The sequence below is a fragment of the Planktothrix pseudagardhii genome (assembly GCF_904830925.1).
GTDB lineage: Bacteria > Cyanobacteriota > Cyanobacteriia > Cyanobacteriales > Microcoleaceae > Planktothrix > Planktothrix tepida.
The window spans coordinates 5,189,503-5,247,173 of the sequence record NZ_LR882967.1 but is presented as its reverse complement, the minus strand read 5'-3'; the positions used below and the strand labels follow the sequence as shown (position 1 = coordinate 5,247,173).

The following is a 57,671-nucleotide window of genomic DNA, read 5'->3' as shown; positions in this document are numbered from 1 at the left end:
ATCTCTTTCAGTCCCAACGATCAGTTCTCAGTTGGACTTGACAATGTTTGCAATCCTATCGTTCGGTTAACCGAGACGATATTTGCTTAAAGTTGCCAATACTTGCTGAATTTTATCGTGAGTACGGCTATTTCCCGTTTTCGATTCGTTAAAACCGAATTATCCCGGCGGCCGAATTCATTATCTTAGAATCAAAAGGCTGCAATCAAGCCTATATAAATAGTGTATCAAATAAAAGCGTTAATGGAGGTAACGATTATGCCGTTAGTCCGTTGGCAACCGTTCCAAGAAATTGATTCTCTACAACGAGAAATGAATCGTTTGTTTGATAGTTTAGCTTTGCCCACCGAAAAAATGGGGATGTCCATCTTTCCTCCGGCGGAACTCCATGAAACACCCGATGCGGTTATCCTGAAACTGGAAGTTCCGGGGATAGATTCCAAAGATTTAGACATCCAAGTCAGTGCTGATGCAGTGGCGATTACCGGAGAACGAAAATCACAAATCCAAACGGAAGAAAAAGGGGTAACTCGAAGTGAATTCCATTATGGAAAATTCCACCGTGTGATTCCACTTCCGACTCGGATTCAAAACACCCAAGTTAAAGCCGACTATCAAGATGGAATTCTCAGCTTAACCTTACCGAAAGCAGAAGAAGAGAAGAACAAAGTCGTTAAGGTAACCTTAAATTAAGGGGGAATTCAAGGATTAGTAATTGTTTAAGGTTTGGCTGGAATCAAGGACAAACAAAAAAGTCGGTAATCTCAGTCGAAATTTAAACGAGATTCGACTATAATAAAAAAACAGGAAAGCGGATTTATGGAAATATTTCCGCTTTTCTTGATCTAAAGTACAATCCTAAATTTGAGGATAATAACATTGAATCCAAATGAATCAGAGTCCCAGTCTAAACCTTCAATTGAGATCGTGGAGGATGAATTTATGGGAAAATCCCAACTCCAAAATAAAACCTTTTATCAGATGAGCCGTTATGTTTTGGTTGCTGTTTTCAGCGTCGTGTTAACCTTAACCAGCTTACAATTTTTTCCCAATTTTTTAGGAACTTCTGCCCAAGCTGACCCCATACCAACCCCGACTCAACCCCAACCTGTAGCTGTCGTTCCTAACCCGAATTCTGCCAGAAATTTTGTTGCGGCTGCGGTGAATCGAGTCGGGCCAGCCGTGGTTAGAATTGATACAGAACGGACTGTTTCTGCTAATATTCCAGATCCTTTTTTTGATGATCCTTTTTTCCGGCGTTTCTTTGGGGAAGGAATGCCTCAAACGCCCCAAGAATATCAACAACGGGGACAAGGTTCGGGGTTTATTGTCGATAGTAGTGGGATTATTTTAACCAATTCCCATGTGATCAAAGGAGCCGATAAAGTCACCGTTACCCTCAAAGATGGTCGTCAATTTCAAGGGGAAGTTCGAGGCAGTGATGACCCGTCTGATTTAGCCGTTATTAAAATTAATGGGAATAATTTACCCGTTGCTCCCTTGGGGAATTCCAGTGAAGTTCAAGTGGGAGATTGGGCGATCGCATTAGGAAATCCGTTAGGATTAGATAATACTGTTACCTTGGGAATTGTCAGTACCTTAAATCGTCCCAGTTCTCAAGTGGGAATTCCTGATAAACGATTAGATTTTATTCAAACTGATGCGGCAATTAATCCAGGGAATTCTGGAGGGCCGTTATTAAATGATAGAGGGGAAGTGATTGGAATTAATACCGCTATTCGCGCCGATGGTCAAGGTATTGGATTTGCCATTCCCATTGATGCTGCAAAAAGCATTCAAGCTGCGTTAGTGCGAGGGGAAAAAATCGCCCATCCCTATATTGGCATTCGCATGGCAACCTTAACGGCGGATATGGCAAAACAACTCAATCAAGACCCTAATTCTTTAATGTTAATTCCTGAAGTGAATGGGGTATTAGTCGTACAAATTATGCCCAATAGTCCAGCAGCCAATGTGGGTTTACGTCGGGGGGATGTGATTACAGAAATTGATGGACAAGCCATTACCAGTGCTGACCAATTACAACGTTTAGTCGAAAAAAGCAAAATTGGTCAGCCCCTAAAAATCACCCTCCATCGCGGACAAAAAACCGAACAAATTTCAGTGCGTCCCGGTCAATTGAATGAAGAAGCACTGCGGTAAACTGTAGGTTTTGAAGATAGGTATCGCCCCTCCGACAGAAAAAAATGCACTCTTCCTGAATCCAGTTGCAGGAAGGGTGCATTTGTCAGGAGAAAACCTAAAAAATTAATAAAAATTTAAACAATCAGGAAAGTTCAAACTTATAGCTTAGACCCGAATTAACGTGATGATTGATGAAATCTGAATCTGAGACTTTTCTAGGCTTCGGAGCCGTGTTATTCTTGGGTTTGTCTATTAGCAAAGCCGGTCTTCCTAATTATAACCAATTTATTCGGTTTTGAACCAGAAGATCGGTCACAGGACAGATGTAATGGTCAAGATAGGGGTTAAGAAAAAAAACCGATCAAAAAACGTATAAGAATTATGTAAAACTAGCATAAGCTAATTTGATATTAACCCGTTTTGGCGCTAAAATCAAAGAGAGTAGTGAAATCGTTCATCTTTTGGTAGTCTTCTAATCCTCGAATATCAAAAAGACTACTAGAAGACGGAAGTAGGGAGTTCTCCCGAAGGAACGCGCCTGTTTTCACTGCGAGTTGAAACAGGAGGCGAAAAACCATGACTTTGAGTAAAGAACGTGTGCGCGAAACTTCCGCATCGGATATTCCGACCAGTGAAAGTTTCGATTTTGATTTGTGGGCAATAAAAGTGAAACGTCAGCTAATTGCGGCTCTCAATCACCAACTGGCTCCCGAACTTTCTCAGAACGACGCTCAAACAACCTCTTCCCCATTATCAGGAATTAAAGGTTGAGGAAAATAGCTAATCCCAATTAATCGGGTTTTATCCTATTTTCTAATTCAATAATATTATTTGTAGGGGCGACAAATGAGTCGCCCTTACCTGTATTAAGACTGGTTATTTATCCACCCTAGGACTAAGGATGGTAAACTCTTTCTATTACCTATCTATTACCTGTTCCCTGTTCCCTACTCCCTACTATATCAAGTCAGAAATTGTTCGACGGTTTGCCAATATTGTTCCCCTCCCACCTGTCTAACATTATTATGGCCTGCACCGGAAACAATTAACAGTTGTTTGGGTTCTATTGCTGCGGTAAATAAAGCTTCAGTCATAGACTGAGGAATTAACTCATCTTCTGTTCCATGAGTAAATAATATCGGCATTTTTAAAATTGGAACTTTAGCCAGAGAATCAAATCGTTGAGTTAAAATTAAATTAATTGGAAACATCCAATATTTCTTTTTATAATTAACCATTTGCCGAATATTAGTAAAAGAGCTTTCAATAATTAATCCAGCTATTTCTGGATGGTTGGAGGCTAAATTAATCGCGATCGCTCCTCCTAAAGAATGACCAAAAACATAAATATTGTGAGGATTAAATTGACGTTCATTTACTAAATAATTCCAAGCCACTTCTACATCCTCATAAACCGTTTTTTCCGAGGGAAAGCGATCTGTACTGCGTCCATAGCCTCGATATTCTACTAATAAAACTGATAATCCCATTTGGTTAAATTGTTTAGCATAACCCACATTTGCTCCAATATTATTACGGTTTCCATGTAAATCAATAATCACTTTTTCTGAATTAAATTTACTAGGAACCCACCAGCAATGCACTATTTCTACTTTTCCAGAAGGGATAGGAATTTTTAACTCAATATTTTCATACGTTAAACCCACATCATCCGGGGTGATGGAAATAAGACGAGAGGGGAAAAAAATAAATCGAGTTTGTCGAAAAAACAGGAATAAACAAGCACAAAAATATGCGATCGCACCAATAACTAAAACAATTAATCCCAATTTAAACAGAGCCGTTAAAATAATATTTAACATGGTTTTATCCCCTCACTTTTTGATGAGATTTTCTTTTTTAAATCTCTATTCCCTGTCTTAAAAAAAGGTTAAAAAGATAAAAGAAAACTTCCTTTCCACACAACTTTATTCTTTACGGTTTAAATCAAGCCATTTCCGTTTAATTTCAGGAAATTTCCTACAATGATCCACCAAGGGTTATTTGTTTCTATAATGACAAGACAGAGTATCAACGATATTGTGTAGTAAATTGGGGTCAAATTTAAGGACAATATATCTTTTGTTGCTATAGCGGTGACTCCCCGATAAGTAGAATAAGAAAAGAAACAGATTGAATAGCTAAAAAGCATGCAGAGTAAGCTGTTCAGCATTTTAGGTTTAATCAAGTCGAGCGACTTATCCCCATAGCTGTCACTCTCCGAAAATCTTTGCCATTTCTAAACTCCAGAGCTTTTGTATAGGAAGCAAGTACCCCTAGTTTGGAATAATAACTTTTATAACTTTTGTGGGTTTTGTAGTCGTATGAGGTAGTATTGATCCTACAGAAGACAATCTTCTTTTTAAACCTACATTACTTGATTATAGCTCAACTTGTATTGAAGATTTAAGATTTATGTTACTGAGTGTCCGTCACAAGTTTAAGTACCTTGTTCATCGTTGGAAAAAATTGAATTTCGTGAGATTATTATTAATTGGTTTTATATCCTTCCTCTTGACGTCTGTATTGCTCTATCAAATCGCACCTGCACCTGAAATCCCAATCATCAGCGAAAAATTTAGGAAATTTGAAGAACATAAAAACGACTACAATACGCTTTTTTTTGGCTCAAGCCGAATTTATCGTCATATTATTCCTCGTGTTTTTGATCGGCAAATGGCATCTAAAGGGTATAATATTAAATCCTATAATTTAGGAGTTTCCGGCATGAATTTTGCAGAAACCTATTTTTTTATTCAACAAATTTTAGAAACTAAACCCATGAATATTAAATGGGTTTTTATAGAGATTCCTGATTTTAATCTCAATATTGCCGATGAAAATTTGAAAACAAATCGAGTCATCTATTGGCATACACTCAAACATACTTTATGGATATATCGATTCATTTTCAAAGCTGATTTTTCCGTGAGAACAAAGCTTCTGCTCATCCAAGAACACACGATTCCTTTAATTCATAATCTATTTAATATCAGTAAAGCTGATCCCATGATCCGAAGTTTTATCCTCAGCCAAACTGATCAAAACCCTTATTTAATCCGAGAAACAGATCAACGAGATTATAGTTCCCCACAGGAAGATGGATATTTAGCTTTAGATGATGAGGATAAAAAATATACTCATTTTGTGAAGCGAAATCAAGATTATTTATCTCATCTAAAATCGTATCAAAACAATGTTTTAAAATTCATTGAAAATGAGAAAAAAAGTAATAATGGATCTTCCCTTAACACTCTTGAGATTAGAACGATAGAAGATATAACTCAACTGATTGTAAAAATTGATGCACAGCCTATTTTAATTATTAGTCCAATTTTATCTAACCAAGATAAATTTATTATCGCTTCCAAACAAGGACAAATTCCTCCATTAATTTCTTTTAATAATCCAATAAAATATCCTGAACTCTATGAGCCTAAGAATCGATTTGATAGCGATCACCTCAATCAAGCAGGAGCGCACAAATTTACTACAATTCTAGCTGAGCAATTTGCTACCTATCTCAATTCTCAATTAAAAAAAGATTAAACCATAAAATATACAAACTATGTTATTTACAGAATTTCGGTTTATTATCTTCTTCATTATTATTTTTACAACTTATTGGACTTTAAAGAAAAATCAACATCGAAAAATATTTTTACTGCTTTGCAGTTACATTTTCTATGGAGCGTGGAATTGGCGATTTTTATCATTAATTTTGATTTCTACCTTTATTGATTATTGGGTAGGTATTTATCTATCAAAAACACAAGATAATTCCTTTAAAAAAAAATGGTTAATTTTTAGCTTAATCACAAATTTAGGAATTTTAGGGTTATTTAAGTATTTTAATTTTTTTACGGTTTCAGCTTCTCAATTTTTTAACTTTTTAGGACTACCTCTTGATTTTCCAACGCTTCACTTGATTCTTCCTGTTGGAATCAGCTTTTATACCTTTCAAAGCCTGAGTTATTCTATTGATGTCTATCAGGGAAAACTAAAAGCGGTCAACAATATTTTAGATTTTGCTTTGTTTGTAAGTTTCTTTCCGCAATTAGTGGCTGGGCCAATTGTCAGAGCGAGTAGCTTTTTACCTCAGTTAGAGACATCTCGAAAATTTGAACAGATCCCTTTTAAAAATTGTTTTATTCTATTTTTAATTGGATTTATTAAAAAAGCTTGTATTTCTGATCGCATTTCACCCATTGTAGATCAATTTTTTGATGCTCCAGAAACCTATACAGCCTTTAGTGCCTGGCTAGGTGTGTTGTTATATACAGTGCAAATTTATTGTGATTTTTCAGGTTATACAGACATGGCAATTGCTACAGCTAAATTACTGGGTTATGAACTTTGTATCAACTTTAATTTTCCTTACTTCGCTTCAAATATGAGTGATTTTTGGCGACGTTGGCATATTAGTTTATCAACTTGGTTACGAGACTATCTTTATATTCCATTAGGTGGAAATCGAGGTGGAAAATTAACAACTTACCGAAATTTAATGGCAACTATGGTATTAGGAGGATTATGGCATGGTGCTGGTTGGAATTTTGTGATTTGGGGTACTTTACATGGAATTGCATTAGTTATACACCGCGAATGGTCAGCTTATAAGCTTCAATTTTATGCCCTAAATCAGATTCTTAAAATAATTAGTCCTTTATTAACATTTTATTGGGTTTGTGTCGCCTGGATTTTCTTCCGTTCTGTTAATTTGAAAACAGCTTTAGTAACTTTTAATTCATTTGTTTTATTTCAATCATCGGGAAACAAAACCCTCAGCTTTAATTTAGTTTGGCTTCTGCTCGGTTTAACTATTATTCACTATGCAACGTATAAACACTGGTTCAACTACAAATTAGAAAAACTTCCTAACAGTATATTTGCTATGTTGTATGGGGTAGCTGTAGCTGTTGTGTTGATGTTTGTTGCTTCACAATATTCTGCTTTTATTTACTTTCAATTTTAAGACTTACACAAAAATCGAATTTCTTATCCTTTTTGCGTAAGCCTTGAATTTTCCAAGTCAACCTAACCTATAATCTAAGATGAAATCTTTATAGGAAAGAAGCCTCCGAAAAGTCAGGAGTATACTCATCATTAGATTGTCTTAATCAATCCTTGTTAAAATTAACCAGTAAACCCCAATCCTCAAACTACTCATCCTTCACAGGTTCAACCGTAATAATATCATCCCCCTCTGGACTTTTAGAGGTGTTTAAAATCACAGGTTGAACATCCATTTCTAACGGATCAGATTGTGTTTTTTTCCGCATGGGTTGAACATTCATTACTAACGGTTCTTCTTTCTTTTTAGGAGTTAAAGGTTGATGATTAAAAACTAATTTTTCATGGTCGCAATCCACATAAATTGTATCTCCTGTGATGAATTCTTGCTCTAGTAATAAATTAGCAATATGATTCTCTAATTCCCGTTGAATGGCTCGTTTTAACGGTCTAGCTCCATACACTGGGTCATAACCAATATCTGCTAAATAATTTAAGGTCGCAGGCGATAATTCAATGGATATTTTTTGATCTGATAATAACCGTTGAATCCGCTTAACTTGAATCGCAACAATATGACGTAATTCCCCTTTACTTAACGAATGGAATAGAATTGTATCATCCACCCGATTTAAAAATTCGGGGCGAAAATGCGATCGCAATGCTCCCATTACCCGCTTTACCATTTCCTCATAACGAGATTCATCTCCCGCCACATCTAAAATATGTTCACCCCCAATATTACTGGTCATCACAATTACGGTATTTCTAAAATCAATAGTTCTTCCTTGGGAGTCGGTAATTCTGCCATCATCTAATACCTGTAATAAAATATTAAACACATCAGGATGGGCTTTTTCCACTTCATCAAATAAAATCACCGAATAGGGATGACGTCGCACCGCTTCCGACAGTTGACCGCCTTCGTCATATCCCACATACCCCGGAGGTGCCCCGACTAACCGGGAAACGGCGTGTTTTTCCATGTATTCGGACATATCAATCCGAACAATAGACTCTTCACTATCAAATAAAAACTCCGCTAACGCTTTAGCTAACTCGGTTTTTCCCACCCCCGTTGGCCCCATAAACAGGAAAGACCCAATGGGACGCCCCGGATCTTTCATTCCCGCCCGTGCCCGTCGAATGGCGGCTGCAACGGCTGAAACCGCTTCCTGTTGTCCGATCACCCGTTGATGTAAATGACTCTCTAAGCGCAGTAATTTTTGCCGTTCTGACTCCAATAAACGGTTAACTGGTATCCCCGTCCATTTCGCAATAATCGCGGCGATATCGGCTTCTGTGACCTCCTCCCGCAACATGGAAGATCCCTGAGATTGTAACTTGACTAATTCCGCTTCTTTCGCTTCCCGTTCTTGATGTGAAATTTCTAATTGACCATATTTTAATTGGGCGGCTTTGTTGAGATCATAAGCTCGTTCGGCTTGTTCGATTTGAACTCGTAATTGTTCTTCTTCTTCCTTCAGTTTATTAATACTATCTAACAGTTGTTTTTCCCCTTGCCATTGGGAAGCCAGTTTTTCTTGTTTAGTTTTTAAGGTTTCAATTTCTTCTTTAATTCGGTCTAAACGAATAGCAACTCCTCCATCATTTCTCCGCTTGCTTTCTCCATTACTTAAATTTTCTCCTTCAATGGATAATTTTTCCATTTCTAACTGCATCACCCGCCGATCAATTTGTTCTAATTCAACAGGTTTTGAGGTAATTTCCATCTTTAATTGGGCTGCGGCTTCATCAACAACATCAATGGCTTTATCCGGTAAAAAGCGATCGCTAATATATCGACTCGATAACATTGCCGCCGCCACTAACGCACTATCGGTAATTTTGACTCCATGATGGCGTTCATAACGGTCTTTTAATCCCCTTAAAATCGATATCGTATCTTCAGGAGAAGGTTGATCAACATAAACTTGTTGAAACCGTCGTTCTAAAGCTGGATCTTTTTCAATATGTTTGCGATATTCATCAACGGTTGAAGCGCCAATACAACGCAATTCTCCCCGTGCTAACATCGGTTTGAGTAAATTACTGGCATCCATTCCCGATGAACCACTTCCCGAACCTGCACCCACAACGGTATGTAATTCATCAATAAATAATACAATTTGTCCTTCGGAATGGGTAACTTCTCGTAATACCGATCGCAATCTTTCTTCAAATTCTCCTCGATATTTTGCTCCCGCAATTAAACTTCCCATATCCAAGGAAATTAACTGACGATTTTTTAACGATTCTGGCACATCTCCATTCACAATTCGTTGAGCTAAACCTTCTGCAATTGCGGTTTTTCCCACTCCTGGTTCACCAATTAAAACCGGATTATTTTTCGTTCTGCGAGATAAACAACTGACCACCCGACGCACTTCTTCATCTCGCCCAATAACCGGATCAAGTTTTCCGGCTTTGGCGAGTTCCGTTAAATCTTTACCATATTTTTTTAACGCTTCATAACTGGTTTCTGGGCTTTGGGTTTCAACTTTAGAACTTCCCCGAATGGCTTTAATGGCTTCTTCCAGTTTCGGACGGATAGAAGGGGGACGACTGGGGCGGTCATACCCTGGACGTCCGGGGCGTTGGGTAGTCGGTTGTTCTCCGGCTAAGAGTTTACGGCCAATGCGATCATCTTCGGAGAAGGCGAGGATTAAATGTTCTACGGAGATAAAACTATCTTGTAGCACCTGACGAGCTTCTTCCGCCTTATCTAAGAGGATATCGAGGCTTTGTCCTAAATATAAATGTTCAATACGTCCGACTTTGGGTTGACGTTTGGTAAAGGCATCTAACTGTTGGCCTAAAATATCCGTATCCACTCCCGCCCGACTCAGGAGACTGGTGGCGAGTCCATTTTGTTCAAGCAGGGCGGTGATCAGGTGTTCGACTTCTAAATTCTGATTTTGAAAACGACGCGCTACATCCTGGGACTTGACAACGGCTTCCCAGGCTTTATCTGTAAATTTACTTGGATCGGTTGGTTGCATCGTTGCTGCTTATCAATAAAGGGTAAGAAATAATGATCACTATACTGCCCCCATTTTAACTATATTTGGGTGCAATCTGTTAATCAATGTAGGATGATGGAGAAAGGGCGATCACGTCTATAGCATAAAAACTTTCGTAAATCCGGTGGAGTAATTTTAAAATGATCCAAAGGCTATATATCCATAACTTTAGATGCTTAGAAAATTTTGAACTGAGCTTAAAGGATCTGCCATCGGCTTTATTAATTGGTAAAAATGGAGTAGGTAAATCAACCATTTCTGATGTATTACAAATCTTTCAATCTATTGGTCGAGGAAAGAATAGAGTTCGTGATTTAGTTAAACCCAAGGGTTTTGCTCGTGGTCGCTCTGATGTGCCAATCCGCTTAGAAATAGAAGTATTACTTCAGGAAAAATTATATCAATATATTTTAGCTTTTGAGTTACCGAAAAATTTTAAAGGACTTCGAGTTTCTGAAGAAAAACTATTAGTGACAGGAGAGCCAATTTATTCTCGAACTCAGGCACAATAATAAAATATTAGTAGCGATTAAAATCCTTTTTTGCTTATATTTTTTAAATAGTTCATCTATCAAAACTCTCGAATTTTCATGGATTCTACTTCTCCGGTTTCAGCATTAATTTTAAATATTTTATATTCTCTGTCATATTGAGGAACTTCTTGCAGTGGATTATTAGAATTTACACAATCAAACCCTAATGTAATTAACCAAAATTGTTTATCCTCAGATAATTCAACTTCTTCTAATCTTAAACTTTGGATAGAAGAATCTATCATATCCTGTAAATTATTAAAGTATTTTTGTGCTAAACCAACCGCAGCACGAACATCAATTTTAGGTAAATTTTTAACTGATGATTCCATATTTTTTCCTTCAATGGGTTGAAATGATATCCTAATTAAAAATTATATCCCCTCAGTAAAGATATGATATACCACGTTTCTATCCAGGGGAATAGGGATTCCTTGTTTCTAGGTTCTACCTAGAAATGCTTCTCCTGTGGCTCTGCCACCCATATAATAATAGAGGCAGAGCCTCAATAGGGTATTCCCAGGCGGGAGCCTGGGAACAAGAAAAGCGAGTTAACGATCTTTTAGAAGAGTTAATAGAGGCAGAGCCTCAGTATAGTATTCCCAGGCGGGAGCCTGAGAACCAGAAAATAGCAAAACTTAAGCCAGAAATCCGGTTCATTGGAGGGGTTGGTGGGGTTTTAAAGCCTCAAAAATAACCGATAACAGACGTTTCTGAATGGCGGGAGTTCTCAACACTTTTTTGTCCGCAGAAAACGGCTGCAACCCTAGCAAAACGACATCATATTTAGTTCCAATCTCCAACCCACTCGCCTCAAAAATCGGTTCGTATTCAGCAGGAACTGGGATATTTTCAATCCAATATTCACCGTGAATGGTTTGACTGTCAAAAAACGCGATGCCGAGATTACTTTCTTTGTAGCGAAAAAACTTAATTTTTCGGACTTGGCGTTCCTTGGCTCCGACCAAATCTGATACCAGATCGGCGGCTCCGAATATTTTATTCAGATCGAACATAAGTTAAACCCTCTATAGTCGTCGGTTAATACTAAGTAGCGATCGCATACTGCTATTATTATAGCAGTATTCGTTAATCCAAATTTTGTAAACTCTAGCAAAAGTATCTATTTATATTTTATCACATCCACAAATTAGCAGGATTATCTTGATCTTCATTCCATTTGGCAGGATTATTAACAATATATTCCTGAATCTTAGCTAATGATTGTTCATCTCGAATGATATGATCATAAAATCGAGGTTGCCATGCAAAATTATCGTAACCATTTTTACGACACCAACGGGTTACAGAAGATTTATAAGCATTAATAATAGCTTGTAAGGAACCTGGTTTTAAGGGTGCAAATTTGTTAGATTCATTCGTCCCTTGTAGAGACGTGCCATGGCGCGTCTCTCCGTGTTCTTCGTTCTGCGATCGCTCAATCACAAGAATCCCATGTACATGATTAGGCATAATAATATAAGCATCTAGGTAAATATCCTGAAAATGATTCGGAATGTCTGACCAAAATTTATTGGCAATTTCACCAATAGCAGAAAATTGAATATTACCGGAAACGATATCACCAAAAAACCACAGTTTATCCTTTGTGCAAATGGTAACAAAATACCAGCCATTGGCAGCATAATTATGATGAGGTAATCGTGTAGATTCAATCCGATATTTATTTTTATATAATGTCATCGTTGTCCATCCTACATTTATTCTTACCCTACATCACGGCTATATTTCCTAAACCTAGTAGAGACGAGCCACGGCGCGTCTCTCTCTTAAATTAATATTTATATCAGATCACGGTGGTGTTCCCTAGATCTCGTAGAGACGAGCCACGGCGCGTCTCTCTCTTAAATTAATATTTATATCAGATCACGGTGGTGTTCCCTAGATCTCGTAGAGACGCGGCATGGCACGTCTCTCTCTTAAATTAATATTTATATCAGATCACGGTAGTGTTCCCTAGATCTCGTAGAGACGCGCCATGGCGCGTCTCTACAGGGGGTTATGGATTGTTTAAAGGATTTTATTCAATCCCTTCAATACGGTCTTCAACTTCTTGGTATAACTCGCGCAGACGATCTAAATTCTCTTCGCTCGTTTCCCAATAGCCGCGACCATTCACCTCTAACAACGTGCTAATAATCTTGCGGAAAGAATGAGGATTTAAGTTCATTAAACGTTTTTGCATTTCTGCATCTTCAATAAACGTTGTATTTACATCCTCATACACCCAATTATCCACAGCACCCGCCGTTGCACTCCATCCCATTGTATTAACAAGGCGCTTAGAAAGTTCGCGCACCCCTTCATACCCATGAGATAACATTCCTTCATACCATTTCGGGTTTAGAAGTTTAGTCCGTGCATCCAAACGCACCGTTTCCGATAACGTCCGAACTTGAGCATTTGCTGTTGTTGTATCCGCAATATAAGACGTCGGTTTTTTGCCATCCTTGCGTAAACTGGAAATTAATTTCGTCGGGTCAGAATCGAAATAATGGGAGACATCCGTTAAACTAATTTCCGAAGAATCTAAGTTTTGAAAGGTCACATCTGCGGTTTTTAACGCCGACTCGAAGATATTTCGATCTTGTTCCATTGTCCCTGGATTATCAGAATTAAAGGCAAAAGATTTGCGTTTCAAATACATTTCCTGTAACTCAGATTCCTGTTCCCAACTGCTATTTTCAACAGCCAAATTCACATTAGAAGAATAGGAACCGGAAGCATTAGAAAACACCCGTGTTGCAGCTTGTCTTACCGATACCCCTAACTCTTTCGCCTGTTCTATAGCGTGTTTGCGAACGAAATTCATTTCCAACGGTTCATCAGATTCGGCAGCCATTTTTACCGCTTTATCTAATAGCGCCATTTGGTTAATAAATAAGTCGCGGAACACCCCAGAACAGTTGATCACGACATCAATTCGAGGTCGTCCCAACTCTTCTAAAGACAGTAACTCCAACTTATTCACCCGTCCTAACGCATCGGGTACGGGTTTAACCCCCACCATCCACATGACTTGGGCGAGGGACTCCCCGTAAGTTTTGATGTTATCGGTTCCCCAGAGGACGACGGAGATGGTTTCTGGGTAATTTCCACCATTTTCGACCTTTTGCCGCTCTAACAGCCGTTCTACGACAATTTGGGCGGACTTGACGGCTGCTGCGGTGGGGATAGACTGGGGATCGAGGGCGTGCATATTTTTGCCCGTCGGTAATACATCCGGGTTACGGATGGGGTCGCCTCCTGGCCCTGGTAAGATGTATTCCCCTTCTAACGCCCGCAGCAACGAACCTAACTCGTTATCGGCGCAAACCTGTTGTAAGCAGAATTCCAAATACTCAAATAACGGTTTAATGGGTTCGGGGTCAATTTTGGTGAAACCGGACTCATGGAGGGACTCAACCCAGGGTTCTTTTTTACCCATATTGAAGAAGTTGAGTTTGGAGACTAAGGAAACTCGTCCTTCGGCGTCGGTTTGTTCGTGGACTAAGGCGGTGACAGCAGCGCGGGTGGCTTCGGTGATTTTTTGTAATAACTCCACATCCGCTAATACCCCTAAGTTATTATTGCGGTAGAGTTCCTCAATATCGCGGTTGAGACTATTGGCAATAATTCGGGGTAAACTGAGAAGACCTTCTTCTTCTCGATCAATACTAGCGATATTGACCAGGGTTGAAATTGCTTCTTCGGCGGTGGGGGGTTTCCCAATGACGTGCAACCCACAGGGTAACAACCGCGACTCAATTTCCATTAACCGCCGATACACTTGTCCGACAATATTATCTCGTTCTTCTGCGGTTAATTCAGACGCATCTTTTTCGGGTAAAGTGACATCTTGGTCTAAATTCACCAAGCGACACTTATCCATAATACTGTTAACAATTGCCACGCCTCGACCGCTATCTTTCAGGGTTTGATAAGAGGCAATTAACTCGTTGAGTTCTTGCAATCCTTTATATAACCCTGCGTTCTCCGCAGCCGGGGTTAAATAAGAAATGGTTTCGGCATAACTACGACGTTTGGCAATGGTCGCTTCGCTGGGGTTATTGGCGGCGTAGTAATACAGGTTAGGAATACTACCAATTAAATTATCGGGGTAGCACTCTCCCGACATTCCCATTTGTTTACCGGGCATAAACTCTAAGGAACCGTGAGTGCCAAAGTGTAATACTGCGTCCGCTTGCCAAACTTTTTCTAAATAGGTATAGTAGGCGGCGAAGCCATGATGGGGACTGGCTGACCGGGAGAACAACAACCGCATCGGGTCGCCTTCATAGCCGAAGGTGGGTTGAACGCCGATAAACACATTCCCAAACTGTTTCCCGAAGATTAATAAATTCTCGCCGTCGGTGTTTAACGTTCCTGGTGGTGGCCCCCAATTTTCATTGAGTCGATCATAATAGGGGGTTAACCGTTCATATTCGGTAACGGACATCCGATAGGCGATATTCAGTTCTGGGCTTTGATATTGGGCGGTGGCGTCGTGAATGACTTCCTGCATCAGTTTCTCGGCGGACTCTGGCAGGTCTTGAACGTCGTAGCCATTGCCTTTTAAGGCTTTGAGCACTTCATAAATAGACCCGAACACATCCAAATAAGCCGCCGTCCCGACGTTGCCTTTATCGGGGGGGAAACTGAAAACGGTAATAGCAACTTTTTTGTCTAATTTGGGTTTTTTCCGTAGATTAGCCCATTTTAAGGCACGTTGGGCAATCGCTTCAATGCGGTCTTGTAACGCAATGGCTTTTCCGGTTGCCCCATCCCGTCCTGATATAATAATCGGTTCAATGGCGCCATCGAGTTCAGGAATAGCAATTTGCAGCGCCACTTGGATCGGATGTAACCCTAAATCGCTTTCTTCCCATTCTTCAGTGGTTTGGAAGACTAAGGGCAAGGCCACCATATAGGGACGGTTTAACCGTTTTAATGAGTCTATCGCTTTTGGGTGATCTTGTCGAGCGGGGCCACCCACTAAGGCAAACCCGGTTAAGGAGACAATAGTATCCACAATAGGTTGGGCTTGAATACCTTTCGGGGGGTTATCCCAGAAATACTCCTCGATGGGTTTAGAAAAGTCTAACCCCCCTGCAAATACAGGTAAAACTCGCGCCCCTAACGCTTCGAGTTCCTGTACCATTGCCACATAATGGGCATCATCTCCCGTTACCAGGTGTGTCCGTTGCAGCACTAAGCCGACGCAGGGCGCTAGGGGATCTTTTTGGTCGTCGGGAATATCGTCGCGGCTGTTATTCCATTGGAAATATTCTTTCGCATCCTCAAACATTTTCGGGGCGAGGGGATGCCAAATACCCATATCGGGATAGGTTACGGGGTCAGCAAATTGCAGTTTTTCTTTACCCGTAAACACATATTTTGCCCCTAACATCAGCAAGAAGTTTTCCAGGTTTTCGGAAGACCCCCCTAACCAATATTGGAAGGATAACATAAAGTTGCGTGCATCCTGGGCTTTGTCCATGGGTAGGTATTTCAGGACTTTGGGTAAAGTTTGCAGCAACTTCAGCATCGCATCTTGGAAAGAGCCCCCAGACTGTTCTTTCCGTTTTTTCATGAACTGGGCGATGGCACTTTTGCTTTGTCCCAGTTGTGCCATTGAGAATGTCCCCATTTTGTTGAGGCGCATCACTTGAGGCATGGAGGGGAAGACCACCGCCACATCTAGTGTATCTCGATAGGGGGTCACGGCCTCAACAAGTTTATCGGCTAAATCTTCAATAAAAATCAGGGAGGCTATGAATATATTGGCCTGGGATAAATCTTGTTTAAAACTTTCGTAGTTTTCCGCAGATCGTAACTCTTCGATCAAATAACCGCTAATTTCGATCGCAACATTCGGGTTATTTTTGTTAATGGACTCCACTGCTGCCGATAAGGCACTTTGATATTGCGCTTCTAACACCACATAGACGACTTTCATCAGTTGTCGCCCGTTCAGGTCATCTGGCTTGATGTGTCTAATGGTGGGTTTTACATAAGTAAACATATCTTAATTTGTTCCTTTTTTGTCTGCTCTCTCTTAAGGTGATCGGCTATGGGCATGGCCAGATCATTCGGGCTTACACAGGCAAGATGCCTGTTCCACTTTGAGTATTGTTACCAGAAAATGGGCATTCTGGGCAAATTTGTCCCCCATTTGCAATAATTCGACAAGAAAAATGTAATTTTTTTTTATATTACTTGACTTTTTACACAGGTTTATTCTTAGGAATTATTTGCAATAACTCAGAATTGATTCATATTTTTTACAGTTTGTTTAAAAATGAGGAGCAACTGCACCAATAATAACCTCTCCCCGTTTTTCTTTTTCGGCGCATTCCTGATTTAAGTCTAAGAGTTTTTCTAAGAGATTATCCTCTGGTTTAAAATGATAGGCTTCTATGACCCATTGATCAAGGTTTTGATGCAATTGATATAATTTAGAGGCGGGTTCAGGGTAATATTGATTATACAGTTGAGTAATTCCCCAGCCTTTTTTCTCCATTTCTTGACTCCGATATTCATGTAAGTCCATAGCTGTTTTTCTAATCGTCTCAACAATCTTTTTACTGGGGGTTTGAGGAAAGGGGAAGGTTTCAAAACAAGTTGTATTAGTATACCTTGTCCGATCTTCTAATGTAGAACTTTGCGCTTTCACCCAAATTCTATGAATATTGGATGTTAATAGTCCTAAAATATAATAATCATCTGATGGAATTACGGTAATTGAATTATTGGGTAAATATTGAATTGGAGATGGTAAAGGGATAAACCATTTAGAGTGACAAGGAATAAGAAAACAAATAGATAATTTACCTAAAGCTTTTCTCATCGCTTCATTTGTTCGTTTAAAACGCCACCATTTTTCTCTTAAAACAGCCTCTCTGTTGTTTTCTCTTTCAGGTTTGACATGAATTTTTAGATACTCAAAAGGTAAATAGTAATCAGTAATTTCCTCAAGAGACATATTTTGGAAATCAATAATCCAGCGACTCGGTTCACCATTAGGATTATCAGTTAAATCCGTTGCAGAAATTAATTGTTTAATAACAGTTAGATTTAGATTATTTTGTTTAATCCATTCATCAGCCAGTGTTTGGGAAATAAAAAATCCTTGACTATTAGGTTGAACACCAACAAAACTTTTTTTTAAATTAGCAGATAATTTAACAGCTTTAGATCCATCAACTAATGATGTTAAACTAGAATTAATTTGCGGAACAAAATTGCCATCTAAAGAGCAAGATTTGACCGGAATTTTACACCAATTGACAATACTAACATAAACGGCGGCTTCACCCGACCAAACTTGACTTGATATAGCATTATAAATATGACCCTCATTTTCAATAATATAATCTAAACTCGATTTTCTATTTTTCCCCTGACAAATAGAATTAGTTGCAACTAAACCAATTCTACCCGTTTTCGATATAGAATTATGCGCTAATCTAAACCAATAGCAAGCAAAATCAATTTGCGCTTCCATATCATTAAATTTATTAAATACTTTCTTAGCATATTCATCCCCTAATTCTTGACGAATACGATAACCTCCCAAAAACGGAGGATTACCAATAATAGCATCAGCCTTAACCCATTCTGTAAATAAAGCATCGGTACAAATAATATTTTGATCTAAAGTATCTAAAGGTAAGGAAGGTTCATTTAAACCTAATTTATCGATAGTAACCTTACGCCCAACCATTAAAGTTACCTTGGCTAACTCTACCGCAAAAGCATTGATATCCATACCATAAAACTGTTGAGGACTGACCTTTTGCGTATAACCAGAAATATCCTCAAAATTAGCGATTTTCTCGAATAGTATTTTTTCAATATATTTTAACTCTTGATAGGCGACATAGAGAAAATTACCTGAACCACAAGCGGGATCAAGAATTTTATAATCAATTAATTCATGATATAATATTTGTAACTCCTTTAAGGTATTCGCTTGACTGATGCGATTTTCCCAATATTCTCGAATGGTGGGTAAAACAATACTTCTAATATCAGCTTCTGAGGTAAAATGAATCCCGTGAGCATGACGTTGTTGTTTAGATTTTTTCTGGGTTTTATCGGTATAGTTTAAAGCGCCTTCAAATAAATTCCCAAAAATAGAAGGACGGACTTTACTCCAATCTTGACCCGCACAAGCAAATAATAAATTTAACTCCCCGTATTCTAACTTAATTGGATGAATTTCTTGAAATAATCCGCCATTAAAATAGTCTACTCCTTCATAACGTCCATCGGGGACAACCCCAGTTTGATTCATGGCTTGAAACAGTCCCCCTAAAATATCATAAGCATTCTCTTGATCTTCCAGACAATCTTGTAAACAACGGGTAAATATTGCGGGTGGAAGTAAACCAATATCTTCAGCATACATCGCTAAAATACATTGTAAAACAAAACGTTGTGCTTGCAGGGGGGTATATTTTTTAAAATGATTTCTTTCACCTCGTTCTAATAGAGAATGTAAAACATCTCCTAAACGTCTGGCTGCTTTTTCTGTAATTTCAACTTGATTATTTTTAAATTGAGGACGGAGATTTTTGGCTTCTAAAAAGCTAAATGCTGGAATGCGTCTGGGTAAATCTTCTAAGGCTATAATATCAACCGGGTCATCGGGTTGATTATCAAAGTCATAAATATGGAATTCATCAAAATTACATAAAATTACATAACGCGGGCGATCGCTTTTTTTAATTCTAATATAATATCGTTCAGCTTGGGTGCGATACTCTCGATCTTGCAGATCACTCCCGCGTTTTTTCATCTCAATTAAAACATGATTTTTCCAAAGTAAATCAGCAAACCCCATATTTCCTGATTTCTCGGCTTTTTCAATGCGTTGCTCAAAGGTTGCTCCCGCTTGTAATGGGCCTTCATATCCAAAAGCCTGAAACAAACGATCTAAAAAAATTTGCCCTTGTCCCTTTTCATCTCCAGTTATATACTGTTGACAATAATTAACAAATTGCTGCAAACTTTCTGGGGTAGTGGGCATTAGTACAATCCGTGATTAACCCTGGGTTTAATTATATTCCTTAAGGATTAATACATCAACTGGGTTTCTGTATAGGACTGTTTTATTTTTTTTGGTAAATAGTTCCTAGATGTTGAGGTGCGTGCGTTGGCACTTACGCACCCTACAATCTAGGTTTAAGTGAAATAAGTTACATTAACTTTCTTTTAGTTACCAAAAGCATCTTTGATATTATCAACGGTGCGCTCAATGGCATTTTTGGTATTATCTACGGCTTTCTCAGTTCGAGCAGCATCTTGATTGGCTCTTTCTTCAATTCGTCCGCTATCTTTGCTGGCTTTGCGCTCAAGGAAATTACTATTGTCCGTTGCTCGATCAACTCGATCAGCATTTTTATTGGCCGTTTGTTTCACCTGATCTTTCGTATTTTCAATGAAATTTTTGGCTCGATCAGTATCTTTACTCACTTTCTCTTTAACTTGATTGCCCGCATCTGATAGAGTAATCAAGTTAGGAGTGGGATTAGCCATTGCAGCAATATTTGTTGAGAAAAATATCCCTTGCCAAAAAAAGGCGATCGCTGAGATAAAAAATAAAGTTGTCATCATCCACCGTCCCACCGTTGAAGCCAATTGGGTAAAATAATTCGGTTTCATAAAATACATTGTTTTGAATTTAACATTTTATTTGTACTTGATCTAGCTGGCTAACTAAATCTTTCCCTAGACATAATTTTTTTGTTCGTAAGTTGCTGAAATAATTCTCTCTTAGGATAGATTATAACTCTTGCAAAATAATTTTGTAGATTATGCTCAAGATAAAATTTATATCAATAGTATCGATACGGGTTGGATTACAAATGAAAATCCCTATCCTTAAAAACAAGATGATCAAAAGTAAATTTATTATGTACGAGTATCAATGATTTTATAAGATGCTTTTTGACCCACAGTAGAGACAAGAGGATGAGGATGAATAAGAATGGTTGACTGTTGACTGTAAGCGGCTATCTCCCCCCGCTTCACATTCCCTCTGCGCCCGCTCTGTTGAAAAATACTACAAACTTGTATTATAATGGAATGGACGAGCTTAGGGGAAGCTGAAGGTATGGATTTATCTGCAAAAGATCTCGAAATTACCCTAAATGTATTACAACATCTTGCGGATCATCCGACTCGCATGAATTCTCAAGAGCGGTTGAGAAGTTTAATCATCAAAATTTATAAACAGCATAAAAAACAACAGAAGCAACGAAACCAACAACTTAAAGCTTCTCAACAAAAGCCTTTAATTAAAACAATTGATGGCATGGCGCGAATTTATGATCCAATTGTTCAAGGAATTCAAAATCCATCTGAACCTTTATTCGGTCATTTTTTGAAAAATTATGTTCCTTCTCCTTGGTAATCAGTTATCAATTTTTAAGACACAATATTCTACCCCAACATCAAAAATACGAGTTCCTCCTCCTTCTGCGATGGTTTGTCGCAATGCGTTGGTATCGGTGATGGCTACCCCAGCCAGATAGTTAATTCCCATCTGGGCTAATTCGGGTAACCAGGGAGTTGTAGGGCCCATTAACACTAACTGCGCCTGTTGCGATAACTCCACCAAGCGGGGAAAGGTTTTGTTAGCAATGGAAGTGGCGGTGAGGAAAACCCAGTCTGCTTCTGGGAGGAGGTATTCACAGGCGATGTCGGGTAAATCTTGAGCAATGGGTTGACGCTCTAGGACGGTAATATCTGCCTGTTGTTCGTACTGAGAAAGTCCGGGGTAGCGACCAATAACAACGACTCGTTTTCCCTGAATTAAAGGGAGAAAATGCTCAAATACAGCTAGATTGGCTGAACCGTGAGAAGATAGGCGTTGAGCCTGTGGTAGTAACGGTGACGTCGGATTAATCACGGAATTGATCACCGCCATACCGATAGTCGCTTGGTAACTATCCCAGGAGCGCACCCAGGGGGCTAAATCAGCAATGGCTTGACCCACTAAAGTTCCTGACCAGGATAAGGTGCGATTGGGTTGGCCCGGACTCATACACAACCCTATACCCTCGGCTTGGCAGAATGTCCAGGTTAGTCCCAAGATAATTTCCTGCACCGTTGCGTTACTATGGCTTGATTTCTCCAGTAGGAGATCGTAAATTTCGCGGGAATGAATTTTCATTGAAATCAGTTTTTAGTTCAGCTTTTTGTTGGGTTATCTAATTATCCACCAATATCAGCGATTCTGTGAAATAGGCGATCGCAATAGGGTGCTTTCTTACGAACAATAGAGACATCAATTATTGCTAAGAGTTTAGGCCCATGATTAATCTTGTGATATTCGCCTTTTTTTGTTCTTTCCGTTGCCCTTTTTAACGCAGATTCTATATTAGCTTTAGAAATTTCTTCAACATTATTATTACGAGGAATTGCATTTCTATTAAATCCTTGACCGTAATTGTCGGCTAAGGTATCAATATCAGCAATTAGCCAACTTTCCATGACTTGAACCATTAAATGAATGTCATTTTCATCAATTTCAGACAAATCCCATTTTTTATCACGGTTCATAAGATGTTGTCTAGCACTTGATACCTTGACAAAATTCTCGGAATCAACTAACAAAAGATTGATAGCATTAGGATGACTTTTTAAACCATACGTGAAGTTTTCATGAGCGGCATTTCTGCTTCCGCATACAACACAAGTAACCCTTTTTCCTGTTAAGCGTTGCAAAAATTGGCTCATTCCTTGTCTAAAGGTAGCTTTAGTATTCTTTCCATCACCCCCACCTTCTACATAAATCCGAATTTCTACCATCGATTTCCTCCAATTTCTCCCATCCGCCATAAATCCCCTAAGCTATAATTTTCTAGCCAATCTTTCAGCTTTTTTGGTTCTAATCGTCTGATTCGACTTCCTCTTTCATCTTGTTCACAGACGAGAATAGATTCGGGAATTTCACTTAAAGCGGATATCAAAGCATCGGAGTGAGTGGTAACAATTAATTGAGTTCTTTTAGAAGCATCAATTAATAATTCAGCAATGGTAGGTAAAATATCAGGATGCAATCCTAATTCGGGTTCTTCAATACAGATTAGAGGAGGAGGAGTTGGATGTAAAAGAATCATTAATAAGCAAAGATAACGTAATGTTCCATCAGAGAGACGAGTCGCTGGAATCGGTTGATTAAGTCCTCGCTCATGTAAAAAAATCTGAACTGTTCCCCCCGCTATTTTTATAGTAATATCCGTTACAGGTTCATAAAATTTTTGTAAATTTTCAACAATTTTTCTGCTTCCAATACGGTGCTGCAAATCATTAAGAATTAATCCTAAATTACTACAATTTTCGAGTAAAAAATCTTCAGGTAAATCTAACTTTTGGGGCATTCTAGGAGGAGTATAACGCCCTAAATTCCACTCTCTATAAAGTCGGATTTGACTAAATTGATTACTTAAATAAGTTAATTCTGGGTATAAATCAGGATCTTTTCGTTGTGATAAAACGGATTGATCAGGTTTTAAGTCTTCTCGTCTCAATTGACGGCGAGTGGGTTCATTTTCTGTTATTGTTCTTGCATTGAGTACAGGATGACCCTGTTGATAGCGATAGAAAAAGAAAACATCTTGTTCATAATCATTATTACGATGTTCATTTTCGATAGCTTCATCAATAATTTCTAAGCGTTGGCCAACCGTTGTAAAATCAAGCCGATAGCGTAAAGGCATCCGACCTTCTGGATAATTAATAATAGCTTCAATTCTGGCAATGGGAGTTTCTTGAGTTCCTTTCCATAGCCATTCATTGATTCCGCCACCTTCACGAATTGGCTTAGTTAAATCGGTTGGAATCCCTTGCAATAAGCCTAATACTTCAATTAAATTTGATTTTCCCACACCATTTGTGCCAATGATGACATTTAGGGGCTGTAAATCAATTTTTTCTTCTGATGAACCATAGGAGAGAAGGTTTTGGATTTTTAGCGAATTAATAAATTTATAGCCTTCCATAAAGCCAGTTTTGAATACCTCTTAAAGTTTATTTCATATCCTGTAAAAAAACATAAATTGAATTTTAATATAACACGAAAAGTTTATTTTATCAAGTGCTAATCTCACTGATGCCAATTTTGCTAGAAATAAAATGCTTATAGCATGAGATTTTGGGTTTTTAGAACTGAGTAACTATTTTACTTACCTATTCCTGATAAAAAGAAAAATTGTTGACTGTTAATGGTTGACTGATCAAGAGAAGAATCTGTAGAGACTAAGCATGGCTAGTCTCTACACTAATAACTGTCTATTACTGCAACCGCTCCATTAAACGATCGCCCACTCGCAGCGCATTAGCAATAATTGTCAAAGCCGGACTAACCCCAGCATTAGAAGGAAAGAAACTACCATCTACCACATAGAGATTATCGAGATCGTGAGCCCGACAGTTGGGGTCTAATACCGAAGTTTGGGGATCATCGCCAAAACGACAAGTACCACACTGATTGGCCATCACCTGAATCGGCACTTCACCACGGGGATGCAATACCCCCTGTTGAAACCCGTCCAGTTGTTTTTCAATCGTTTTTAAAACTTCAGTCCAGCGATAAATTAAGCGATCGTGTGCCTCGTTATTATTAGCAGTATAGTCAATAAATAGTTTTCCCCCTTCAAACCGGACTCGGTTATTCGGATCGGGTAAATCTTCCGTTTGCGCCCACCAACCGATAGAATGGGTTGCCAACTGCTTTAATCCGAAACCGGGCATAAATTTTGCCAGTAAGGAAAACATCGGTGGCGCTTCGGCGAAAATTATATCGGTCAGCAGTCCGCCGGAGTTTTGAATCTGTCCCATAGGATAAGGGAAATCGTGATCGCCCCAATAGAAATCATTGACACAGACCGTCTTTTGAAATGCTCCAGAATTGGGTTTGGTAGTCAGTTGTACGATTACGGTCATCAGGCTTTTCATTAAATTTCGCCCGACTAAACCCGAACTATTGGCCAAACCGTTGGGATGGCGATCGCTCACCGAACGCAACAACAACGCCGACGAGTTCACCGCACCGCAAGCCAACACGACAATATCCCCTAGAAACAGATGGGATTGTCCATCGATCTCAGCTTGTACCCCTTTCACCACCCGACCCGATGGATTGATGTGCAGACGAACCACCTTCGCCCCGGTTTTCAGGGTGACATTAGGATGTGTTAAGGCTGGAGCAATGCCACTAACTTCCGAATCGTTAGTTGGATCGTCATCCTGGCGGGTAAGAGCTAAAGGCAAAGGAGCAGGATGAAGACCAAGTTTAGCGATCGCTTCATAGATTTGGGCAACTTGAGGTTCGGTAGCTACGGCTGGGAATGGATAATCGCCACTATGGGGAGGTTCGGTCGGATCGTCATTTGCCTGACCATGAACCTTATACAGCGTTTCAGCTTCTGTATAGTAGGGTTCAAAATCCGAGTATTTCAAACACCATGCAGGGGAAATACCCCCTTGATGGTGGACAGTTTCAAAATCCCGTTCCCGAAATCGGAGTAAGGCAGCGCCATAGATTTTGGTATTACCACCAACTGCATAATTCATTTGAGGCGAAAACGGTTCTCCGGCGCTGTCATACCACTGTTCCGGGGCATGATAGCGTTCCCGCTTGAAGATATCGACATTACTGCGATTCTGTTCCTCCAGGGGCATAAAATCCCCCCGCTCCAAAATCAATATCTTCTTCCCGGTCGAGGCTAACTTATAGGCGAGAGTTCCTCCCCCCGCGCCCGTACCAATAATAATTAGATCGTAGTATTGATCGTCAATAATCATGATGTTTACCTACTTATAGCAGTAGCCAAGATTGTCATAAGAAATCCAATTATAGATGCTACAAATTATCCCTCTCCCCTCTTGTAGAGACGTTGCATACAACGTTTCTACAAGAGGGAATGTGTAGCAAATATTTCATGATGGATTATTAGGTTCTTACACTGGTAACTGATCACTGAATATTCGTGTTTGAGCAGAAATAACCATCACTGCCAAACGTAAATAAGGATAAACAAAATAATCCAGATCACATCAACAAAGTGCCAAAAAATGGAGGTTGCTGCCACCCCAAATTCGCCTTTGTCATAATTCCCAGGAATAAACGATCGGCCCAACATAATTGTCTGTAATAGCACTCCCGTGAACACATGAAGACCATGAAATCCCGTCAGCAAATAAAAACTGCCCCCAAATACGCCATCGGTAAAACCAAAGGGGAGACTACGCCATTCCACAGCCTGACCATACAAGAAATAACTGCCCATGATCATTGTCAACAGCCAGAATGCCCGGAAGCCCCAGAGATTCTTAACGTGCAGAAAACGTTCAGCAATATAGATCACAAAACTACTAGAAACCAAGACCACTGTATTAATAGCTGGTTCGCGGATTTCTAGCCCAGTCACACCGAGAGGTAACCACTGTAAAGCCGTAGTTTTGTAAACAATATATCCCGTAAAAAAGCTAAGGAAAATCACACTTTCCGACAGCAAAAATACGATAAAGCCAAACATACTATTACCCGCTTCATCGTGGGTATGGGCGGCTGTTCCATGCCCTTCTAAGGCATGACTTGAGACTACATTGAGAGCGTCAATATCAGTGGTGTTCATGGGCGATCTCCAAAGCATCAGGGTTAGCAACCAACGGTTCTGATTTCCCGTAACCATAGGGTTCAGAAATTACAATTGGCAATTCTTCAAAGTTTTCTACAGTTGGAGGTGATGATAGTAACCATTCCAACCCAATGGCTCGCCAGGGATTTTTCGGCGCCTTTTCCCCCTGTACCCAAGATCCAATCATGTTGAGGAGAAACGGCAATGTAGACATCCCCAACAAAAACCCCCCCAGACTGGCAATCACGTTCCAGAAGGCAAATTCAGGGTCGTAGGAGGCCACCCGTCGGGGCATTCCCTCTAATCCCATCGGGTGCATGGGGAAAAAGCAGATATTAGTACCCAGGAAAGTTAGGGCAAAGTGCAATTTACCCAAACCTTCGGAATACATTCGCCCGGTCATTTTCGGAAACCAGTGATATAGGGCGGCGTACATTCCCATGACCGCAGCACCATAAATCACATAGTGGAAATGTCCGACCACAAAATAGGTATTGTTGACATGAATATCAATGGGCACTGATGCCAACATAATCCCGGTGATCCCGGCAAACACAAACATCACCAAACCACCCAAGGCAAACCACATGGGGGTATTTAGGCGCAATTTGCCACCCCAAACTGTTGCCACCCAAGCAAAAACCTTAATTCCAGTGGGAACTGAAATCAACATCGTAGTTGCCATAAACACCATCCGCATCCAACCAGGAGTGCCACTGGCAAACATATGATGCACCCAGACAATACCGCTCAAACCTGTAATTACTAACGAGGAGATAGCAACTACCTTGTAGCCAAATAATGGTTTGCGGGCATAGACGGGGAAAATCTCGGAGAAAATGCCAAAAATCGGCAAAATGATCACATAAACTGCCGGGTGAGAATAGAACCAGAAGAAGTGTTGGAATAGAATCGGATCGCCCCCCTTCGCCGGGTCAAAAAAGCTAGTCCCAAGGGTGAGATCGAATAACAGCATCACTGCCCCGGCGGTTAGGGCAGGTAAACCAAATAGTTGAATAATTTGGGCAGCTAATACCGTCCAGACAAATACGGGCATCCGAAACCAAGTCATTCCCGGGGCGCGCATCTTAAAAATGGTGGTGACAAAATTTACCGCCCCCATGATCGAGGACACACCAGATATCGCAACGGCTAATATCCACAAAACTTGGCCGTTAATCAGGTTCCCGGTAGGATTTTGCAGACTCACTGGAGGATAGGCCCACCAACCGGACTGGGAGGGGCCGCCAGGGACAAAAAAGCTGGCCATGAGAATCACCCCAAATACCGGAACCATCCAAAAGGCCACGGCATTCAGGCGGGGAAAGGCCATATCCCTTGCCCCAATCATCAAGGGGACGAGATAGTTGGATAATCCTACCAGGGAGGGGAATGTCCACAGGAATAACATAATAGTCCCGTGCATGGTGAACATGGCGTTGTAAACGGCACGGTCAATCAAATCGGCTTCTGGGGTGATCAGTTCACCCCGAATAATCATGGCGAGAATCCCGCCAATTAAGAAGAAAAAGAAGGATGTTACTAGATATTGAATCCCGATCACTTTATGGTCGGTACTGAAACCGAAAAATCGCCACCAATTTTCAGGACTTTCGGGAATGGGTTGTTGAATATCCGCGATCGCATCAACAGAAATATTTGTCATAAGAAGGGAATAGGGAACAGGGAACAGGGAACAGGGAATTGGGAATTGGGAACAGGGAATTGGGAACAGGGAATTGGGAATTGGGAATTGGGAATTGGGAATTGGGAATTGGGAATTGGGAATTGGGAATTGGGAACAGGGAATTGGGAATTGGGAATTGGGAATTGGGAATTGGGAATTGGGAACAGGGAATTGGGAATTGGGAATTGGGAATTGGGAATTGGGGTAATATTTCTGGTTGTTTAATATCAGTATTAAAATATTACAACCTCAGCGCGGGTTGCTATATCTAACATTAAGTATTAACAAGAAATTTCATATTCTTTCACTGCGATTTTGAATGATGTTTTTGTGATTGAATTTGGCATTATTCTATCTGAGAATTGGAATAATTGACGACAGGAGGAAGGGCTGGCTCAACGATTTTCCAGCTATCGCTATTGTTTCTTTTGCTATATTCAGTAAAAGCGCGATTGTAAGCCGTTGTAGGCTTTTGGGTTGCTGTATTTGCTAACCATTGTTGATAAGCTTCGGGAGCCTCGACGACCACATCGGTTTGCATCGCCGCAAAATAAGTCCCGCTATATTGGGAATCCCGCAACCGATACCGTCCTTCCCGAATGGGCGTGAACTCAAAATCAATCACCCGACCCGGAATAATATCTTGTTTGACGCGAAAGGCAGGTACATAGAAGCCATGGAGTACATCCTCTGATTCCAGTGTTAGGCGCGCCCGTTCGTTGCTAGGTAAATGCAATTCGGTACTGGTAATATTTTGGTCGGGATAGTAAAATTCCCATACCCACTGACGGGCACGGACTTCGATATGTATCGGTGTTGCCAAAGAAGCATCTAAGGGGGCTGCGATCGCCATTGACCCATGAATATGTTCCATCGGCCCCAAAATTGACATTTGGTCATAAATCTGATAGCTGTAGGCTGCAATCCACACTGCCAAAGCAAAGGGAATTGCCGTCCAGACTATTTCCAATGGCACATTACCTTCGATGTGGGGGCCATCGCTGGTATCGTATTTACCCGCCTGTTGAAACAACACTGAGTAGGTCAGTGTCCCCACCACTCCCAGAAAAATAAACGTCCCCAGGGTGACTAGAAAGCTGAACAACTGATCAATCAATTGGGCTTCTGCTGAGGCTTGGGGGGGAAACCAAGAATAGGATTGCTGCCCCATCCACAGGCTGATCAGGGCAAGGGCGATGGCAATGGCGCCTAAAATTAAAATGGTACGAATTTTCATGTTTTCCCTTAGTTCAACAGCAAATTTGGATTTTCTCCGATCCGCAACAGCCGATCAGCAGTAATATGCACGCCAAACTCGGCTGCCAATTGCGCTCCCAGGGTTCCGTGAACAAACATCAAGGCGAAAATGCCCAATCCGGCCATGAGGTAGAGCCACTGTACTTGTTGTGCCTGATCTTTACGCCAGAGAAAGCGCTGAAACCCTCGCCATACGGTCATTGCCACGATTAACAGCAACAACACAACCCCACCGATTCCGTGCCAAAGCATGGTTTCCATCGCTTGTAAGCCCCAGGAGCTTTTGATATCTGCCTCTGGTGCTGCCAACATGATTTCGTAGAAACCTGCTGCTACGGTAAAGAAGGTGATAATGGCGGCCGCGAGCATATTGTACCAACCGACATCGAAGAAATTTGACCGGGTGGCGGGAATTGCCAGAAATTTGAAGATGGGCTTTTCCAGGGGAAATAGTACGCCTACGATATCAAAGGCGATCGCCACAATGAACAATCCCAGGGTCAAATGCACTAGGTTAGGATGAATGGGCAGGGCGTAAGGTAAGCCATTAGCACCCAATTGTCCCTTGAGTTGATCGATTAAATCATTATTCACTACAACAGGCCCTCCCGCACGGCTTCAACAACTCGAACGGTATGTAGCCCATAGACCCACACCAGCACATCTCCTAAATAAACTTGGAAAAATACTATTCCAGTTAGCAGTAAATTTACTCCTAAAAACGAGGGGGGCAAGGTTTTGGGATCGCGCGATCGCAATACATAGCGCCAGGCGGTAATTGCTGCAATCATCCCAGATAATGACCATCCTAGTATTGTGTGCAGGTTCAAGGTTGATTCTGCTGCTGAGTAGGGTTCGGCTAATCCCGCTTCAATCTGTCCAAAAATAATAGCAATGAAGATGGAAATTGTCGCAAAAAACAAGTTCCACCAACTGACTTCATACAGTCTGGTATTGCGGGTGACATAGCCTATTCCATCACATAAAACTGCAAACAACACCATAGCAATCACAAAATGCACTACGATTGGGTGCATCGTGTCAGGATAGGGCAAATTATGGTCGTTAAGTGGGGGAAGATACTCGAACATGATATTTTTAATCTTGGAACTAAACCTAAAAAATCCAGAATAAATTGCATCAAACCACTTAAAATAAATCAACCTGTCCGGTTGACAGTAGTTCTATAAAAGTTACTATGATCAGAAGTACCAATTCAGATCACAAAAAATTGCTTTGTCTTTATGTCATATAATTTTAGCATCATCCTCCTTTCTCGTTTTTAGTCAATTAATAATACATCATTTTGAGATCACTTGATTGAATTGAGTATATCAGCAATTTTGAAGCTGTATATCCTGTTCAATAAGTTTGACAAGCTGTCTTTTTCTAAATGCAGGATTTTGGGCAAAAATCAAGTGCTATAGCTACCCAATATACCGATTAAATATTGGCAGTTTATAACATTTGACCCTAACCTACTTTGCCCAAAATACAGTCAGGATGGGAGAGATTTTTGTAACAAGCTATACATTATATCCGATGATGCCGGAATATCTTCCTTGTCATCGGATAAATCGAACAAAATTCAGACAAAATCCTTCTATTTTTCCCGATTTTAAATATTAATATAAGCTTTAAAACTTGGCTTAATTTTATATAGATAAAGCCTAAAAATGTAGGCGAGGGTCATTGTTCGCTAGGTTGTATGTTTTAAATACTGAACAGCTTATTGCATACAGAAATATAAAATTGATGTACAATCATAGAATATTTATCAATTGTATATCAACAAAACCGATGAATGACTTAGATCCCACAGTAGAAGAACTCAACAACTTGCTAGAACATCATCATCATACTGAACGTTCTAGCCATCCCCATATTCATAGTGAAGAATCTTTGCGAAAGATAGTTAATCGTCTATCACGGCTGGAGGGACATATTCGAGGCGTTAAAACAATGGTACAAGAAAATCGTCCTTGTCCTGATGTGTTAGTGCAGATTGCTGCTATTCGCGGAGCTTTAGATCGGGTGGCTCGAATTATTTTAGATGAACATTTGAGCGAATGTGTCGCTAGAGCCGCAAAAGAAGGGAATATTGATGATGAAATAGAAGCTTTAAAAGCAGCATTAGATCGATTTTTACCTTAACGTATTGAAGGGACTTTAACCATGAAACATAAAATTATTTTTGGATCAATTTGGCTAGGTTTTATCCTGTATGCGTTTATTTTTGCTCCCCCAGATCAACCTGATACTTTTACCTTAATTCAAAATCTTTCAACGGGGAACTGGACAGGGATTAATCCGTTAATTATCGCCCTCTTTAATATTATGGGGATTTGGCCGTTGATTTATAGTTGTGTTCTGTTTATGGATGGACAAGGACAAAAAATCCCAGCTTGGCCTTTTGTAACATTATCCTTTGGGGTGGGTGCTTTTGCTATTTTATCGTACTTAGCATTCCGGCAACCGAATCCCCAATTTTCAGGAAAAAAATCAGGATTTAATTAAAGTTTTAGATTCTCGAATTACGGGAGTGTTATTAACCTTGGGAGCCAGTATTTTAGTCGGTTATGGATTAACCCAAGGAAATTGGGGGAGACTTTATTCAACAATGGCAAACCAGCCGTTTTATTCATGTGATGAGTCTTGACTTTTGTTTATTAAGTCTTCTATTTCCGGCTTTATTAGGAGATGATATGGCAAGACGCGGGATGAAAAATTCGGCTATCTTTTGGGGGGTGAGCTTGGTTCCTTTATTCGGCCCTTTATTTTATTTAATAACCCGAATTCCGTTGAACGAGATGGAACCGTTAACAACATCTGAATCATCTGACCTATCGGTTCAAAATTAGCGATTGACGGGGGAGTGTCAAAAGAATTATTTTGCTCAGTCCAAAATTCCCCGAATACCCGGTATGCTATATTTCCAAAGACGTATTGCGAATTGAGTGATTTCCTGTTACTGATTCTCTATCCCTAGCCAAACTATGCAACAGTATTCTCTATTTTGGAAGTCCTATTTTTCTTTGATCTTGGGTAGTATCTTGATGACGGGTTGTGGGAGTGAACCTCAAGCCGCGACCGTCCCACCCGTTAGCGTCAATATTGCCCTAGTAGGAGCCAGTAACGTTAAAAACAGTAGTATTTATAATGCCCGGGTCGAAGGGGTGCAAAATGCCATTATTCAACCCCGTGTCAATGGTTTAGTCAAACAAGTTTATGTGCGGTTGGGCGATCGCGTTTCTCAAAATAGCCCTCTCATTCAAATTGACGCACGACAACAACAGGCCAATTACGAAAGTCAATTAGCCAGTGTGGAGTCCCGAATGGCTCAGTTAAATAGTGCAAGAGCGAATTTAGATGCTCAACGATCCGAACTGCGACGCATCCAAGCGGAACTGACTTACCAATCTCAAACAGCCGATTTAGAAGACGCTCAACAAACCCTCGCCGCAGAACAGAAAGAAAAACAGCGTTTACAATATGAGTTGGAATTTAACTCGGCTGGGGATGAGTTGCAAACCGCCCAAGAAAATGTGCAAGTGGGAATTAAAGAGCGCGAACGCAGACGGGCGATTATGGAAGAACGAAAAAAATCCTATGATCGCTATCAGCAATTGTATGAACAAGGGGTAGTGTCGGCTGAAATTTACGATCAAAACCTACGGGACTATCAAGCCACCCAAGCTGATTTTGCAGCCCAAGAACGAGAGGTATTGTCCCTAGAGGCGAGGGTTAGAACCGCCCAACAAAACCTAGAACGGCAAGTTTCTACCCTAAACACCCAAGTTGAAGGTCAACAAAGACGAGTTGATGCAGCAGTTGCTAAAGTTGAAGCGGCTAAACAAGATTACAATCGTCAAATCTCAACCCTCAACGCCCAAATTGCGACTCAACAAAATCTGATTGTGGCTCAAGAAGCAGAGGTCAACCGACTTCAGCGAGACATTGATCAAGCCCGTTCCAGTGCAACCGCCGAACAGGTACAGCTAGAATATTACGAGATTAAAGCCCCCATTACTGGGATAGTTGGGGATGTGTTCGTGAAAGTGGGGGATTTTGTTGATAGTCAAACCCAACTCACTAGCATTCGCCAAAATGATTTATTAGAAGTTCAGATTAATATTCCTATTGAACGGTTATCTCAAATTAGAGCCGGAACAACAGTAGAAATCCTCAGTCAAGAAACGGGAGCATTAATCGGAACTTCTCAAGTGTCTTATATTGCTCCGAGTGCGGGTACGGGAAGCCAAACTATTTTAGTTAAAGCGATTTACGATAACCGAAATAATAAATTACGAACGGATCAAATTGTTCGAGCTAAAGTGATTTGGGAACAACAATCAGGAATTACAGTTCCAGTAACCGCCATTAGTCGCATTGGAGATCAAAGTTTTGTCTTTATCGCCCAAGAACAAACCGAAGACGGGAAAACTCAATTAGTCGCTAAACAACAGCCGGTGAAGTTGGGGAGTATTCAAGGTCAAAGCTTTGAGGTTTTATCGGGATTAAAAGCTGGGGAAAAAATTGTGATCGATGGTGTGGTTAAATTGCGAAATGGCACACCCATTGCCGATCAAAAACAGCAACCGACTCCGGCTTCATCCTCAAAACAGGAAACACCGAAATCCGAATAATGATCAGGGATTGAAATTTTAACTGGATTTCACAGACTTAGCTAATAATTAACAGTCAACCGCCAACCGTCTACCCATGATTCTGTTTGTTAACACCTTTATTAAACGGCCTGTCTTAACGACAGTGTGTAGCATCATCATTATTTTGGTGGGTGCGATTTCAATTCCGTTGCTTCCCATTACCCAACTGCCAAACTTAGCTAATACTCAAATTAGTGTGACGGCGGTGAATATTGGGGCGGATGCAGAAACGACAGAAACCACCGTAACCACGATTATAGAGCGGGAAATTAACGGGGTAGAGGGGATGAAATATATGTCCTCCAGCACGGGAAATAATGGGGTGAGTAATATTTCCGTGTTTTTTCCCAATGATGCTGATCGCAATATTGCTCAAGTTAACGTTCAAAACCGAGTCGCTCAAGCGGAATCCAATTTACCAGATGGTGTGAAACAAACAGGGGTAACGGTTGAAGCTTCATCGCCCAATATTCTATTAGTGAGCGCGTTTTATTCGGCAAAAGATGAAACGGGAAAACCCCTCTACGATCCCACCTTTATTAGTAACTATATTGATCTATTTATTGTTGACCAAATTAGTCGAATTCCTGGGGTCGGTCAAGTCACGATCTTTGGAGAACGGAAATATGCCATGCGGCTTTGGCTTGATCCCTCTCGAATGGCAGCTAGGGGGTTAACGGCGCAGGATGTCGTCGGGGCTTTACGCGAACAAAATATTCAAGTAGGAGCCGGAACCCTGGGTCAACAACCCACTCCCCCCGGTCAACTGTTTGAAATTCCGTTGCAAGCGGTGAGTCGCCTTCGCACGGCTGAAGAATTTGCCCAAATGGTACTCAAAACCAATGATGATGGCAGTTTAGTTACGGTTCAGGATGTGGGTCGGGCGGAATTAGGGGCGGAAAGTTATAATTCTAATTCCACATTTAACGGAGAACCTGCTGTTGGTTTAGGGATTTATCAATTACCGGGAAGTAACGCCTTAGAAACCGCAGATCAAATTAAATCCACCATTGCGGAAATGAGTAAAAGTTTCCCCCCCGGTATTGAAAGCCGTGTCGCTTACGATACCACTTTGTTTATTAAGGTGTCCCTTGAGGAAGTGGTGATCAGCTTGTTTATGGCGATCACCTTGGTGGTGTTGGTGATTTTCATCTTTTTACAGGACTGGCGGGCAACCTTAATCCCTTCGGTCGCCATTCCGGTGGCGTTAATTGGGGCGATGGCGGGGTTAAAAGCTTTTGGGTTTGAACTCAATACCTTAACCTTGTTTGCTTGTACCTTGGCGACGGGTTTAGTGGTGGACGATGCCATCGTGATTGTGGAAGCAGTCTCAATCAAAATTGAACAGGGAATGAAACCCCGTCAGGCGGCTTTAGATGCCATGCAGGAACTCACTGGAGCCACCATTGCCACCTCAATCGTGTTGATGGCTGTCTTCATTCCGGTATCATTTTTCCCCGGAACCACAGGGGCAATTTATCGTCAATTCGCGATGACGATTATTTTTGCCTTGATCTTTTCCACCTTCAACGCCCTTTCCTTCTCTCCCAGTATGGCTGGGTTATTATTGCGCCGCAAACAAGAAACACGGGGGCCTTTAGGATGGTTTTTTGATAAATTTAATCAAGGTTTTGGTTGGGTACAGGAAAAATACGGTCGATTTATTACCTTTTTAACCCGGATTAATGCGTTGGTCATGGGCGTATTTGTGGGGGGTTTAGTCGCAACGGTATTAGTTTATCAATTAGTACCATCGGGGTTTGTTCCTGAAGAAGATCAAGGATATTTATTAATTCTGTTTCGGACTCCTGATGGGGTATCCCTCAACTATACCTCCAAAGCAGCCGAACAAATTGTTGATCGTGTGTTAGCAATTCCTGAAATTGAAAGTGCTTTTGTAGTTCCGGGGTTTGGATTTGAAGGACAAAACCCAAGTCAGGGGATCGCGTTTGTGTTATTGAAACCTTGGGAAGACCGACCGACGGAACAACAGTCGGTTTATGGCGTTTTAAGACGATTAAATGGATCTTTACAATCAATTCCAGAAGTTCAAGCCTTTGCCGTTAACGCGCCTCCGGTACAAGGTTTAAGTAATACGGGGGGATTTGAATTTCAGTTATTAGATAAAACCGGAAGTTTACCGATTCAATCTTTAATTGAAAATGGGAATCGTTTAATTGCAGCAGCGAATGCTAATCCAACTTTTCAAGGGGTTTTTAGTCAGTTTTCCGCCAGTAAAGCTCAGAAGAAAGTTGAGGTGTTACGCGATCGCGCTAAAGCTTTAAATGTCAATATTAATGATGTTTTTGGCACACTTCAAACCTTTTTAGGATCATCCTATGTGAATGATTTTGTCTTGGGTCAGCGTCAATATCGGGTCTATGCCCAAGCAGAAGCGGAATTTCGGGCTAGACCGGAAGACATTAATCAGTTATATGTGCGTTCCCAAGATGGGGAGATGATTGCCTTGAGTAATTTGGTGAAACTGACGGACTTTGTGGGGCCAGAAACTATTAACCACTTTAATATCTTCCGTTCGATGCTCATTCAAGGCAACCCTGCACCCACCGCCAGTACGGGTCAAGCTATCGCTGCTATGGAAAAATTAGCCAACGAAGTTTTAGACCCTGGTTTTGGTTATTCTTGGCAGGGAAGTGCCTTGGAGGAAAAATCATCGGGGGGTTCGGCGGTGATTATTTTCGGATTAGCCTTTATTATGGTGTTTCTGGTGCTATCGGCCCAATACGAAAGTTATATTGATCCCACCATTATTATGCTGTCTGTGCCCTTAGCGGTTTTGGGTGCTATGGCTGCGGTTTGGTTCCGATCCAATATTCTGCTGAGTGGGACATTATGGCCGGTGATTACCAATGATGTCTATGTGCAGGTGGCGTTGGTGATGTTGATTGGTTTGGCGTCTAAAAACTCAATTCTGATTGTGGAGTTTGCGAACCAATTACGGGAAAAAGGCTTAAGTATTACCCAAGCTGCTATTCAAGCCGCTGAACAACGGTTCCGACCGATTCAAATGACGGCGATTTCCAGTTTAATTGGGTTCTGGCCGTTAGTGGTGGCTTCGGGTGCAGGTTCGAGTAGCCGTTGGTCATTAGGTACGGCAATTTTTGGGGGGTTATTAGCGGGAACGTTATTAAGTTTGTTAATTACACCCAACCTCTATATTACGATTAAAACCCTAGAATCCCGTTTCCTCAAAGGGGAAAAACCCGAAAAACCTAATAACAATAAATCCGATAAAAATCAACCTCAACCTCCTGCGGAGAATGGGTATTCTCAAGATGGACTGGGAAACTCTCAAGATGGACGGGAAAACCCCGCCCCTACACCAAATTCCAGTACAACCGCATCAGATAGTAGTCCCGTTAATCGTAATTCGTAATTCGTAATTTGTAATTCGTAATTCCCTATTTTCCTAAAACAATGTCAAATGAATCTCTTTCCCCTCAACCTGCTTCTAATTCTGAAAGTCAATCTCAACCCTTGAGTTTAAACTCTTTATCTGAACGGATTGATCGCTTAGAACATAAATTAGACCAAGCACTATTATTATTAACGGATTTGTATCGATATCGCAAATTGCGGGATTTATTGGCGACTGAAAATTGGAGAGAAGCTGATGAAGAAACCACCAATATTATGTTAGAAATTATGGGAAAAAGTAGTCTGGATAATATTATTCCTGATGAAGTGATGAATTTTCCTTGTAGTGCATTACAACTGCTCGATCAATTATGGATGAGTTACAGTAACAATCGTTTTGGTTTCAGCGTCCAACAACAAATTTATACCCGTTTGGGGGGAAATGATGATATTTCTGATGTTGATATGAAAGTGTTACAAGCGATGGGGACTGAAATGGGATGGATGGTCAATAATAAATTATTAGACTACGAAGATTTGGATTTTAGTTCATCGGCTCCCGTAGGTTGTCATCCCTCTGGATGGTGGCGTTCTCCTTATGGGGCGAAAATGGCAGTTTATTTTATTGCGCGTTTAATGCGTTGTGGTATTAAGTGATCAGGAGAGTTATGAATCGAAATTTTAGCCGATTCAATTTTAATCACTGGTTGAACCAAAGGCAAATTAAACTTTTAGAATCCGCTTATCAAAGTGCTGAAGAAATTAAAGCTTTAGAGGAGAAATATTTTCAAGGAAATCCTATTGATTATCGTTCTGACTCTCAAAAAACGATGGTTGATTTTGTTAAAAGTTTATGCAATCGCCATCTTTTCAACATTCGATTTAATTTAGCCCAATTTAAAATTAATAGTTTTTTATTACCTCAAAGTTCTATCGATGAGGAAACGTCTCAATCTATTAGAATACCTGAATCTGAAATTATAGAAAAACTCAATTTTATTGATTCTATTGTTAAAAAATATCGAGAAAAGTCTGAGGATATCTTAATCGAAAATCTAGCTAATCCTACGATCAATTCCTCAACTCTGATGGGATTAACTGCTGACGAAGTTAAACAAGAAAAAGATGAGTCAGCCAGCACCCTAACTTTAGATCCGGCTGTGATTGCTGCTCAATCTAATCTTTCGCGTCAATCTCAAACTAAAAGTTGGTTTAATTGGGGTTTGTTCGGAGGTCAAAAACTTCCCCCCAATTATGAACAACAAGTCGTTCAAGAATTAAGAATTAGACGCATCCAAGATAAATTAGCAATGCGTTGGTTAATAATTTTATTCTTAATTCCTTTATTGGTTCAAGTCACTGTAAAAACTATCATTTTTGAACCTATGCTTGGAAATTATAGTAATAAAAATCCAACTAAAATCGAACTAAACGCAGAAATTCGACAGGAGTTTTTAAGAGAATATTCAGCTTTTAAAGAAGGTCTGGAAATTCAACAGTTATTAGGGGTAATACCCAAACTGTCAGAGGTTGAGAAAGAGGAAAAGCTATCGGAAAAAGCGATTGAAATTTGGCAACAATCTCGTAATCGAGCTTTAAATGGGTGGAAAAATATATTATCTGATGGTGTTGCTTTACTAACTTTTGTGGGATTAGTGTATTTTAATCGAACTAAAATCACAATTGTCAGAAGTTTTTCTAATCGAACTTTTTTAAATTTAAGTGATCCTTTAAAAGTATTTTTGTTTATTTTGATTACTGATATGTTTGTCGGTTTTCACTCCGCCGAAGGATGGGAAGTTTTATTAGCAGGGGTTTTAGCTCACTTTGGACTACCCGAAAGTCCAGTAGCCATTAATGCGTTTATTGCGACGGTTCCTGTGATTATTGATTCCTGCATCAAATTCTGGATTTTTAGTTACCTTACCCGTTACTCTCCGGCTGCTTCTGCTATTTATGAACGGATGAATACTTAATCGCTAAATAGCTGATAAAATTATCATCAAATCTATTATAAAAATAATGATTCAACCTCTATTGTCCTTGGGTATCTTAACTGCATTACTTTCTGTTAGTTTATCTGTCAATGCTCAAACCTGCACGCCTTTAACGGTTGTTAAAGGGGAAGGAACAAGCGTTACTAAAAAAGTGTCCGCCCCCAATGCTGGAAGTATTCCCCGCATTCCTGTGGGGTATCGAGGGAACTGGGATACAGATTTTATTGTTCCAAACAATGCCCCCTTTACTGAGTATGTTGCAACGATTCAATCTTTATCGAATGATAGGGGTACATTTCAAATTAGAATGTTTCTGAAATATGCTGATGATACGGCTGACCAAGCTTTTGAAGGAAATATTCAACTTGACCCCAATCAGTCACAACAAATCAGTGGAACTCCCCGACCCGATAGTCAACCTTATCAAGTTAATGTCAATGTTGGAGGCATTAAAGCATTAGGATATAGTTACACCCTTTCTGTTGAAGGCTGTCAATAAAAATAATAGTAGAAGAGGGTAGAGGAGATTTTACCCTCTAGGTTAACGGCATCAGTCTTTGCCAATCACCTGATTGGCGTGACTCCTATTACTTTGGGTTACATAGACAAATTCAGATTTTCAATATATCATTTTAATATATCAGAGTTATCTATCCTACCGAAAAGCATTCAGAATTCAGAAATTCAGCCTTTCGAATTAACGAATTTTAATCAAGTTTTTTAAAGTTTTGTAAAATAAATTAAAAATAGCATTAAAAAACGGAAAAATAGAGCTATTTTTAAAATAGAAGGTTATTATTACATTAAATTTTAAGTTCAGATTGAAAGTGCAACAGAATTATTCTGTCTGTCAATGTAAGTACAATTTCTGAGAGTTAGATTTATTCAAGGAGGATCATGATGAATATGCGACTTGTGATTTTTTCGGGAATCGTGATGATGCTAGTCGGTACAATTGCGGGACTCGGAGCCTCTAAATATAGTGAAAAACAATATCAATGCTGTAACATCGGCCCATCCTTAGACTTGGGTTATAGTCAGTCGAGAGCACCTCGGACTTACGCTCTAGCAGGCGCGGCTATGGGTTTTATTATTGGTTCTTCCCTAGAATTAGTTCGACAATCAACGCCTCAAGAAGCGGAAAAATAATCATTTGCTGCACTTAAAGCCCTATCTCAACCGCAGGGTTAATGAAATTAGATTCGATTAAACCCCTCCCCCGTTAGGAGAGGGATAAAGGATTTTTAATCACTCAAGGTATGAATTTTTAAGAAATTAGTACCCCTGGCAGTATTTGCTGGAATTCCGCCCACAATTAAGATTTTATCTCCAATTTCTGCGAGTTGTCGTTGTAATAATTTCTCTTGAGCCAGATCAATTAATCCTTCAAAAGAATTGACGTGATGTTGTAATAAAACAGGTTTAACTCCCCAAACTAAGTTTAAACGGTGATAAACATCTGCGTCGGGAGTCAAAGCAATAACCGGAACTTTCGGTCGTTCTGCGGCTGCTAAAGTTGCGGTGTATCCGGTACTGGTATAGGAAACAATGCACTTTAAATTCAGAATTTTATCAATCGTATTTAAAGCTTCTGTTAACGCATGAGTTTCATCCGACAGAGCCGGAGGATAATTTTTAAACTCAATTTCTGGTTCGACATCATGAGCAATTTTAGAGAGCATTTGTACCGCTTTAACCGGAAATTTGCCAACGGCGGATTCTCCCGATAACATAACAGCATCCGTCCCATCAATAATCGCATTAGCAACATCACTGGCTTCTGCACGAGTTGGACGAGCATTGTGAATCATACTATCTAACATTTGGGTGGCTGTAATCACCGGAATGCCTTTTTGATTACACATCCGAATAATTTGTTTTTGCAAGATGGGCACTCTTTCCGGGTTCATTTCTACTCCTAAATCTCCCCGTGCTACCATTAACCCATCACATTCATTGATAATTGATTCTAAGTTGGTGATCGCTTGAGGTTTTTCAATTTTTGCGATCACTGGCATCTGCGGTGCTCCCTTTTCAACTAATAACGCTTTTAATGCTTGAATATCCTCAGCACGACGCACAAAACTCAGAGAAACCCAATCAATTCCTTGAGAAATTCCAAAGTCTAAATCTTGTTCATCTTTTTCCGTGAAGGAGGGAAGACGCAAGGTTAAACTCGGTAAATTTACCCCTTTACGACTTTTTAACCTTCCCCCTTCAATGATGCGACAGTGAACCGCATTTCCCTGAATTCCTTCTATTTTTAATTCTAATAATCCATCATCCAGTAAAACTTGTGCTCCCGTTTCTGCTTCTTCTGCTAAATAGGGATAATCAATCGGAACAGTATGGGGTTTGTTCTCAAATTCATCAACAGGAACAAAGGTTAATAATTCTCCATCGACTAATTCGATTTCTTCCGACGGTAAATATCCAATTCTAATTTTAGGCCCTTGTAAATCTTGTAATAACGTAATCGGAGTATCTAATTCTTCTGAAACTTGCCGTAATAATTTTACGGTTTCTGCATGATCTTTATAACTGCCATGAGAAAAATTTAAGCGAGCCACATTCATTCCTGCATTCACCATTTGACGAATGACTTCTGGAGATTTACTCGCAGGGCCAATCGTCGCAACAATTTTTGTTCGATTTTGTAAAGGTTTGAGCATGATTTTTGACCTAAAATTAACACGAGTAACCGATTAAGGAGTATCTCTTTTTCTGACTCTGTGATGTTTATAAATGTAGTTTTTCAATAATTTCATACAACACTTTGCAGGAGTTTTGTAACTGTTTTTCTTCGGTTTCGGTCAACGAAAGATTAATAATTTTAGTCGCACCTTTGCGGTTGACTAAAACAGGTAAACTGACACAAAGTTCAGGAAGACCATATAATCCTTGAACAGAACGACTCACGGTAATAATTCGATTTTGATCCCGTAAAATAGCCGTGACAATATCCGTAACCCCTAAACCAATGGCATAGGAAGTATATCCTTTTCGTTGAATAATTTCATAGGCGGCATTTTTAACTTGCTGAAAAATATCCTGTAATTCTTCATGCTCACAAGGTGGACATCCTTCCCAGTCTCCATCACAAATTTTCATTCCCGCCACATTAACTTTGCTCCAAACTGGAACTTCACTATCTCCATGTTCACCAATAATATACGCATGGATACTGCGGGGATCAAGTTTCAATTTTTCTGCTAATAAGTATCGAAAACGAGCCGTATCTAAAACCGTTCCTGACCCAATTACCCTAGAACTTGGAAACCCGGAAAGTTTCAAGCTCACATAGGTCATAATATCAACTGGGTTAGCAACAATTAATAAAATTGCATTCGGACAATATTCAGCAATATCTCCGATTAATTTTTTAAAGATTTCTACATTTCGTCCGACTAAATCTAAACGAGTTTCTCCAGGTCTTTGACTGGCTCCGGCTGTTATAATCACTAAATCTGCATCCCGTCCTGCATCAGCAACGGTTCCGACTGTTACTTGTGTGGGTTCAATAAAAGAAAGTCCATGAACTAAATCCATGACTTCCCCTTCAGCTTTTTCTTGATTAATATCTTGTAAAATTAGTTCATCAAAGCAATTTTGAATTAATAACGAATAAGCACAGGCCATCCCGACTTGTCCAGCACCAATAATCACACCTTTACGAGGGCGAATGGGGCTTAAGGGATTATGATCATCTGGATGAGTTGTAAATAATGGCTGAAACATAACCCTCCGAGGATTGATAGGATAATAAAAAAAGCTAATTCCCTGAAATTGATCGGTGATCTGGAATCATTATATCAATGATAATCTCGAAATTAACAAATTTAGATTTAATTTAAAAAAAATTAAACATAATTTAACCTTTGATCTTCTGAATTAAATGATCAAAATAACGATTTAAGAGGGGGAAGAGTAAACTATGTAAAGAATTTAAAAGTTTCATTTCTAATCCCGGTGCGATCGCAAAATCATTATTTTTAATCCCTTTAATAATCTCTTGAGCAATATCTTCCGGTTCCCAAGGTTTAACTGTTCCGGTAATTGCTTTTGTTTCTGAAGGTTTTGTCTGGTTTTCAGCTAATAATTGAGGTGTATTCGTATCGGGCGGATAAACAATAGAAACTTGAATTCCCAAGGGCTTTAGTTCTCCTCGTAACGATTCTGCTAATCCTCTTAACGCGAATTTAGTTGGACTATAGGCTGTATAACCATAAATTCCTATTAATCCGGCTCCTGACGAAATGAGAACAATTTTACCTTGTTTTTGCTGGATCATTGTGGGTAAAACTTCTCGAATACAATACAACGATCCCCAATAATTTACAGCCATTGTTTGTTCAAATATTTCTAGGGGAACATCTTGAAAATAACCGGGATGAGCCATTCCTGCTGATAAAATTAAAATATCAACATTCCCTAAAAGTTTAATCGCTTTTTTGATTGAATTTTCAGCTTCTTCCCGTAGAGAAACATCAGCCGAAAGGGTAAATATTTTCTGATTTTGAGATAATTTTACGGCTTCAATTTCTGTTTGAGCTTGGTCGAGAGTGGTTTGATTTCGAGCAATAATTGTTAAATTTGCCCCTAGACTTGCCAATAATTGAGCCGTTGCTTTACCAATTCCACTAGAACCCCCCGTAATAATAATATTAGTTTGATTAAAAATCATATCAAAATCATGGCAAGTTAGATTCCTTTTAAGGTATTATAACAAAAACCATCAAAATAAGATAGTCTGCTAAAATAATTATAGCCTATGGCGATCCTTTAAAAATTATATATAATTAGATATAATTTAACTATAAACCCAAAAGTAAACGACTAGAAATGGCAACAGGGATACCCGGCAAGAATCAGTACAAAAAGCTAAAAGATAGTAGCCTACTTTCCTTTTCCTTGGAATATGTAGGAAAAGTTAGTATTGAAGATATTTTAGAGAGTCCATCAGCACAATTAAGAAAAATTATAAATGTAGAAAAAGAAATTAAAAATCAGTTAATTTATGGAGAAAATTTAAGGGTTTTAAGGAATTTATTAGAGCATTCGGATATAGCAGGAAAAATTAATTTAATTTATATTGATCCACCCTACGCAACTGGACTAGGGTTTGAGTCAAGACAACAAACTTATGCTTATCAAGATTTCCGAGAAGGTGCAGATTATTTAGAATTTATTCGACAACGGTTAATTTTACTTAAAGAACTTTTATCAGAACAAGGATCAATCTATATTCATTTAGACCAAAATATGGCTTTTCCCGTTAAAATTTTAATGGATGAAATTTTTGGAATTAAGAATTTCCGTAATTGGATTACTCGAAAAAAATGCAATCCTAAAAATTATACTAAAAATCAATATGGAAATATCTCAGATTATATCCTTTTTTATACAAAAACCGATGATTATATCTGGAACCAACCTTTTGAACCGTGGACAGATGATAAAGTCATTAAAGAATATCAATACATTGAAGAAAAAACAGGAAGACGCTATAAAAAAGTTCCCATTCATGCACCTGGAGAAAGAAAAGGATCAACAGGTCAACCTTGGCGTGGGATGCTTCCTCCACCGGGTAAACATTGGCAATATACTCCAGAAACCTTAGAAGAAATGGATAAAAAAGGTGAAATTTACTGGTCGTCTACTGGAAATCCTAGACGGAAAGTTTACCTTGATCAAAGCAAAGGAATAGCGGTTCAAGATATTTGGCTTGAATTCAAAGATGCTCATAACCAAAATATTAAAATTACAGGTTACCCAACGGAGAAAAACCCTGAACTTCTAAAACGAATTATTCAGGCTTCCTCTAATTCTGGAGATTTAATATTAGATGCTTTTGTAGGGAGTGGAACGACTGTTGCAGTTGCAGAAGAATTAAAAAGACAATGGATTGGGATTGATAACTCTCTTTTAGCTATAGAAACGACTATTCAACGTTTAGTTAAAGGAACTCAAGCAATGGGAGATTTTGTTAATGGAAATGGAAGTTTACCTCAACAGCAGTCTTTAATCAATACAAATAGAATTTTAAAAAGTGGTTTAGAAGTCTATATTGAGATGGAATCTGATTTAGAAAAAGTGACAGAAAATCAAATTGAAGACTGGAACTATTTACTTAACTTTCAAGCCAATCTCTGGTAAATCTTTCATCTAACATTTTGAGAGTGCAGACCATTACTCGTCCTTTTCCAGTCGTTTCTAAAGAGGCATAATCATTCCACATTGACCCCAGAGTTAATCCAGGGCCATCATTCAAAAAGAATACTTTCAGAGGTAATTGATAGGTGTCCGCATACTTCAGAATATGAGTTGCTTTCTCTCTATTTCCGCCAATCCGATCATCTTCTTGTGCTCCTCCTCGATCTGAATCATAACGAGCAAACCCAATGACTAAAGGAGTTCCATCTAAACGAGAAATTAACATATCTGTTGGTGTTTTTTCCTGCCAATTTTCCAAAACTTCATCAAGCATTATATCTCGTCCTGCTCGAATAGGCCCTTGAATTAAATATTCTGATCCAAAGTGAGCTTCAAACCAGAGAAAAAAGGCTTCTGTTAATTCATATCCTTTCTGACCTCGACTTTTATATTCCATTAGAATTGCGATTAAAGCTTCATCAGGAGTAGGACGAGTTGCTAATTTTTCTTTGACATCTTCTATCTTTCTAAATCTGTTTCCATAGTTTTCAATAATTTGGCTAATCTTTTTCTTAACCTTTAACATTTCAACAGAAGTATCTGGGGATACATACTTACGAAAAACTCGTAATAATTGGGTTTTGGAAGGATTAGGGATTTCAGTAATTCTCAACAGTAAATCAGCCGAACTATTAGCAGTATTAGCTAAATTGGCAAACTGCTCTATAACACTTCCATAAATCATGGTGGCTTCATCCAAATAATCGGGATAAAATTCTGAGTCTATGAAAGTGATATATTGAGAATTCCTAGTTTTATATTCAGCAAACGAAACCAAGGGAGAGTTCTCCTAAACAAAATTTGTAAAATATTAACTAATAGTGTTTCTTGGTACACCCTAGAAACTGGTTTAAGGACGGAATAAATGGGAATGTTCAGGGTTATATAATCCTGATCTTAAGGTTGAAGAATGGGGGGTTTTTGCTAACGCCGGACTAATCACATAAAGCGTCGTTCTAATTAAATTTTCTTCTTGGGTTACTTGTGCCATTTTTTCTAAAGGAACCACCCGGATTTTCTCATCTGGCCATCCTAAACGATAACAAATTGCAATGGGCATTTCAGCAGGATAATATTTCATTAACTTTTGCTGACTTTCCTCAACATAACGGGCACTTAAATATAAACATAAACTGGCTTTATGAGCCGCTAAACTCTCCAATTCTTCATCGGCTGGAACCGCAGTTGCTTTGCCACTAACACGGGTTAAAATAATGGTTTGGACTAATTCTGGAACCGTTAATTCGACTTTTAATTTAGCGGCTGCATCCTGAAATGCACTAATTCCAGGAACAATTTCAAACTCAATTTCTGCTGCATTTAACTGTTGAATTTGTTCATAAATCGCTCCATATAAACTAGGGTCGCCCGAATGTAACCGCACAACCGACTTTCCTTGACGGACTCGTTCAATCATTAAGGGTAGAATATCTTCTAAGGTTTTATTTGCCGTTTTAATCAGTTCTGCATCCGCCCGAACCCCCCTTAAAATTTGTGGAGGAACAAGGGAATCTGCAAATAAAATCACATCCGCCGATGCTAATAACTTTTGAGCTTTTATGGTTAATAATTCAGGATCACCAGGGCCAGCCCCGACAATATAAACGGCTGGTTTTAGCACTATTCTATCCTGCTGCATGAGATTTTGATTCCCCAAAATTTATGATTGATTTTTAGTTTTTCCGGATCTCAACTGACCCGGTAAGAAGACAAGAATGGTAGATGCACCCTGGTTGATGCCCTGGCTATCGAGTCTAGGGCTTTTTCTATTTAAGAATTAGAGGAATGAGATTTCGGCACAACATCTGGTAACGTTCGCTTCAATCCATATAACCAAATTAAGCCGAATAATCCTATGATAATTCCACTTAAACTGACGAATTGAGCAATTTTTAAAGGCCCCAACATTAAACTATCCGTGCGTAACCCTTCAATCCAAATTCGACCTGCACTATAGGCACATAAATAAACCAGAAAGATTGTTCCAGGTTTCAGAGGCGGTTTACCTTTTAACCCTCGAAAGAATAAGGTGATTAATAAGGTAAATACCATTAAATTCCAGAGGGATTCATACAGAAACGTGGGGTGAAAATACTCGTAGGATTCAAAGCCAAAAGGACGACGTTCGGGGGGAATATAAAGTTTCCAAGGTAAATCCGTTGGGTCACCAAAGGCTTCAGAATTAAAAAAGTTACCCCAACGTCCAATGGCTTGACCTAAAATTAACGAAGGTGCAACAATATCGGCTAACTGCCAAAAGGGAATTTGTTTGATTTTTGCAAATAATAATGCTGCAATTAAACCCCCTAAAATTGCTCCATGAATGGCAATTCCTCCCTTCCAAATGGCAATAATATTAGCGGGATTATTAACATAACTTTCCCACTCAAATGCCACATAATATAATCTCGCACAAGGAATTGCTGCAATCACTAACCAGATTGCTAAATCCCCGATGAGTTCAGGATCAATTTGGCGACGGCTGGCTAGATACTGAGACAAGGAAACTCCAATTAAGACAGCAGAGGCAATTAACACGCCATACCACCGAATTGATAACGGCCCGATTTCAAAGATAATGGGGCTGGGAGAAGTAAATTGAAATGCTAGAAATAAATGATTTGTATCCATAATAGCTGATTCTAAGCCCAGTTATTGTATCATCTTTCGGGGATCACAGGTCAGGTCTAATTTTTTTTTGAAAAGAAGGCGGATTAAAATATTACATAAAATAAATTTTCAGATGTTTTCAGGGGAAAATCGGTACAATAGGATGAAGTGTGCTTTGTGTAAACTTTTAACTTTTTTGATGAGGTTGGATTGCTGATAATTATGGTTTCAGCTTCTGGTTTTCCCATCAACCCGCCACCGTCAATTATTTTAATGGTAAACGTCCCCCTATGTCTTCCTCAAATTTACCTCCCCATTCATCGGATTTAGAATTAGGGTTAGCGGCTTTAAAATCTAAGGATTATCAACAGGCGATCGCTATTTTACAACCGATTGCTCAATCTGAAAACCCCTCTAAATTCAAGGCGCAAGTCGGTTTAGTAATGGCTTATGAGCGAACAGGAAATACAAAATCAGCCATTACTTTATGTCGAAATTTAACCCAATGTCATCAAGAAAAAATCCAAACTTGGGCAACGGATTACTTAAAAAAACTATTAAAACGCAACCCTCCAAAATCGAATAAAACTGAATCTATTGATATCGAAAATTCTAACCCATCTGATGAAACCCTGCCTTCAGAATTACCCCCTATTATAGAAACAGGTTTTATTCCTTTAAATCCTAACTTACAACCGACGAAGGCGAAATCTACCCTAGGAAAAGTACCCAAACCTTCCTCCATATCACCACCTCAAAAATCTCCCAGTGTTCCTGTGCCCCAAGCTCCATCTTTAAACCGAGAAAAAACTAAATCAACCTTTCAAAAACCCATTTCAAAAATTCCCCCTTCTAGTGTTAATTCTGAACCGGAAATTATTGAATCTTCTCCCGCGCCTGCGGTTCAAGAATGGCAATGGCGACAAGCCGGACGAGCTACGAATTGGAAACAGCTTAAACCTTTACAATCAAGTCCTTTTAAACTCGAACAACTCTTAATGGCTGTGGGTTTAACTTGGTTTATACCGATTGTTTTAGCATTTATTAATAATACCTTAAATCAAATTTGGATTTGGCAACCTATTTTAAATCCTTGGCAACAATTATCCCGCCAACCTTGGCAAATTATTTTTATTCTTTTGTTTTTATTTATAGTGGGTTGGATTTGGCAAACTTCCAGATTTTTTGCTGAATTTGTATTAACGATTTTATCGATATTGTGGTTAACGCCTCATTTATTAGATAAGTTACTGGAAATTACCAATCAAGCTTTAACTTGGCTACCTTTGTTACAACCAATTCCTTTATTTTATCGTGACCCCACTCAAGGAGTTTATATCACTTTATTGATTTTATGGGTATTCTCTCCTTGGTTATGGGATGGACTACTTAAACTCAGCTATGGTTTAAAACCTTTACCCCTAACAATGTTATTTAACTATAGCCAAGAAACCAACAAACTTTTAAGGAATTACTGTCAGAAGAAAAAAATTAAATTTCCCGAAGTTAAATTATTACCGATTGATGATCCGATTATTTTTTCCTATGGAAGTTTCCGACGATTTGCTCGAATTGTTGTCAGTCAAGGATTATTAGACCAATTAACAGAAGAAGAACTAGCTGCTATTTTTGCGCGGGAAATTGCCTCGATTGGAGAATGGGATTTTGCTGTGATGTCTTTTGCTACAATCATCAGTCAAATTCCCTATTTAATTTATTGGTATTTAGCAGAATTTAGCGAAAAATTACCGCAATTAAATCTTCCCTATCCTAGCATCCTTCAAAAAATTATAGAGCAAATCGTCAGTGCGATCGCTACTTTTATTTGTCCTCTCTGCTATGGTTTATACAAACTTTTAAGATTCCCCTCCTTGTATTTATCCCGTCGTCGAGTTTATTATAGCGATCGCATCGCTTGTAACCTCACCGGAAATCCTAACGCTTTAACTCGCGCTTTATTAAAAATTACCATAAAATTATCTCAAACCATTCAAAACCAAGGAAAAACCGATTTTATTCTCGAAGCCTTTGATCGATTAACTCCCCTGAGTTATCAACAAGCTTTAACCTGGGGGAGTGTCACCCCTTACACCTCTCCCGACTCTTTATTTCAATGGGATTTAACCAATTCCTATACCTTTTGGCTAACCTTAAATCAATCCCATCCTCTCATCGGAGAACGATTAAAAATTCTAAGTTTTTATGCAGCTTATTGGAAATTAGAGCCGGAATTTGATCTTTCCCATCTCAACCCTCCAAAACCGCAAAAATTCGATCTTAATAATTCCCCTTTATTATTACAAGGCGCACCGTTTTTTGGGATTCCCGCAGGAATGGCAATTGGCGGAACTCTTTGGTTAATGGGGGGACTCTGTTCAATGTTAGGGCTGTGGCAATTAGAATGGCTATGGGGAGACTATTGGATTATGGCAGGTTCTATTCCAATTGGCTGTAGTTTAGGAATTTTTATTCGGACTAATCCCTTTTTTCCTGAGATTAAATCCTCTAATCTTTTAAATCAACCCCACTTATCAGATTTAGTCATTAAACCTAATGCCATTCCCCTCGATAGTCAACCGATTTGTTTAACAGGTCAACTTCTGGGTCGCACCAGTTTAAAGAATACCTTTGCTCAAGATTTAATCCTACAAACGTCAACCGGAATGGTCAAACTGCATTATCTTCCCCAATGGACTCCCCTGAGCAATTTTTGGCCGAGAATCATTCAACCCCAGGAGTTAATCACCCAAACCCTTAAAGTAACGGGATGGTGGCGACGAGGGGCGACGCCTTGGATAGATGTAGACACCCTAGAAACCTCCGATCATCGAACTGTCTTACAAGGCGGACATCCCTTGTGGTCTACAATTTTAGCCTTGGGTTTTACCCTCTGGGGGGCTTATCTGGTTTCTCAAGGGGGATGGTGAAGGAAATTCACAAGAAAAATATTGCTTTTTTGCCGGATCAATGTTACATTAATTAACTTCACATTAAGCCTAACGTTACCCCTTTTGGGATAGAGTCAATTTGATCACGCCGTTGAGACAATTCACAAATTTTGCACAATCAAATGCAAAAATTTTGGTAAAACCCTAGAACTGTGTTCAAGGCTGTGCTATCTTAGAGATTGGCTCATAACGATCCGGTACTGGAATACCCATAGCAAAGGTTCTAGGTTCCATTCAATAGCCTGATTCATCCGAGGCGAAACAGCAACTTAAAAGAAATGACAAATTTTTTGTTGAATGCTGTACTCAAAAATTGGCACTCCAAAGGCAGGAAGTTAACATCCAGTGAGTTGACTTTATATGGTCTTAGCTATAGGAAGTTCAATGTATTTTTGAACACAGGAATAACAAAACGCTATAGCATCAAGTTTTGACAGATGGGAAAAAGTTTACAAGACAACCGAGCAAACCAACATTCTCTGCATGATGAATTATATATGGAGGGAATGGCAGGATTTTATCTTGAAACCGAGATGAAGTGGGTTGTTGAGTTCAATTTAAGAAACCAAAGTGCTAATTGCCTTGGGGTTAATCCTCAATTTGTGTGTTTAAACCGCACAAGTTGGGGATAATTTCGCCTATTCATTTTTCATTTAATTTGGAGGTACTACTCATGTCCGTTCGTCTTTATGTTGGTAATCTTCCCAAAGAACTTGAACGCAAAGAATTACAAGAAGTCTTCGTGGAAGAAGGAGATACCGTTTCTGCTAAAGTGATAACCGATCGCAAAACGGGTAAATGTCGGGGATTTGGGTTCGTAACCGTACAAACCGATGAAATCGCCGATCAAATTGTTGAAAAATATAACGGGGTCATGTTTAGAGAAAATGCCTTAAAAATAGAAAAGGCATTACCTCGTAAAAAAGGAAAAGGGGAAGGGGTAGGCGGTAGCGAAAATGGTGGGGAAGAACAACCCCAGCAACAGCAACAAGCTCCTGTTCAACAACCGGTTAAAGCAGGGAATACACCCAAAAGTGGTGGAAGCAGTGGCGGTGGCGGTGGCGGTAAAAACCGGAATAAAAAATCTAAACATTCCTCCGGTGGTTATAATTCTACTCCCAAAACCGGGGGTGATGAAGGTTTCCAACCCGATCCCCGTTGGGCTAATGAGTTAGAAAAACTAAAACAAATGTTAGCTGCCCAAGCTGCCAATCCTTAATTTTATAGGGCTTTGTTTTAATAAAAATAAACCCCCCTGAATCAATAACAATGTTGGGGGGTTTTCTCATAAAATATTGGACTTATCCCCCAAGCTTCTATAACAGTCAAAACACTCAGTTAGGACATCAATAAAACCATCAAACTAGAATAACAGGAGACTTTCTTTGCGGTTTCCTATTCCCTTCTATAACACTTTTGCCCTTAATAATGCCACAGGTAATGCCATCATTTTTCGCCATTTGGGAACATAAGCCCGCTTGCTAAAAACATCATATTCATTGCGTTCAATTTCATCTAAAATTTGCCGATAAAGCACTAACGCAGTCCAAACCGGCCAGCGAATCTCCTCACTTAAAACACTAATTCCTTTTTCCGCTTCCGCATAGAATTTTCGCGCCCTTTGAATTTCAAAGCGCATTAATTCCTGCCAACGATCATCAACAATTCCCTTAAATAAATCCTCTTCTGTATAATTAAATAAGGCTAAATCATCTAAGGGTAAATAAATCCGTCCTCGTCGCGCATCTTCCCCCACATCCCGCAGAATATTGGTGAGTTGGTTGGCAATTCCTAATGCGATCGCTTCTTGATTGGGAATTATAATTTCTGGGTTAGGATTCCAAGGAGTAATCACCGGAGGAGCAACACCCATCACCGCCGTTGACATTAACCCTACTGTTCCCGCGACCCGATAACAATACAATTCCAACTCCTCAAAAGTTTGATATCGGTTGCGGTATAAATCCATGCGTTGACCCGCAATCATATCTCGAAAGGGTTGAATATCCAGAGGGAAACGACCCAGGGTATCCACCATTGCCACATCTACATCATCCCTAGGATGCCCTGCAAATAAAGCTTCCAGGTGTTCTTCCCAACGATCTAAGGTTTCTTCCGTTGTCGTCGCAGCCATTGGCCCATCGACCAACTCATCAGTCCGACGGCACCAAACATAGATCGCCCAGATCGCCCGACGCTTGGCTTCTGGCATCAATTGAGTGCCTAAATAAAATGTCTTGGCATACTCCGCAGTAACCTGACGGCAGAGTTCATAGGAGTCTTCCAGTGATGCCAGAGTTCTCATGCACGGAGATTTAGAAAGTTGTAGCATTCGTTGTTCTGCTGACCGACGATGGATGGGCTAGGAAGGAATAGGACTTGGGGAAGCAACGTTAGCCGATGGCGCAGACAAAGCCAAAAAACGATCCGAAGTCAAATCTTCTTGAATCGCCTGTGCTGTCAGCTTACCAGAAAGCACAGCCCCTTCCATACTGGCCAAATAACGCTGCATCGTGTAATCTCCAGTCAGATAGAAATTAGGAATAGGCGTTTTCTGGGATGGACGATGAGCTTGTCGCCCAGGAGTCGCTTTATAAACGGAACGCGGCGTTTTCACGACGTGGGATTTCAGCAATTTGGCGGGGTGGGGGATTTCCTCTGGGAAGAGTTTCTCCAACTCTGCCATTGTCGCTGCCACGATGTCCTCATCCGATTTACTAATCCAATCCTTTGCCGGAGCCAATACCAATTCCAGCATAGAACGGTCAGGATTGGAATACTCTTTACAGGTATTACTCATATCCGCATAGACGCTGAGTAAGGGAGAACGGGAAAATAGCAAATGGTCAACATTTGTTAACTTGCGATCAAACCACAAATGTACGTTAATCACCGGAACCCCTTCCAACCCCTCTAGCTGTTTGAAATAGTCCATTTCTTGCCACGGTTGGGGTAACATTACCTTCAGGGGGTCAACGGGCATGGCAGAAACGTAGAGATCAGCCGTTAACACCTCATCGGAGCTATCGTTTAACCCGCGAATTAAAAACCCTTTGACGCTTCCATCTTCGTTGAGTAAAAATTCTTTAATCGGGGCATTCAGACGCACTTCTCCGCCGCGTTCTGTGATGTAATCTACCAGAGGTTGACACAGCCGTTCCGTGGGAGAACCGTCTAAAAATGCCATTTTAGAACCGTTCTTTTCTTGGAGAAAACGATTTAAGGCGGTTAAAATCACCGTTGAGGAGATTTCATCGGGGTTGATGAAATTTAAAGCTTTAGACATAGCAATAAAGACTTCTTTCTCAACCCTTGGCGGAACATTGTGGAGTTTCAGCCATTCTGAGAAAGAGTATTTATCCATTTCCTCGACGTATTTTTGACCCTGGAGCATGGCGGGAATTAACCCTAAACCAAACCGAATTTTTTCCGGCCAGGTCAACATATCGTTATTACGGAGAATAGCCACTACCCCGTTAAAGGGGGCAGGGATATTAGGAAAGTCAAACCGGGAATAGGTTCCGGGTTTCTCCGGTTGGTTGAAGATCATGGAATGTTCTTTCCATTGCAGCCGATCTTCGATGTCCAGTTCTTTGAATAACTGCAACATATTGGGATAAGCCCCGAAGAAAATATGCAACCCGGTTTCGTACCAGTCGCCGTCTTCATCTTTCCAGGCTGCGACTTTCCCCCCCAATACGTCCCGTCGTTCTAAGACGATAGGAGTGTGACCAAGATCGGTGAGATACTTGGCACAAGCCAGTCCCGCTAAACCTGCTCCAGCGATCGCAACTCGCATCAATAACCCTTCTGAATGTTTTCTTAATGTTTTTCCTGATTATACGTTACATCTTGTTACATTTAAACCCAACAAGGTCAAAAATTCTGGGGTGGGGGTTGAGGTTATAAGAGATTTCAGGGTGAGGCGCGCCTCACCCCTACGGGTTGGGTTCAAGGATGAGCCTTAATTAAAAGGGTAGATCAATCAGTAATTCAGGTTTAATGGGATTTAAAGGGGGATGTTCTGGATCGTCATCCCAACGGGCAGGATTTTCAACGATATATTTTATAATATGATTTAAAGCCCTTTCATCTCGGATAATTTCTTCATAATAATCTCGTTGCCAAATTAATCCTTGACCGGAATTATTACAAATTTTATTAATAGATTTAGAAACACAATATTTATACCAACCCACAACAGTACCCAAGGATTTTGGGGTGGTACCATGAGGTCGTTGTGTTGATTTTGATGAGATTTCTGGTTGTGATAATAATGTCCGGTGTAGGGGCGAGGCGCGCCCATTGGTGTCAACTTAAGGAAAGGCGATCGCAACGACTAATGGGAGTTGAAGAGGGCGATGAGTAGTCGCCCTGGCAACGTGGCAACTGTAGGTGTTAGTTTAAAGGGGCGATCGCCAAGGTCAGTGTTAGTGGAAGGGGGAAAGAAATCAGATGAGTAAAACAACAGGGAGAATTTTGAGAAATGCGGATTTAAGGCATCAAAGTCAAATGGCAGGGCCACCATTAGAAGTGCTAGAAAAAGAACTGTATAGACTACTAACACCCGAAAATTTTAAACCGTTAAAGGAAAGCCGAGGAATTCAGGAAAAAAAACTGCGTTCGCGAGTATTAAATTTACCAGTGATGATGGCAGTAGTTATTGGCTTAGTCTATAGAAGAATAGCTGGATTGCGAGAACTGTTAAGAATCCTAACGGAAGAAGGAATGCTGTGGATAGAACCGATGCAAGTGAGTGTGGAAGCGTTATCAAAAAGATTAAGAACGCTACCAGCGAGTTTATTTGTAGAAATCTTTGAACAGGTGATAGAGAAATTAAAAAGCGAAGAAAATCTGAAGGGAGTGCCGGAAAAATGGCAAGGGATCTCAGAAAAGTTTACAGGAATTTGGATAGCAGATGGTTCGACACTGGAAGAAATATTTAAAAAGTTAAAAGTGCTGAGAAAGGGTAACACAGTGTTAGGGGGAAAGATGATGGTGATTGTAGAAGCCTGGACATATAGACCGGTGAAAATGTGGTATACAGAAGAATCAAAAGCTAACGATAAAATCTTTACTGACCAACTGTTAGAACAACTTCCCCAAGGGGGATTAATGATTTTTGACTTAGGTTTTTTTAAGTTTGGGTGGTTTGATGAATTTACAGAACAAAAAAAATTTTTTGTAACCCGATTAAGAGAAAAAACAGCCTATCAAGTCAAAAAAACATTAAGCCAAGGGTTATACTATCAAGATGAAATTATCCAGATGGGATTGTACCGTTCTAACCGATGTCATCAGCCTGTACGATTAGTCTCAGTCTTATGGGGAAAAACTTGGTATCGCTATTTAACCAATGTCTTAGATCCAGAGGAATTATCGGCTCAACAAGTTTGTGAGTTGTACCGAAATCGCTGGCAAATTGAACAAGCCTTTTTATTAACGAAGAGATTATTAGGATTAGCCTATCTCTGGGTGGGAGATAGCAACGGAATCCAAATTCAAATTTTATCAACCTGGATATTTTATGCCGTCTTAAATCAGTTGTGTACTGATGTCGCTATGGCTTTAGGTCAACCGAAAGAACGAATTTCTACAGAAATGGTATTTCGCGCTTTATATCATTTTTCTCGAGCTAGTTTACGGGGAGAAACTTCTGATGTTATTAGCTATTTAACCTCACATCAGAAGTTATTTGGCTTGGTCAAATCCACTCGAAAACGACATCGAGAAATCGATGCTCTTACACAGCAGGTTTGGGGCGATCGCTCCTTAAGTTGACGCCAATGGGCGCGCCTCGCCCCTACGGGGAATTGAGGATCTGAAAGGATTTCATGAAAGATTAAAATGCCATGAATATGATTAGGCATGATGACAAAATAATCTAATTCAACATGAGGAAATGTTTTAGGAATTTGTTGCCAGATATTGAATGCGATCACTCCTAAAGAATTAAATCGCATTTCACCTTGAACAATATCTCCAAACAAACATTGTTTTTCTTTTGTACAAAGTGTAACAAAATATCCCCCAGGCTGAGTATAATCGTATCCTTTTAAACGAATAGAACGGCGATGATGGATTTGTGGATTGTAGGGCATATTAGTTTAATAAAATCACTTAGAGTAAACATCCAAATTCTACCTTTTTAGTGCGATGATAGCCATCCTAAATTAATTTTAGAAACGATAATCAAGATATGAATCTAAATTCCTGTGTCAGGGTGAGGCGCGCCTCACCCCTACGATAAATTGGATTTCTGATTAGGATTTCTATAGCTCATCTAGGGTTGATTTCAGAGATTGGTAATAACAATGTTTGCTCAATCTCATCACGCACATTAGGCGATACTTTACAACCGATATTGAGGCAAACTACCAGCAACTTATTAGCATCATGATACTCTAGTAGCAAATTCTCCTTGTCATTATTAAAGTTCCAAGCAGTATGACCAATATTTCTATATTTGATGATCTGATCCATTAATTGTACTGATAAAACCATACTATTCTCTTTGAACCAATCTAAATCTTTAAATTTATTTTTG

The 57,671-nt window shown here is 39.7% G+C and carries 48 protein-coding genes, 1 pseudogene and 1 riboswitch (1 of these 50 running past the window's edge); of the genes and pseudogenes, 21 read left to right on the top strand and 28 right to left on the bottom strand.

From position 1 onward, the window contains the following. Window positions 1-258: 258 nt before the first annotated feature. The 3 genes from NMK36_RS22630 to NMK36_RS22620 all read left to right on the top strand — a co-directional run bounded on the left by NMK36_RS22630 (window position 259) and on the right by NMK36_RS22620 (window position 2,916). Entirely contained in the window at window positions 259-693 is a 435-nt protein-coding gene (locus tag NMK36_RS22630) for an Hsp20/alpha crystallin family protein (protein ID WP_072718375.1), read from the top strand. A gap of 249 nt (window positions 694-942) precedes the next feature. After that, window positions 943-2,163: an HhoA/HhoB/HtrA family serine endopeptidase gene (locus NMK36_RS22625; RefSeq protein WP_072718726.1), complete on the top strand. Its 1,221-nt coding sequence runs from the start codon at window positions 943-945 to the stop codon at window positions 2,161-2,163. A gap of 431 nt (window positions 2,164-2,594) precedes the next feature. Next, window positions 2,595-2,684: riboswitch (Glutamine riboswitch) on the top strand. 37 nt (window positions 2,685-2,721) lie between these two features. Then, complete coding sequence (locus NMK36_RS22620) at window positions 2,722-2,916, top strand: hypothetical protein (protein WP_072718376.1); 195 nt, start codon at window positions 2,722-2,724, stop codon at window positions 2,914-2,916. Between the two features lie 191 nt (window positions 2,917-3,107). Here NMK36_RS22620 and NMK36_RS22615 read toward each other — a convergent pair whose 3' ends face one another. Further along, window positions 3,108-3,968: an alpha/beta hydrolase gene (locus tag NMK36_RS22615; protein WP_072718377.1), complete on the bottom strand. Its 861-nt coding sequence runs from the start codon at window positions 3,966-3,968 to the stop codon at window positions 3,108-3,110. 592 nt (window positions 3,969-4,560) lie between these two features. Between NMK36_RS22615 and NMK36_RS22610 the strand changes: the two genes are divergently transcribed. Continuing rightward, on the top strand, window positions 4,561-5,694 hold the full coding sequence (locus NMK36_RS22610) for a hypothetical protein (protein WP_186440313.1): 1,134 nt from the start codon (window positions 4,561-4,563) through the stop codon (window positions 5,692-5,694). A gap of 19 nt (window positions 5,695-5,713) precedes the next feature. After that, window positions 5,714-7,120, top strand: a complete 1,407-nt coding sequence (locus NMK36_RS22605; RefSeq protein ID WP_083579928.1) for an MBOAT family O-acyltransferase — start codon at window positions 5,714-5,716, stop codon at window positions 7,118-7,120. A gap of 187 nt (window positions 7,121-7,307) precedes the next feature. Here the strand turns inward: NMK36_RS22605 and clpB are convergent, their stop codons facing one another. Beyond that, entirely contained in the window at window positions 7,308-10,160 is a 2,853-nt protein-coding gene (gene clpB / locus NMK36_RS22600; protein ID WP_083579929.1) for an ATP-dependent chaperone ClpB, read from the bottom strand. A gap of 161 nt (window positions 10,161-10,321) precedes the next feature. Between clpB and NMK36_RS22595 the strand changes: the two genes are divergently transcribed. Continuing rightward, window positions 10,322-10,693 carry an AAA family ATPase gene (locus tag NMK36_RS22595; RefSeq protein WP_083579930.1) on the top strand — a complete coding sequence of 124 codons (372 nt, stop codon included), beginning with the start codon at window positions 10,322-10,324 and terminating at the stop codon, window positions 10,691-10,693. A 59-nt stretch (window positions 10,694-10,752) separates the two neighbouring features. On the opposite strand, the gene NMK36_RS22590 is transcribed toward NMK36_RS22595, so the two are convergent. The 6 genes from NMK36_RS22590 to NMK36_RS22565 all read right to left on the bottom strand — a co-directional run bounded on the left by NMK36_RS22590 (window position 10,753) and on the right by NMK36_RS22565 (window position 20,383). Continuing rightward, entirely contained in the window at window positions 10,753-11,046 is a 294-nt protein-coding gene (locus NMK36_RS22590; protein ID WP_072718380.1) for a hypothetical protein, read from the bottom strand. A gap of 324 nt (window positions 11,047-11,370) precedes the next feature. Continuing rightward, window positions 11,371-11,730, bottom strand: coding sequence for a hypothetical protein (locus NMK36_RS22585; RefSeq protein ID WP_072718381.1), 360 nt, complete (start codon window positions 11,728-11,730; stop codon window positions 11,371-11,373). A gap of 121 nt (window positions 11,731-11,851) precedes the next feature. Continuing rightward, window positions 11,852-12,418: a transposase gene (locus NMK36_RS22580; RefSeq protein ID WP_254174680.1), complete on the bottom strand. Its 567-nt coding sequence runs from the start codon at window positions 12,416-12,418 to the stop codon at window positions 11,852-11,854. Between the two features lie 337 nt (window positions 12,419-12,755). Next, window positions 12,756-16,739: a magnesium chelatase subunit H gene (locus NMK36_RS22575; protein WP_254174679.1), complete on the bottom strand. Its 3,984-nt coding sequence runs from the start codon at window positions 16,737-16,739 to the stop codon at window positions 12,756-12,758. Window positions 16,740-17,009: 270 nt separating this feature from the next. Then, window positions 17,010-19,748, bottom strand: a complete 2,739-nt coding sequence (locus tag NMK36_RS22570) for a class I SAM-dependent DNA methyltransferase (protein WP_254174678.1) — start codon at window positions 19,746-19,748, stop codon at window positions 17,010-17,012. Window positions 19,749-19,933: 185 nt separating this feature from the next. Further along, complete coding sequence (locus tag NMK36_RS22565) at window positions 19,934-20,383, bottom strand: hypothetical protein (RefSeq protein ID WP_254174677.1); 450 nt, start codon at window positions 20,381-20,383, stop codon at window positions 19,934-19,936. Window positions 20,384-20,801: 418 nt separating this feature from the next. Here NMK36_RS22565 and NMK36_RS22560 point away from each other — a divergent pair, with 418 nt between their 5' ends. Beyond that, on the top strand, window positions 20,802-21,134 hold the full coding sequence (locus tag NMK36_RS22560; RefSeq protein WP_254174676.1) for a hypothetical protein: 333 nt from the start codon (window positions 20,802-20,804) through the stop codon (window positions 21,132-21,134). Here the strand turns inward: NMK36_RS22560 and NMK36_RS22555 are convergent, their stop codons facing one another. From NMK36_RS22555 to ctaD, 6 genes are all read right to left on the bottom strand, one after another. Beyond that, window positions 21,135-21,896 carry a DUF364 domain-containing protein gene (locus tag NMK36_RS22555; RefSeq protein ID WP_254174675.1) on the bottom strand — a complete coding sequence of 254 codons (762 nt, stop codon included), beginning with the start codon at window positions 21,894-21,896 and terminating at the stop codon, window positions 21,135-21,137. It abuts the gene before it with no gap. A gap of 41 nt (window positions 21,897-21,937) precedes the next feature. Further along, on the bottom strand, window positions 21,938-22,534 hold the full coding sequence (locus NMK36_RS22550; RefSeq protein WP_254174674.1) for a DUF4276 family protein: 597 nt from the start codon (window positions 22,532-22,534) through the stop codon (window positions 21,938-21,940). Next, window positions 22,528-23,727: an AAA family ATPase gene (locus tag NMK36_RS22545; RefSeq protein ID WP_254174673.1), complete on the bottom strand. Its 1,200-nt coding sequence runs from the start codon at window positions 23,725-23,727 to the stop codon at window positions 22,528-22,530. Before NMK36_RS22545 ends, NMK36_RS22550 begins: the two co-directional genes overlap by 7 nt. Before the next feature lie 292 nt (window positions 23,728-24,019). Then, entirely contained in the window at window positions 24,020-25,531 is a 1,512-nt protein-coding gene (locus tag NMK36_RS22540) for a GMC oxidoreductase (protein WP_254174672.1), read from the bottom strand. Window positions 25,532-25,737: 206 nt separating this feature from the next. Further along, window positions 25,738-26,364 (bottom strand): cytochrome c oxidase subunit 3, encoded by a 627-nt coding sequence (locus NMK36_RS22535; RefSeq protein WP_254174671.1) that lies wholly within the window; start codon window positions 26,362-26,364, stop codon window positions 25,738-25,740. Beyond that, window positions 26,351-28,033: a cytochrome c oxidase subunit I gene (gene ctaD / locus NMK36_RS22530; protein ID WP_254174670.1), complete on the bottom strand. Its 1,683-nt coding sequence runs from the start codon at window positions 28,031-28,033 to the stop codon at window positions 26,351-26,353. Before ctaD ends, NMK36_RS22535 begins: the two co-directional genes overlap by 14 nt. A 45-nt stretch (window positions 28,034-28,078) precedes the next feature. On the opposite strand from ctaD, the gene NMK36_RS22525 reads away from it, so the two are divergent. After that, the gene (locus NMK36_RS22525) at window positions 28,079-28,279 is read left to right on the top strand and encodes a hypothetical protein (RefSeq protein WP_254174669.1); all 201 of its coding nucleotides are present in this window, start codon (window positions 28,079-28,081) and stop codon (window positions 28,277-28,279) included. A gap of 121 nt (window positions 28,280-28,400) precedes the next feature. On the opposite strand, the gene NMK36_RS22520 is transcribed toward NMK36_RS22525, so the two are convergent. Genes NMK36_RS22520 through NMK36_RS22510 form a run of 3 tightly spaced genes read right to left on the bottom strand, consistent with a single transcriptional unit; the run spans window position 28,401 to window position 30,348 of the window. Next, on the bottom strand, window positions 28,401-29,291 hold the full coding sequence (locus NMK36_RS22520; RefSeq protein WP_254174668.1) for a cytochrome c oxidase subunit II: 891 nt from the start codon (window positions 29,289-29,291) through the stop codon (window positions 28,401-28,403). Window positions 29,292-29,299: 8 nt separating this feature from the next. Then, on the bottom strand, window positions 29,300-29,905 hold the full coding sequence (locus tag NMK36_RS22515; protein ID WP_254174667.1) for a DUF2231 domain-containing protein: 606 nt from the start codon (window positions 29,903-29,905) through the stop codon (window positions 29,300-29,302). Continuing rightward, window positions 29,905-30,348, bottom strand: a complete 444-nt coding sequence (locus NMK36_RS22510) for a DUF2231 domain-containing protein (RefSeq protein WP_438822832.1) — start codon at window positions 30,346-30,348, stop codon at window positions 29,905-29,907. The genes NMK36_RS22515 and NMK36_RS22510 overlap by 1 nt, the downstream gene beginning before the upstream one ends. Window positions 30,349-31,111: 763 nt before the next feature. Here NMK36_RS22510 and NMK36_RS22505 point away from each other — a divergent pair. From NMK36_RS22505 to NMK36_RS22470, 8 genes and pseudogenes are all read left to right on the top strand, one after another. Continuing rightward, complete coding sequence (locus NMK36_RS22505; protein WP_254174665.1) at window positions 31,112-31,465, top strand: metal-sensing transcriptional repressor; 354 nt, start codon at window positions 31,112-31,114, stop codon at window positions 31,463-31,465. Between the two features lie 21 nt (window positions 31,466-31,486). Further along, window positions 31,487-32,172, top strand: a pseudogene (locus NMK36_RS22500) (DUF2834 domain-containing protein). Window positions 32,173-32,307: 135 nt separating this feature from the next. Beyond that, window positions 32,308-33,957 carry an efflux RND transporter periplasmic adaptor subunit gene (locus NMK36_RS22495; RefSeq protein ID WP_254174664.1) on the top strand — a complete coding sequence of 550 codons (1,650 nt, stop codon included), beginning with the start codon at window positions 32,308-32,310 and terminating at the stop codon, window positions 33,955-33,957. Window positions 33,958-34,033: 76 nt separating this feature from the next. Beyond that, the gene (locus NMK36_RS22490) at window positions 34,034-37,375 is read left to right on the top strand and encodes an efflux RND transporter permease subunit (protein WP_083579931.1); all 3,342 of its coding nucleotides are present in this window, start codon (window positions 34,034-34,036) and stop codon (window positions 37,373-37,375) included. Window positions 37,376-37,416: 41 nt separating this feature from the next. After that, window positions 37,417-38,013: a GUN4 domain-containing protein gene (locus NMK36_RS22485; RefSeq protein WP_072718389.1), complete on the top strand. Its 597-nt coding sequence runs from the start codon at window positions 37,417-37,419 to the stop codon at window positions 38,011-38,013. 11 nt (window positions 38,014-38,024) lie between these two features. After that, window positions 38,025-39,332: a hypothetical protein gene (locus NMK36_RS22480; RefSeq protein ID WP_072718390.1), complete on the top strand. Its 1,308-nt coding sequence runs from the start codon at window positions 38,025-38,027 to the stop codon at window positions 39,330-39,332. 46 nt (window positions 39,333-39,378) lie between these two features. Then, entirely contained in the window at window positions 39,379-39,852 is a 474-nt protein-coding gene (locus tag NMK36_RS22475) for a hypothetical protein (protein ID WP_254174663.1), read from the top strand. A 398-nt stretch (window positions 39,853-40,250) separates the two neighbouring features. Next, on the top strand, window positions 40,251-40,502 hold the full coding sequence (locus NMK36_RS22470) for a hypothetical protein (RefSeq protein WP_254174662.1): 252 nt from the start codon (window positions 40,251-40,253) through the stop codon (window positions 40,500-40,502). Window positions 40,503-40,597: 95 nt separating this feature from the next. Here the strand turns inward: NMK36_RS22470 and pyk are convergent, their stop codons facing one another. The 3 genes from pyk to NMK36_RS22455 form a co-directional block, all read right to left on the bottom strand. Continuing rightward, window positions 40,598-42,025 carry a pyruvate kinase gene (gene pyk, locus NMK36_RS22465; RefSeq protein ID WP_254174661.1) on the bottom strand — a complete coding sequence of 476 codons (1,428 nt, stop codon included), beginning with the start codon at window positions 42,023-42,025 and terminating at the stop codon, window positions 40,598-40,600. 67 nt (window positions 42,026-42,092) lie between these two features. Further along, the gene (locus NMK36_RS22460; protein ID WP_254174660.1) at window positions 42,093-43,091 is read right to left on the bottom strand and encodes an L-lactate dehydrogenase; all 999 of its coding nucleotides are present in this window, start codon (window positions 43,089-43,091) and stop codon (window positions 42,093-42,095) included. 133 nt (window positions 43,092-43,224) lie between these two features. After that, entirely contained in the window at window positions 43,225-44,037 is an 813-nt protein-coding gene (locus tag NMK36_RS22455; protein ID WP_254174659.1) for an SDR family oxidoreductase, read from the bottom strand. Between the two features lie 158 nt (window positions 44,038-44,195). Between NMK36_RS22455 and NMK36_RS22450 the strand changes: the two genes are divergently transcribed. Then, window positions 44,196-45,509, top strand: a complete 1,314-nt coding sequence (locus tag NMK36_RS22450; protein WP_254174658.1) for a site-specific DNA-methyltransferase — start codon at window positions 44,196-44,198, stop codon at window positions 45,507-45,509. On the opposite strand, the gene NMK36_RS22445 is transcribed toward NMK36_RS22450, so the two are convergent. The 3 genes from NMK36_RS22445 to lgt all read right to left on the bottom strand — a co-directional run bounded on the left by NMK36_RS22445 (window position 45,484) and on the right by lgt (window position 48,197). Then, window positions 45,484-46,344 (bottom strand): hypothetical protein, encoded by an 861-nt coding sequence (locus NMK36_RS22445; RefSeq protein ID WP_254174657.1) that lies wholly within the window; start codon window positions 46,342-46,344, stop codon window positions 45,484-45,486. The two genes, NMK36_RS22450 and NMK36_RS22445, sit on opposite strands and share 26 nt — an antisense overlap. Before the next feature lie 72 nt (window positions 46,345-46,416). After that, a complete protein-coding gene (gene cobM / locus NMK36_RS22440; RefSeq protein WP_254174656.1) occupies window positions 46,417-47,205 on the bottom strand; it encodes a precorrin-4 C(11)-methyltransferase in 789 nt (262 codons plus the stop codon). Window positions 47,206-47,336: 131 nt separating this feature from the next. Beyond that, entirely contained in the window at window positions 47,337-48,197 is an 861-nt protein-coding gene (gene lgt / locus NMK36_RS22435) for a prolipoprotein diacylglyceryl transferase (RefSeq protein WP_254174655.1), read from the bottom strand. Window positions 48,198-48,466: 269 nt separating this feature from the next. Here lgt and NMK36_RS22430 point away from each other — a divergent pair, with 269 nt between their 5' ends. The 3 genes from NMK36_RS22430 (at window position 48,467) to NMK36_RS22420 (ending at window position 52,343) form a co-directional block, all read left to right on the top strand. Next, window positions 48,467-51,103, top strand: coding sequence for a M48 family metalloprotease (locus NMK36_RS22430; RefSeq protein ID WP_254174654.1), 2,637 nt, complete (start codon window positions 48,467-48,469; stop codon window positions 51,101-51,103). Between the two features lie 458 nt (window positions 51,104-51,561). Then, window positions 51,562-51,756: a hypothetical protein gene (locus tag NMK36_RS22425; RefSeq protein WP_190515189.1), complete on the top strand. Its 195-nt coding sequence runs from the start codon at window positions 51,562-51,564 to the stop codon at window positions 51,754-51,756. Between the two features lie 41 nt (window positions 51,757-51,797). Beyond that, entirely contained in the window at window positions 51,798-52,343 is a 546-nt protein-coding gene (locus tag NMK36_RS22420; protein ID WP_254174653.1) for an RNA recognition motif domain-containing protein, read from the top strand. Between the two features lie 186 nt (window positions 52,344-52,529). Here the strand turns inward: NMK36_RS22420 and crtB are convergent, their stop codons facing one another. From crtB to NMK36_RS22405, 3 genes are all read right to left on the bottom strand, one after another. Further along, window positions 52,530-53,456 (bottom strand): 15-cis-phytoene synthase CrtB, encoded by a 927-nt coding sequence (crtB, locus tag NMK36_RS22415; RefSeq protein ID WP_190515193.1) that lies wholly within the window; start codon window positions 53,454-53,456, stop codon window positions 52,530-52,532. Between the two features lie 30 nt (window positions 53,457-53,486). Beyond that, the gene (gene pds / locus NMK36_RS22410; protein WP_254174652.1) at window positions 53,487-54,923 is read right to left on the bottom strand and encodes a 15-cis-phytoene desaturase; all 1,437 of its coding nucleotides are present in this window, start codon (window positions 54,921-54,923) and stop codon (window positions 53,487-53,489) included. Window positions 54,924-55,092: 169 nt separating this feature from the next. Continuing rightward, window positions 55,093-55,323, bottom strand: a complete 231-nt coding sequence (locus NMK36_RS22405) for a transposase (RefSeq protein ID WP_254174651.1) — start codon at window positions 55,321-55,323, stop codon at window positions 55,093-55,095. Window positions 55,324-55,579: 256 nt separating this feature from the next. On the opposite strand from NMK36_RS22405, the gene NMK36_RS22400 reads away from it, so the two are divergent. After that, window positions 55,580-56,905 carry an IS4 family transposase gene (locus tag NMK36_RS22400; RefSeq protein ID WP_254173354.1) on the top strand — a complete coding sequence of 442 codons (1,326 nt, stop codon included), beginning with the start codon at window positions 55,580-55,582 and terminating at the stop codon, window positions 56,903-56,905. Here NMK36_RS22400 and NMK36_RS22395 read toward each other — a convergent pair. Then, on the bottom strand, window positions 56,809-57,225 hold the full coding sequence (locus tag NMK36_RS22395) for a transposase (RefSeq protein WP_254174650.1): 417 nt from the start codon (window positions 57,223-57,225) through the stop codon (window positions 56,809-56,811). The genes NMK36_RS22400 and NMK36_RS22395 overlap by 97 nt on opposite strands. Before the next feature lie 178 nt (window positions 57,226-57,403). Then, window positions 57,404-57,671 carry the end of an NACHT domain-containing protein gene (locus NMK36_RS22390; protein WP_254174649.1) on the bottom strand. 2,084 nt of this gene lie beyond the right edge of the window, so 268 of the gene's 2,352 nt are visible here — the last part of the coding sequence; its start codon lies off the right edge, out of view — the gene reads right to left on this strand; the stop codon is at window positions 57,404-57,406.

What these genes read in the sequence shown, in the direction of transcription:
- NMK36_RS22625 (WP_072718726.1), top strand. Translation starts at nt 943, where the DNA reads ATGGGAAAATCCCAACTCCAAAATAAAACCTTTTATCAGATGAGCCGT.
- lgt (WP_254174655.1), bottom strand. Translation starts at nt 48,197, where the DNA reads ATGGATACAAATCATTTATTTCTAGCATTTCAATTTACTTCTCCCAGC.
- NMK36_RS22570 (WP_254174678.1), bottom strand. Translation starts at nt 19,748, where the DNA reads ATGCCCACTACCCCAGAAAGTTTGCAGCAATTTGTTAATTATTGTCAA.
- NMK36_RS22420 (WP_254174653.1), top strand. Translation starts at nt 51,798, where the DNA reads ATGTCCGTTCGTCTTTATGTTGGTAATCTTCCCAAAGAACTTGAACGC.
- crtB (WP_190515193.1), bottom strand. Translation starts at nt 53,456, where the DNA reads ATGCTACAACTTTCTAAATCTCCGTGCATGAGAACTCTGGCATCACTG.
- NMK36_RS22585 (WP_072718381.1), bottom strand. Translation starts at nt 11,730, where the DNA reads ATGTTCGATCTGAATAAAATATTCGGAGCCGCCGATCTGGTATCAGAT.
- NMK36_RS22540 (WP_254174672.1), bottom strand. Translation starts at nt 25,531, where the DNA reads ATGATTATTGACGATCAATACTACGATCTAATTATTATTGGTACGGGC.
- NMK36_RS22485 (WP_072718389.1), top strand. Translation starts at nt 37,417, where the DNA reads ATGTCAAATGAATCTCTTTCCCCTCAACCTGCTTCTAATTCTGAAAGT.
- NMK36_RS22505 (WP_254174665.1), top strand. Translation starts at nt 31,112, where the DNA reads ATGAATGACTTAGATCCCACAGTAGAAGAACTCAACAACTTGCTAGAA.
- clpB (WP_083579929.1), bottom strand. Translation starts at nt 10,160, where the DNA reads ATGCAACCAACCGATCCAAGTAAATTTACAGATAAAGCCTGGGAAGCC.
- NMK36_RS22590 (WP_072718380.1), bottom strand. Translation starts at nt 11,046, where the DNA reads ATGGAATCATCAGTTAAAAATTTACCTAAAATTGATGTTCGTGCTGCG.
- NMK36_RS22545 (WP_254174673.1), bottom strand. Translation starts at nt 23,727, where the DNA reads ATGGAAGGCTATAAATTTATTAATTCGCTAAAAATCCAAAACCTTCTC.
- NMK36_RS22510 (WP_438822832.1), bottom strand. Translation starts at nt 30,348, where the DNA reads ATGCACCCAATCGTAGTGCATTTTGTGATTGCTATGGTGTTGTTTGCA.
- pds (WP_254174652.1), bottom strand. Translation starts at nt 54,923, where the DNA reads ATGCGAGTTGCGATCGCTGGAGCAGGTTTAGCGGGACTGGCTTGTGCC.
- NMK36_RS22520 (WP_254174668.1), bottom strand. Translation starts at nt 29,291, where the DNA reads ATGAAAATTCGTACCATTTTAATTTTAGGCGCCATTGCCATCGCCCTT.
- NMK36_RS22535 (WP_254174671.1), bottom strand. Translation starts at nt 26,364, where the DNA reads ATGAACACCACTGATATTGACGCTCTCAATGTAGTCTCAAGTCATGCC.
- NMK36_RS22430 (WP_254174654.1), top strand. Translation starts at nt 48,467, where the DNA reads ATGTCTTCCTCAAATTTACCTCCCCATTCATCGGATTTAGAATTAGGG.
- NMK36_RS22565 (WP_254174677.1), bottom strand. Translation starts at nt 20,383, where the DNA reads ATGAAACCGAATTATTTTACCCAATTGGCTTCAACGGTGGGACGGTGG.
- NMK36_RS22595 (WP_083579930.1), top strand. Translation starts at nt 10,322, where the DNA reads ATGATCCAAAGGCTATATATCCATAACTTTAGATGCTTAGAAAATTTT.
- NMK36_RS22630 (WP_072718375.1), top strand. Translation starts at nt 259, where the DNA reads ATGCCGTTAGTCCGTTGGCAACCGTTCCAAGAAATTGATTCTCTACAA.
- NMK36_RS22400 (WP_254173354.1), top strand. Translation starts at nt 55,580, where the DNA reads ATGAGTAAAACAACAGGGAGAATTTTGAGAAATGCGGATTTAAGGCAT.
- NMK36_RS22610 (WP_186440313.1), top strand. Translation starts at nt 4,561, where the DNA reads ATGTTACTGAGTGTCCGTCACAAGTTTAAGTACCTTGTTCATCGTTGG.
- ctaD (WP_254174670.1), bottom strand. Translation starts at nt 28,033, where the DNA reads ATGACAAATATTTCTGTTGATGCGATCGCGGATATTCAACAACCCATT.
- NMK36_RS22450 (WP_254174658.1), top strand. Translation starts at nt 44,196, where the DNA reads ATGGCAACAGGGATACCCGGCAAGAATCAGTACAAAAAGCTAAAAGAT.
- NMK36_RS22425 (WP_190515189.1), top strand. Translation starts at nt 51,562, where the DNA reads ATGGGAAAAAGTTTACAAGACAACCGAGCAAACCAACATTCTCTGCAT.
- NMK36_RS22480 (WP_072718390.1), top strand. Translation starts at nt 38,025, where the DNA reads ATGAATCGAAATTTTAGCCGATTCAATTTTAATCACTGGTTGAACCAA.
- NMK36_RS22495 (WP_254174664.1), top strand. Translation starts at nt 32,308, where the DNA reads ATGCAACAGTATTCTCTATTTTGGAAGTCCTATTTTTCTTTGATCTTG.
- cobM (WP_254174656.1), bottom strand. Translation starts at nt 47,205, where the DNA reads ATGCAGCAGGATAGAATAGTGCTAAAACCAGCCGTTTATATTGTCGGG.
- NMK36_RS22475 (WP_254174663.1), top strand. Translation starts at nt 39,379, where the DNA reads ATGATTCAACCTCTATTGTCCTTGGGTATCTTAACTGCATTACTTTCT.
- NMK36_RS22605 (WP_083579928.1), top strand. Translation starts at nt 5,714, where the DNA reads ATGTTATTTACAGAATTTCGGTTTATTATCTTCTTCATTATTATTTTT.
- NMK36_RS22615 (WP_072718377.1), bottom strand. Translation starts at nt 3,968, where the DNA reads ATGTTAAATATTATTTTAACGGCTCTGTTTAAATTGGGATTAATTGTT.
- NMK36_RS22580 (WP_254174680.1), bottom strand. Translation starts at nt 12,418, where the DNA reads ATGACATTATATAAAAATAAATATCGGATTGAATCTACACGATTACCT.
- NMK36_RS22550 (WP_254174674.1), bottom strand. Translation starts at nt 22,534, where the DNA reads ATGGTAGAAATTCGGATTTATGTAGAAGGTGGGGGTGATGGAAAGAAT.
- pyk (WP_254174661.1), bottom strand. Translation starts at nt 42,025, where the DNA reads ATGCTCAAACCTTTACAAAATCGAACAAAAATTGTTGCGACGATTGGC.
- NMK36_RS22620 (WP_072718376.1), top strand. Translation starts at nt 2,722, where the DNA reads ATGACTTTGAGTAAAGAACGTGTGCGCGAAACTTCCGCATCGGATATT.
- NMK36_RS22395 (WP_254174650.1), bottom strand. Translation starts at nt 57,225, where the DNA reads ATGCCCTACAATCCACAAATCCATCATCGCCGTTCTATTCGTTTAAAA.
- NMK36_RS22555 (WP_254174675.1), bottom strand. Translation starts at nt 21,896, where the DNA reads ATGAAAATTCATTCCCGCGAAATTTACGATCTCCTACTGGAGAAATCA.
- NMK36_RS22460 (WP_254174660.1), bottom strand. Translation starts at nt 43,091, where the DNA reads ATGTTTCAGCCATTATTTACAACTCATCCAGATGATCATAATCCCTTA.
- NMK36_RS22490 (WP_083579931.1), top strand. Translation starts at nt 34,034, where the DNA reads ATGATTCTGTTTGTTAACACCTTTATTAAACGGCCTGTCTTAACGACA.
- NMK36_RS22455 (WP_254174659.1), bottom strand. Translation starts at nt 44,037, where the DNA reads ATGATTTTTAATCAAACTAATATTATTATTACGGGGGGTTCTAGTGGA.
- NMK36_RS22560 (WP_254174676.1), top strand. Translation starts at nt 20,802, where the DNA reads ATGGAATGGACGAGCTTAGGGGAAGCTGAAGGTATGGATTTATCTGCA.
- NMK36_RS22575 (WP_254174679.1), bottom strand. Translation starts at nt 16,739, where the DNA reads ATGTTTACTTATGTAAAACCCACCATTAGACACATCAAGCCAGATGAC.
- NMK36_RS22470 (WP_254174662.1), top strand. Translation starts at nt 40,251, where the DNA reads ATGATGAATATGCGACTTGTGATTTTTTCGGGAATCGTGATGATGCTA.